The sequence below is a fragment of the Kribbella sp. NPDC050820 genome (genome assembly GCF_040653975.1).
In the GTDB taxonomy this organism is placed as follows: domain Bacteria; phylum Actinomycetota; class Actinomycetes; order Propionibacteriales; family Kribbellaceae; genus Kribbella.
Window position 1 is genome coordinate 1 of sequence record NZ_JBFAHB010000024.1, and the last position, 55,746, is coordinate 55,746.

Here is a 55,746-nt window from a genome sequence, read left to right on the forward strand (position 1 = left end):
CGCGCGTCGAGGCGGTTGGCCTCGGCGCGGTGCGCGGCGGCCGACTCCAGCAGGTCGGCCGTCGGGAGGGACGTCAGATCTCCTTCGAACATGTGCTCGATTCTATGCCACGTCGGCGCGTGGGACAAACTCAGAAGAGGCTGGAATCTCTTATCCACAAGGGGAAACATCACACTCTCTAGGTGCGGCTGTGCTGCATACTCACTTCAGAAGGCGCGGCGTACCGCGGGACGAGACGCTCTCATGGCGGAGACGGTCACGCCGGCAGGCACGATGAGCGCCACACCTCCGGCTGTAGTCGTTGCCGGATGCAACGGTGGGATCCGGGAGGTGTGGCTGATGCCGGACGCCGTTGTGGTCTTGGCACGCACCTGATGTCTTCGCCTGATATCGCCGTCGCTCGATAGCTTGCCGGCCTCGCTGACTGGGAATAGCTATCAGTCGTCGCGTGATTCAGCGTTGACCGGGTGCGCGCGTGGCACCTGCCGGGTGCGCGCGTGACACCTGTAAGTACGCACTGCCGGAGTCGGCCAATGACTGTTGCTCGGGCTGGCCCTCCTGGCCGATCGCTGGTACGCCTAATCCCGAAGGAGGCGATTCATAGGACGGTCATGACCGCCTCGGCTGGTGCGGGAGCCCGCGTCGACCGCGGCGAGGCGGGATGCCGGCGCGCGCACCGCCGGAGGCGGCCGAAGGACGACCGCCTCCTGACGGTGTTGTTAGGCGAGGAGTTCTACTTGGGTGAGGGTGGTGGGGGTGAGGGTTAGGCGGTAGTGCTGGTGGGGGGTGGGGGTGGGGATCTGGAAGGGGCGGGTTTGGTGGGGCCAGGGGAAGGATTCGTTGTGGCGTTCGTCCAGGACGGTCCAGGTGGAGCCGTCCGTGGAGGCTTCCAGGCGCCACGCAACAGATGAGGACGCGGTCTCGCCTGAGGTGAGGGTGTAGAAGGTGGCGGTCCCGGGTTCGGGGAGGGACCAGGTGATGGGGGCGTCCACGACCATTGAGGTGGTGGAGGTGTCGTCGAAGAGGGGGTGGTCCTGGCGGGGGATGAGGTCGACCAGCGGGGTGGCGACGGTGTCGTCGGTGGTGAGGGATGGTGGGGTGTCCAGGGTGGCCCAGTCGGATGGGGCCGCGCCCAGGATGAATTCGATGCGGCGTGCGGCGCGCAACGCGGCGTCGGTGATGGAGGCCACGGACAACTGCTTGCCGTCGACCAGAACGTCTTGCACATAAGGGTGCTCGTGGTTCTGGGCGGTGATCTCGATCGGAGTGCCGCCGAGCGGCGTCACGACGACGCGGGAGAACAGCGGCGAGCCGATCGCGTACTCGGGCGCCCCGACCCGCAGCGGATAGATGCCGAGGGCACCGAACAGGTACCAGGCCGACATCTCCCCGTTGTCCTCGTCACCCGGGTACCCCTGCCCGATCTGCTCCCCGACGTACAGCCGCTGCAGCACCTCACGGACGATCGCCTGCGTCTTGTGCGGCGTACCGGCGTAGTTGTACATCCATGCGATGTGGTGCGCCGGCTGGTTGCTGAAGCCGAACTGGCCCATCCGGACCGCCTGGGCCTCGAGCATCTCGTGGATGACGATCGAGTACGTGCCCTTCTTCACCGCGAGCTCCGGCGTCGCGAAGAACTCGTCGAGCTTCGCCTCCAGCCCACTCGGCCCGCCGTACAGGTTGGCCAGGCCGCGAGGGTCGTGCGCGACGTGGAACGCGAAGTTCCAGCCGCAGGTCTCGGTGAAGTCGCCGCCCCACTCGCACGGGTCGAACTCCTCCGGCGTCTTCGCGAACTGCCCGTCCGGCCGCCGGCCCTGGAAGAAGTCGATCGCCGGGTCGAACAGCAGCACGTAGTTCAGCGAGCGACGACGCAGGTACGACGCTTCCTCGCGCAAGCGCGCCCGTCGTTCGCCGGGCACGGACGGGTCGTCGGCCAGCCGCTCGGCCATCGCCGCGAGCCCGAAGTCGTTGAGATACGCCTCGAGCGCCCAGGACACGCTCTCCTCGGTGTCGGTGCTGACATAGCCGGCGAAGAAGCCGGTCGCCGCGCCCTTGCGACCGACCTCGGTCGCCTCGGCAGCGACGGTCGCGTTCCGTAGGCCGGCGTCATACGTCGCCAACGGGTCGGGCAGGGGGACGCCGCGCAGGTACGCGTCCGCGAAGGCGACGTCCGAGCTGGTGCCCGTCATGCAGTCGGCGTACCCCGGTGAGGACCAACGGGCGATCCAGCCGCCGTCGCGGTACTGCTGGACGAAGCCGTCAACCAGTTCGGCCGCCAACTCCGGGTACAGGAAGGCGTAGGCGGGCCATGCGGTGCGGTAGGTGTCCCAGAAGCCGCTGTTGACGTACATCTTGCCGGGCTTGACGACGGCGTTGGTCTCGCGGTCGGTCGCCGGACCTTCAACGGGCACGACTGGGCTGGCGTAGCGATAGTCAGGTACCTCCCCCGTCCCCGCGTTCTCGAAGTGGGAGTTCGGGTAGAGGTTGAGGCGGTAGAGGTTGCCGTAGACCGTGCGCAGCTGCGGTTCGGTCGCGCCCTCGGGCCGGATCACCTGGAGGCGCTCGTTCCAGGCGGCGTTGGCGGCCTGCTGGATGTCGTCGAAGGATCGGCCGGCGAGCTCGAGCTCGAGGTTGTGTCGCGCCTGGTCGACGCCGATGAAGGACGTCGCGATCCGCAGGGTGACGTCGTCGGCCGCGTCGAAGCTGACCGCTCGGGCGTTGGACCGGCCGCCGGCGGTCGGGCCGAAACCGGTCGGCGCGACGGAGAAGATGCCGTAGCAGTACATCCGGGTGCGGCCGAACTCCGAGCCGTTCTCGACCCAGCCGGTCAGCGCGGTCCCGTCGTACTCGAAGAATCCGTGCTCGTCGATGGTGTCGAAGACCAGGTGCCGGCCGGCCGCGTCCGCCGGGAAGGTGAAGCGGAAGATCGCGCCGTGGTCGGTGGGCGCGAGCTCGGCGCTGACGCCGTTCGCGAGCCGGACCGAGTAGAGGTCCGGGCGGGCGATCTCGTCGTCGTGGCTGAACGCGGCGGCGCGAGCGGCCGGGTCACCGAGGGGTTCGGCGGCCGCCACGGGCATGATCGACAGCTGGTCGCGGTCGCCCATCCACGGGCTCGGCTGGTGCGAGAAGCTCAGGCCCTGGAGCTCGGGGCGGTTGTCGGCGTTGTTGGCCCGGTGGTACTCGTACGGCCAGCGGTGGGTCGAGGCGTCCGTCACCGGGGTGAGGAAGTTGAAGCCGTTCGGCCAGGCGGTGATCGGCAGCGTGTTGCCGCGGGAGAAGTCGTGGCTGGCGTTGGTGCCGCGCCGGGTGTCGACGTACGCCGTCAGGTCCGAGCCGTCCAGCCGCGCCGGGGCCGGCCCGATCTCCAGGTCGTCGATCCAGCCCTCGAACTCCGTGCCGGCGTCCGGTGCGTCGACGGTCAGCACCACCTGGTCGACGGTGCGCCCGGCGGCCGCGGTCAGGTCGACCTGGACGTCGTTCCACTGGTTCGCGTACAGGATCTTGGACGCGCCCTGGCCGGCCGCGTCGAACGGCATCCCGTACTGGTTCAGTACGCCGAGCTCGGACAGGCGACTGCCGTCGGTGAAGACCAGGTCCACAGCGGCGTACGTCGCCGAGTACTCGAGCTGCACGTCGAGCTCCGGGTAGATCAGGTACCGCAGCCGGTCCCCCGGCCGCACGAGGTGGTCGCCCGCCTGGAGCGCAGCCTCCTCGCGGTTGCCGGTCGTACCGGAGTACCGGGTCGCGTTGACGCTGCTGAAACCGACGCCGCTCGGGCTGGTCCGGCCGCCGACCGGACCTCCACCTGTCTCGATGATCACCCGCGCAATGCTACGGATCAGTGCGGCGGTGGAGGTGGGGTGTTCCCAGCTTGGACCCAGGCGAGGTAGTCGCGGGCGATCTCGTGGTTGGTGCGGAGGGTGAGGCCGGCTGCGAGGGCCCGGGAGTTGTCGAGCTGGAAGGTGCCGTCGTTGGTGCCGTCGTGCGGGAGGTGGAAGCGGTCCTCGGCCGGTGACCAGTCAATCACAGGTGGATCGGGTACGACGGAGCGCCAGGCGTCGGCCAGGTCCGACATGGCGGTGGAGCGGCCGACCGCGTTGAACGGGCCGGGAACGCGGTCGACCGTGACGTGCAGGAGGAAGGCAGCCAGGTCGCGGGCGTCGACGTACTGGATGGGCTGGTCGGGCCGGGCGGCGCACTCGAGCGGCTTGCCGTGGGCGAGGGCTTCGCCCCAATTGCCGAAGTCGGGGTTGTAGGGGCCGACGACGAAGCCGGAGCGGACGGCCGAGGTGCGGTCGCCGAACTGGGCCGTCAGCAACGATTCGCAGCGGACCTTGGAGGGGCCGTAGAGGTCCATGGTGAAGTGGTCCTCGGGCGCGCCGTCCGGCCACGGGAGCAGCGGGGCGTCCTCGGTCATCCCGGGCGTGATCTTGCTGGCGTAGACCGCGATCGACGACATGTACGTGTAGTGGCCGACGCGGTCGCGGAGCAGCTCGGCGGAGCGCCGTACGTCGTGGACCAGGAAGCCCGACATGTCGATGACGCCGTCCCACTCCCCCGTCGCCAGCGCGTCCGGCTCGGATCGTGAGCCGGTCAGGCGACGGACTTCGGGGAACAGGGACGGGTTGGTGAGGCCGCGGTTGAAGAGGGTGAGGTCGTGACCGTGGCGGAGGGCGGCCTCGACCACGTGGCGGCCGAGGTTCTTGGTGCCGCCGAGGACGAGGAGCTTCATGACAGCTGGGTCACCACGTCTTCGAGCTCGCTGAGCAGGCCGGCGATCCAGTTCTTGGACTCCGGGATCGTGCGCAAGCCCTCCTCGACGATGAAGCGCAGCGCGATGAGGAAGAAGCAGCCGCCGCCGACGAGGAACTGGCGGTCGACGAGTGCCGGGTCGGCGCCGGTGGCGTCGAGGTAGCGGGCGAGGATCGGTTCGCGTTCGTGGCCGAGGGCAACGGCGTCGCGGATCAGCGTGTAGAGGTCGCTGAGGTGCGGCGCGAGGTAGGCGCCCGGCCAGTCGATCGCGGTCCAGCGAGCGCCGTCGGTGACCAGGTTCTTCGGCACGAAGTCGCCGTGGACGACGGCGGCCGGGGCGTCCCGGTGCAGCGCGGCGAGAGCCTCGGTCAGCGGCGCGAGGTCGAAGTCGATCCGGCCGATCCGGTCCGCGAGCTCCTTCACCCGCTCCGCCGGGAACTCGCTCGGACCGTCCACCGGCCGCTGCCGGATCGTCGCGAGCAACTCGGCCGCGGCGGCGAACCCGTCGGCACTCGGCTCCTGCTCCAGCGTCACCCGGCCGACATCCGCCAGGATCATCACCCCGGCGTCGTCGTCGCGATGGTTGTGAATCAGTCGGGGTGCCGGCAGTCCGAGCGGTACGACGAAGCGCTCGTACGCCCGCGCTTCGTCAGCCTGCCCGTCCGTCCCCCGCTTGGCGATCACACTCCGCAGCCCGTAAGACAGCCGCCACACCTCCGACGACCCCCACTGCCGCAGCAACTCCCCATGCAACGCCCCGACCCCAGGCGCCTCTGTCGCTTCCAACAACGGACCAGACACCACCGCAAGCCAAGTCGGAAGCATCCGACGAGTAGACCACAGCCCCCCGACCCTCGCCTCGGGATTTCCCGGATGGCGGTCCCGGTCAACCCGGCGCTGGGGGGTCTGGCAGGCTTTGAGGTATGGATGCCACGCATGCTTGGGGCTTTGGCCTCGCTACCGTCACTGTTGCTGGGACCGTGCTCGATGTCTGGTTCCCGGCTCCTGAGCTCGGCAGCAAGCCGGCGGACGCGAAGGCGCCCGCCGAGCTGATCGCCGCGGAGGGGAACGACGAGCTCCGGCAGGTGCGGCGGGAGGTCGTCTCGGCCGAGATCGCCCTGGACGAGGCCCCGGACGGCAGCACCCCGGACGCGTACCTGCGCCTGCACCTGCTGTCGCACCGGCTCGTCCGCCCGCACGGCGTGAACCTCGACGGCATCTTCGGCGCCCTGCCGAACAACGCTTGGACCTCGCTCGGTCCGGTGCCGGTCGAGGACATCGAGCAGGTCCGGCTGCGGGCGCGGGCGGCCGGGCAGTACCTGACTGTCACGAGCGTCGACAAGTTCCCGCGGATGACGGACTATGTCGTACCGAGCGGGGTCCGGATCGCCGACGCCGACCGGGTCCGGCTCGGCGCGCACGTGGCCGCCGGGACCACGGTGATGCACGAGGGCTTCATCAACTTCAACGCCGGCACCCTCGGTACGTCGATGGTCGAGGGCCGGATCGTGGCCGGGGTCGTGGTCGACGACGGCAGCGACATCGGCGCGGGCTCGTCGATCATGGGCACGCTGTCCGGTGGCGGCACGCAGGTCGTGTCGATCGGCAAGCGCTGCCTGCTCGGTGCGAACGGCGGCACCGGGATCTCGCTCGGCGACGACTGCGTGGTCGAGGCCGGACTGTACGTGACCGCCGGCACCAAGGTCACCCTGCCGGACGGCAGCGTGGTGAAGGCGCGTGAGCTGTCCGGCCAGCCGGGCCTGCTGTACCTGCGCAACTCGGTCACCGGCGCCGTCGAGGCCCGCCCGCGGACGGGTGAGGGCATCGCGCTGAACGAGGCACTTCACGCCAACGCGTGAACCAGCGGCACGTCCAGCGCGTCAACCACTTCGTGACCCATCGTCAGGAACCTCGGCCCCGCTCCCGAACGTTGGGAGCGGTATGCCGATAAAGCGGGGTGCCGTCATCGCCGTGGGCGCCTTCGCCGCGCTCGCGCTGGCTGTCGGCGTCGCGATCAACTGGGTCGGCGACCAGGACCTCCCGTCGCTGCTGCCGCCCAAGGAGCAGTGCGAGGCCACCGTCGGCGGCGCGACCGTGGTAGTGGACCTGGAGCAGGCTGAGAACGCCGCGCTGATCGCCGGTGTCGCCGTACGGCGTGGGTTGCCGGCGCGGGCGGCGACGATCGCGTTGGCGACGGCATACCAGGAGTCGGGCCTGCGGAACCTGGCGCACGGCGACCGGGACTCGCTGGGGCTGTTCCAGCAGCGGCCGTCACAGGGCTGGGGTACGGCGGCCCAGGTGCGCGACCCGCATTACGCGGCCGGGAAGTTCTACGACGCGCTGGTGAAGATCAGGAACTACCAGACCCTCGCGGTCACGGTGGCGGCCGACCGGGTCCAGCGCAGCGCGTTCCCGAACGCCTACGCGGACCACGAGGCCGATGCGCGGATCCTCGCGTCGGCGCTGACCGGGCAGTCGAAGGCCGTGTTCAGCTGCACCGTCGATCCCGACACAGTGGAGGCGCAGACGCTCGGCCGGAACGGGCTGACGCCGCGGGCGGACGCCGTACGGCGTGATCTGCTGGCGACGTTCGGGAAGCTGTCGACCGGTGGGTACGCGCCGGGCGGGATCCGGTCCGGGCACATGGAAGGGTCGGCGCACTACGAGGGCCGGGCGGTGGACGTGTTCGTGCGGCCGATCTCGGCGGCGAACACCACCAAGGGGTGGGCGATGGCGCAGTACCTGGTCGCCCGGGCGGAGGTGCTGAACATCCGCACGGTCATCTTCAGCGACAAGATCTGGACCGCCGGCCGCCGCTCCGACAGCGGCTGGCGCGACTACACCCCGCCGGCGCGCTCCGGCGACGCCACGATCCTCCGCCACCTCGACCACGTCCACGTGGACGTGGTCGAGCAGTAACCGCCGCCCACAAGACGCGAGGCGGGGCACCACCGGCGCCCCGCCCCGCTCAGTAGCTGGTTGTTTACTCGTCGTGCTCCTGCGGCGGCAGGGCGGCGATGAACGGGTGATCCTTGTCGATCTTGCCCATCTTCGACGCGCCACCCGGCGAGCCCAGGTCGTTGAAGAAGTCGACGTTCGCCGTGTAGTAGTCCTTCCACTGCTCCGGCGTGTCGTCCTCGTAGTAGATCGCCTCCACGGGGCAGACCGGCTCGCACGCTCCGCAGTCCACGCACTCGTCCGGGTGGATGTACAGCATCCGGTTGCCCTCGTAGATGCAGTCGACGGGGCATTCCTCGACGCAGGCGAGGTCCTTCAGGTCAACACACGGCTGCGCGATGACGTAGGTCACTGCTACTCCTCCTATGGCAGGCAAGCGCAGCGCTGGCTTGGGGTGCTGCGATGCTGTGATGCAGGTATCTAGTATCACGGTAGTACTTCGCCCACTCTGCCAGGAGTCCGCATCGTGTCAGGCTTCAGTGCCCGTGATATCGGCCACCGTGTCGTCGTCCGGCACCGGATCCCCGGCGGCCTGACCGACGTCATCGGCGTGCTCCAGTCCGGGGACCCCGAGGGCCTTGTCGTTCGGCACGCTGACAGCAGTCTGCACGAGATTCGTGTCAGTGACGTGACGGCGGCGAAAACGATCCCGGAGCTGCCGCTGCGGCCGGTGGACGTGGAGCAGCTGTTCCTGACCACCGCCCTCGGCCGGCCTGCGGTGGAGACGACGTACCTCGGGGAGTGGTTGCTGCGGGCATCGTCCGGATGGACCGGGCGGGCCAATTCGCTGCTGCCCGCGGGGAATCCCGGGATGGCGGTGCCGGAGGCGCTCAAGCACGCTGAGGCCTTCTACGACGAGCGTGGGCTGCCACCGCTGGCGCTCGTCCGGCTCGGCAGCCCCGAGGAGGCGGAGCTCCGGTCCTGCGGGTGGACCGACGCCCGTCCCGGGCAGTCCGACGTCCTAGTCATGCACACCACCCTCGACCACGTGAACGCTGCTCCGGCGTACGACGTACTGGTCGCGGAGCACCCTGATTCGGCCTGGTACGCGGCAGCCTTCGACGGGCCGGTGCCGGAGCCCGCGCCGACCGTGATGGAGGGCGCGCCGAAGGCCGTGTTCGCGTCGATCACGCTGAACGGCCGGGCGGTCGCCGTCGGGCGGGGCTCGATGACCGGTCACTGGCTCGGGGTGGATGCGATCCGCGTGGACCCGTCGTACCGTCGCCGGGGCCTCGGAACGGCCCTCCTGCAGGGGCTGGCGCGGTGGTCAGGCCCGCTGGGCGGCCGCCGTACCTACCTCGAGGTCCTGGAGGAGAACACACCCGCCGTGACCGCCTGCAGGCACCTCAGCTACCAACCCGCGTATCGCTACCGGTATCTGACCACCCGCTAACCTCAGGTCCCATGGCGGATCATGTGGCGGAGCGGCCGGAGTATGCGGGGGACTTCGAGGGGACGGTGCACGTCGAGTACACCCCGCACCCGGACGACGGGGTGGCTGACCCGGGCGAGATCGTCTGGACCTGGGTGCCGTTCGAGGAGGACCACAACCGGGGCAAGGACCGTCCGGTCCTGGTCGTCGGCTCGGACGGGCCGTGGCTGCTGGCGCTGATCCTGACCAGCAAGGACCACGACCGGGACGCCGCCGACGAGGCCCGCTGGGGCCGGGTCTGGCTGGACATCGGCAGCGGCGCGTGGGACCGCGACGGCCGCCGCAGCGAGGTGCGCCTGGACCGGGTGCTCCGGATCGACCCGGCCGAGGTACGCCGGGAAGGCGCGGTGATCGGCGAGGACCTGTTCGACCAGGTCGCCGCCGAACTCCACAAGCTGCAGGCCTAACCGGGCGGGCGGGTGGTCGTGGTCGGCTTGCTCATGCCCGGCGGGGTGGTGGACGCGGGCGGCGGCGTAGTGCCCGGCTTCGGGCCGCAGCGGATGTCGTCGGCCGCGTTGTACTTGGTCACGAAGGACTCGGTCTTCTTCCGAACGCCGTTCTGGGCGAAGTACCGGTAGATCGTGATGTCGAAGCCGGCGGTCGGCGCCTGCGGTTTGCAGTCGGGCTTGGTGTTGTAGACGATCCCGGGCTGGCGCGGGTTGGTCTTGCCCGATTGGCCCGCGGTGATGTCCCAGACCTTGGTGCCCCAGATCTTCACCGTGATGCTGCCCGGGCGGCCCGGCGTGGAGGCCCTGAAGATGGTCTGCACGAGGATCCCGTGGCCGGAGTCGTTCAGGAACTTCATGTCCACCGACGGCCAGGCGACGGTCGCCTCCCGGCCGATCGGGTAGCGGCTGATGTAGACGCTGTGCGCCTTGTGCTCGACGTCCTTCAGCCCGGCGAAGAAGGCCGCGTTGAAGGTGGTGGTGGCCGACTGCGAGACACCGCCGCCGAGGTCCAGGACGAACTTGCCGCCGCTGATGATGTTGCCCTCGGTGAACCCGTTCTCCTTGGTCCGCTCACCGACGATCTTGTTGAGGCTGAACTCCTCGTTCGGCTTCAGCAGCGTGCCGTTGATCTTGCGGGCCGCGGTGCCGATGTTCACGTTGCGGTACGGCGCGTGCGGGAACTGGGTGGTGAACTCCCCCATCACCTCCTTGATCCCGAGCGCCTGGACCGCCTCGGTGGTCACCTTGGCCTTGGTCGGGGCCAGGCCGACCTGGGCGCGGCGCTCGCCGACCGGCTTGGGCAGCACCGACAGGATTGCCGGGCCGACCTTGGCCCGGTCCACCACCAGGCCGTCGACGGCCGGGATCACCGTCGGGCCGGCGCCGACGATCTGCACCGTGGCGTCCTTCGGCAGCGTCTCCAGTGCCTTGAACCGCTCCTGGAACAGCGGCTCGAGCGTCTTCGCGTTCAGCGACGGGGTGATCTGGCCGTCCTTGACGGTCACCGCCAGCGCGGGCGCGAGCTCGGACGGGGTCAGCTCGACCGACTTCGACCCGACGGTGAGCCGGATCGGGCCGGACATGGCCGGCTCGGCGAAGTCCGACATCGCCTTGGCCATCGCCTCCGCGTCGGCCTGCGGCTTGGTCACGGTGACTGCGAGCTCGGCCGGGGTGGTCTCGGCGGGGTACGCGGCGAGCAGCGTGCTGGTCGCCTTCCCGTTGTCCATCTGCAGGCCGTCGGCGGGCTCATGCTGAACCGGCTCGGCGTTCTTGAACGTGATCGTGCCGTCGGTGGCCTGCCGGTTCACCTGCTTGGCCAGCTTGGCGACGGCGGCCTGCAGCTTCGCGTCGTCCTTCTTGATCACCGGCTGGATCTCGTCGCCGCCGGTCAGGGCATGCCAGATGTGGCCCGGGGCCAGGCTGCGCCCCGCACCCGCCGCGTCGACGGTGGCGTCCACGTCCACGCTGAGCCCGGCCTCGACCGGATCGACCTTGTACGACGACTCGCCGGCCTTCAGCGTGATCGGCTGGGTCAGCCGGTCCTTCAGGCCGGCCTCGAGCTTCGACTTCGCGTCGTCCTCGGACAGCCCGCCGACCGGGACGCCCAGCACGGTGCTGTCACCCGGGATCCTGTCACCGGCGAACGCGAAGGCCGCTCCGTACCCCACCACGAGCACGCCAAGGCCCGCCGCGGCGATGATCCCCGCGAGCTGCTGTCTCCCCACCGGACGAAGTCCTCCTGTCGAGCCGTATTCGGGCCGCGCCCGCACGGGGCACAAGGGCACATCCTACGGGAAGGGGCAGCCCAGTCCGACCCTCGGGGCAGCCCCGGGCTGCCCCTCCGCGCTACCCATCTGGTAGCTCTCGGTAATCACTGTCGTAGTAGATCAACGCTCCGTGATCACCCGATTCCCTGACGCCGAGGCTCAGCACCTCGCCGACCACGATCGTGTGATCGCCACCGTCGTACGTCGCCCAGGTCCGGCACTCCAGCCAGGACAGGGAGCGTTCGATGACCGGACAGCCGGTCTTCGGGCCGGGCACCGTCGCGATGCCGTCGAACTGGGTGTAGAGGTCGCGCCCGGAGCGGGCGAACCGGTCGGCGATCGGCTGCTGGTCCCCTGCCAGCACCGACACCGCCCAGAAGCCGCACTCCAGGACGGCAGCGTGCATCCGGACGCCCTTGTCGACGCAGACCAGCACCAGTGGCGGGTCGAGCGAGACGGATGTGAACGCGTTGGCCGTCATCGCGTGCGCGACGCCGTCCTGGAGCGTGCTCATGATCGTGATGCCGGAGGCGAACCGCCCGAGCGCCGCACGGAACTCCGCGGGCGCCGGCATCAGAGCCCGGCGAACAGGTCGTGCTCCAGGCCGTCCGGGCCCGGCGCCGCCGTGCCCTTGACCAGGCGGTACGCCTCCGAGCCCCAGATCTCGTTGCCGTTGTTGTTCGACAGCGCGAAGAACGGTCCGTCGACGGTGATCTGGGTGGCGTGCGCCTTCATCGCGTTCATCTTCTGGTCGATGTACTGCCCGGCGTCGATCACGCAGGCGATGAACCGGTCCGGGGTGACGAACGGCCCCATCGGGCCGTCGGGGTCCATCCCCTCGAAGGTCGTGTGGTCCCCGGACTCGCGCAGCTTCCGCAGGCTGTCCCGCAGGCTCGACTCGGACATCGCGTTCCAGTAGATCTTCGGGATGTCCCAGGCCTCGCCCAGGTCCTCCCGGTACGACGGCGCGGCGGCCAGCGCGGCCGCGTACGTCGCGACGCGATGGGCCTGGATGTGGTCGGGGTGGCCGTAGTTCCCGTACTGGTCGTAGGTCACCAGGACCTGCGGCCGGACCTCGCGGATGACCGGGATCAGGTCGTCGGCCGCCACCAGCACGTCGGCCTGCCAGAAGCTGTCCGGCCGGGTCTGCGGCGGGACGTCGGCGTTGCCTTCCTCGTTGTAGATCATCCCGGTGTCGCGGTACTTCCCGGGCGCGCCGAGGAAGCGGTAGTCGGTGACGCCGAGCTCGGCCATCGCGGCCGCCAGCTCGCCGATCCGGTGCGCGCCGAGCTGGTCGCTCTGGCTCGCGGCCAGGTGCTCGAGCTCCGGGACGAGCACCTCGCCCTCCTCGCCGAGCGTGCAGGTGATCAGCGTCACGCCGACGCCCTCGGCGACGTACCTCGCCATCGTCACGCCGTTGTTGATCGTCTCGTCGTCCGGGTGGGCGTGCACCAGCAGCAGCCGGCGATCAGGAAGCTCACTCATGGCGAAAGCCTACGTCGGGCCGCCGACAGCCGGCCCGGCAACGGAGCGTGGCTCAGCCGAAGCGGCGGACCAGCAGGCAGCCGGCCTGGAAGCGGGACTTGGCCCCGAGACCGGCGATCAGCGCACTGATCTCGGCCCGGACCGTCCGCAGCGACAGCCCCAGCTCGCGGGCGATCGCGGCGTCCTTCGCGCCGGTCGACATCATCCGGCCGATCGCAACCTGGCGGCTGGTCAGCTCCTTCACGGCCACCGGTGTCCGGCGGCGGGCGCCCAGCTCGTAGACGTCGCAGACGATCTCCGGGGCGGCGTCGTCCCTGCGCACCGCTGGGACGACCTGGTAGACCGGCATCGCTCACTCCTCCCCAAGGGCTCGGAGTGAGATTCTTTCGCCCGGCACGCTCCGTCACCAGGTACAACCCATACAGATGACCCATACAACTGTGCCCTGCAACGGGCCGGAGACAGCAGAAGAGGGCGGCGCCGCCAGGCACCGCCCTCTCCGGTTTGCTGTTCAGTTGTGGAGCGACTCAGATCAGCCGGCCTGCTTGAGGCCGATCTGGGTCAGGTCCGGCAGACCACCGGTGTTCGGGTCGGCCACCGCGTTGGAGATGTTCGAGCCGACGACGTACACGTTGAGGTCCTGAACGGTCGGCACCAGCGGCGCCGTCTTCATGATCTCGGCGTACAGGTCGGACAGGCCGGACTCGACCTTGGCCTTGTCGGACTCCTTCGCCAGCTCGGCCAGCTTGTCCCAACCGGCCTGGCTACGAGCGTAGTTGTTCTGCGCGGCCTTGCCCGGGGCGCTCGTGTCCGCACCGAGGACGGACGGAACGATCGTGGTCAGGCTCGCCCAGTCGTAGCACCAGCCCGCGGTGATCAGGTCGGTCGCGCCGGAGTCCTGCTGCTGCGTCGAGTAGTAGTTGTCACCCGGGATCTTGCGGATGTCGACGTTGATCCCGACAGCCTTCCAGGACGCCTGAGCGGCCTCGGCGGCCTTCACGGCCAGACCGGAGTCCGCCGTGCCCAGCACCAGCTTCTCGCCCTTGTAGCCGGACTCGGTCAGCAGCTGCTTGGCCTTCGCCGGGTCACCCTCCGGCGGAGCCTTGAAGTGCTCCTCCGCCTTGTAGCCCTCCATGTCCTGCGGAATGATCGAGTCGACCACCGCAGCGAGCCGCTCGCCACCACGACCGTCGCGGTAGCTGGTGCGGTCGAGGCCGTAGTACAGCGCCTCGCGCAGCTTCTGGTTCTTCAGCAGCGGCTTCTGCTCGTTGAACGCGATGTACCGGCGGCAGATGTCGGTGCCCTCGACCACGCGGTCCTTGACGTTCGCCTGGTTCGTCTTGGCGATGTTCTCCGGCTGCACACCGGCGAAGCTCACCGAGCTCTTGTCGGCGGTGCCGTCCGCGATCAGCCGCTGGTCGACGGTCGCCTCGGCGTCACCGAACTTGAAGATGAACTTGTCCGGCAGCGCGTTGCGCAGCGGGTCCGTCTTCTGGTCCCACTGGTCGTTGCGGACCAGCACGAGCTGCTTCTTGCGGGTGTAGGTCTCGATCTTGTACGGACCGGTGGAGACCGGACGGTTGTCGTACGCCGTCTTGGTGTCCTTGGCCGCCGGGACCGGCGAGAAGACCTTCATGCTCGTGGTGCCGTCGAAGGACGAGACCGGGCGGTTCAGCTTGAAGATGATGGTCTTGTCGTCCGGCACCTCCATCGCGGTGCAGCCCTTGCCGCCGTTGTTGCCGGCGACGTACGGGCCCTTGTAGCCCGGGCAGTCCAGGTACTCGTGCGCGTACGGCGCACCCTCGGCCATGTCGGCGGAGAACGAGCGCTCGGCGTTGTACTTGATGTCGGCCGCCTTGACCGGCGTGCCGTCCTCGTACTTCAGGCCGTCCTTCAGCTTGAAGGTCCAGGTCTTGAAGTCCGGGCTGGACTCGTAGCTCTCGGCGAGGTCCTTCTCGAGGATGATCTTCTTCGACTTCGCGTCGTAGCGGTAGTCCGTCAGCGTCCGCGTGATCAGCTTGCCGATCATGTTGGAGTCGGTGACGAAGTTCCGCGCGGGGTCGAGGTGTTCCACGTCGTTCACGTGGTAAACGGTGACGGTGCCCCCCTTGGCACCGGCCGTGTCTTGCCCGCTCTGGGTGCTACTGCCCCCTTCGTCCCCGCCGCAGGCTGCTGCCGTCAGGGTCAGGGCGAACCCCGCGGCGATCGCCACCCCGGTTCGCTTGACGTGCTCCATGGCCAGTGTTCCTTCCTGTAAATGACAATCGACGCCGGGTCACGGCGGCTTGAAGAAAGTTCTCTTCCTCAATGTCGCGGTGATCAACTCACGTATTCACAAGTGGCGCAATCGAGTTCAGCCGGTTTGACCGGATCGTGACCCATTCAGTGCCGTGCCTCAATCTCACGAATGCTGTCTGTAATGCTCAGATCACATCGCGTTCCTCCGGGAAATGACAGGCCGCTTTGTGACCGGGGGCGCCGATCTGCACGAGCGGCGGTTCCTGCTCGGCGCAGATCTCCTGTGCCTTCCAGCACCGGGTCCGGAACCGGCAACCCGACGGCGGGTTGAGAGGGCTCGGCACGTCCCCGGTGAGCCGGATGCGCTCGCGGTCGAGCGCTGCATCCGGGTCGGCTTCCGGGACCGCCGACAACAGGGCGTGCGTGTACGGGTGGCGGGCGTGGTTGTAGAGCTCGTCGCGCTCGGCGGTCTCCACCACCTTGCCCAGGTACATCACCGCGACCCGGTCCGAGATGTGCCGGATCACCGACAGGTCGTGCGCGATGAACAGGTAGGCCAGCCCGAACTCGTCCTGCAGGTCCTCCAGCAGGTTGACGATCTGGGCCTGGATCGACACGTCCAGCGCGGAGACCGGCTCGTCGCAGACGATCAGCCGGGGCCGCAGGGCCAAGGCCCGCGCGACGCCGATGCGCTGCCGCTGGCCGCCCGAGAACTCGTGCGGGTACCGGTTGTAGTGCTCCGGGTTCAGCCCGACGCGTTCCATCAGGGCCTGGACGGCCTTCTTCGTCCCGCCCTCGCTCTTGACCTTCTGGATGTCGAACGGCGCCGAGATGATGGCGCCGACCGTCTGCCGCGGGTTCAGCGAGGAGAACGGGTCCTGGAAGATCATCTGGATCTCGCGGCGGTGCGGCCGCATCTTGGCCCGGTTCAGGTGGGTGATGTCCTCGCCGAGGAACTTGATCGTTCCGCCGGTGGGCTCGTCCAGCCTGGTCACCAGCCGCCCGGTCGTGGTCTTCCCGCAGCCGGACTCGCCGACCACGCCCAGCGTCTCGCCGGCGTGGATGGCCAGATCGACCCCGTCGACCGCCTTCACCGCGCCGGTCTGCTTCTGGAAGACGATGCCGCGGGTCACCGGGAAGTACCGCTGCAGACCGGTTGTCTCGAGCAGCAGCTCGCTCTGCTTGGACTCCGCGGCCGGCGCCTGGTCCGCCGATGTCGTCGTACTCACGATCGCTCCTCGCGCTTCACAGGTTCGGCTTGATCTGCTCGGCGAACAACTGCTTCCGCTGCTCGGAGTCGATATGACAGCGGACCTGGTGTCCGCTGGTGTCGACCTGTAGCAGCTCGGGCAGCTCGTTGGCGCACGAATGCCCCACGACGTGCTGCTGATAGTCACAGCGCGGCTGGAACGGGCAGCCCTTGGGCAGGTTGATCAGGGACGGCGGGGTGCCGCGGATCGACTTGAGCCGCTGGTCGCCGCTGCGGTTCACCTTCGGGATCGAGCCGAGCAAGCCCCAGGTGTAGGGCATCTCCGGGCGGTAGAAGATGTCCCGGACGTTGCCCGCCTCGACGACGCGGCCGCCGTACATCACCACCACGTCCTGGGTCATCTGGGCGACCACGCCGAGGTCGTGGGTGATCATGATGATGGCGGAGTTGAACTCCTTCTGCAGATCCAGCATCAGGTCCAGAATCTGCGCCTGCACGGTGACATCCAGCGCCGTGGTCGGCTCGTCGGCGATCAGCAGCGACGGGTCGCACATCAGCGCCATCGCGATCATCGCGCGCTGCCGCATACCGCCGGAGAACTGGTGCGGGTAGTCGTCGAACCGCTTCTGCGGCGACGGGATGCCGACCCGGTCGAGCAGCTCGATGGCCCGCTTCTTGGCCACCGCCTTCGGGGCGTCGTGGTGCACCAGGTAGGCCTCGGTGAGCTGATCGCCGACCCTGTAGAACGGGTGCATCGCCGACAGCGGGTCCTGGAAGATCATCGACATCTGCTGGCCGCGCAGCCGGCGGATCTCCTCCACCGACATCGACACCAGCTCGGCGCCGTCCAGCCAGATCTCCCCGGACACCTTCGCCCGGCTGCCCTTGTGCAGGCCCATGATGGCCAGGCTGGACACGCTCTTGCCGGAGCCGGACTCGCCGACGATCCCCAGCGTCTTACCGCGTTCCAGGGTGAAGCTCAGGCCGTTCACCGCCTTCACCAGACCGTCGTCGGTCGGGAAGTGCACCTGCAGGTCCTTGAGCTCCAGGAACGGCTTGCCAACCGCGGGCTCGCGCGGCTCCGCCTTCATCACGGACTCGGTCACTACGTATCCTCCGGCCTGCTCAGGACAGCCGCACGCGCGGGTCGATGATGGCGTACAGAATGTCGACGACCACGTTCGCGAGGACGACGAAGATCGCCGCGAACAGCACGACGCCCATGATCGCGGGCAGGTCGTTGCCGAGCACCGAGTCGATCGCGAACTTGCCCAGCCCGGTGATGCTGAAGATCTGCTCGGTGATCACGGCGCCGCCGAGCAGACCGCCGAGGTCGAGGCCGAAGATCGTCACGATCGGCGTCAGCGCGGCGCGCAGCCCGTGCTTGAAGACCACGCTCCGCTCACCGAGGCCCTTGGCCCGTGCGGTCCGGATGTAGTCCTCGTTCATCGTGTCGATCATGTTGGCCCGGGTGAGCCGGGTGTAGAGCGCCGCGTACACCAGTGCCAGCGTCATCCACGGCAGGATGTAGAACTGCGCCCATTTCACTGGGCCGACCGTGAACAGCGCCGCGTTCGCCGTGTCGGGGAACGGCAGCCACTGCAGCTTGACGATGAAGGTGAACAACAGCAGGTACCCGAACACCAGGGTCGGGAAGGACACACCGAACAGGGCGATCCCGACGCTGAGCTTGTCGATGAACTTGCCCTTGCGCAGCGCCGCGATCAGGCCCAGCATCACGCCGGCCACCAGCCACATGACGGCGGCTCCGACAGCCAGCCAGAGGGTCGCCGGGAACGAGTCGGAGATCGAGTCCCAGACCGGGATGCCGTTCTGGTACGACTCGCCGAAGCACGGCCACGCGCACTCCCGCTCGCTGCCCTCGGAGCCGATCGTGCGGCCACCCGGGCTGACCAGGCCTTGCATGTACGTGCCGTACTGGACGATCAGCGGGTCGTCGAACCCGTACGTCGCGTTGACCTGGGCGACCGTCTCGGCGTTGCAGTTCTTCCCGCAGATCAGCAGCGCCGGGTTGGCCGGCGTCGCCCAGAACAGGAAGAACGTGATCGCGCTGATCACGAAGAGGATCAGCACCGTCTGCAACAGGCGGCGGATCAGGTAGCGGCCCATCGGTCAGCCCCTTCCGGCGCGCGGGTCGAGAGCGTCGCGGACCGAGTCGCCGAGCAGGTTGAACGCCAGCACGGTGATGAACAGCGCGATGCCCGGGAAGAACAGGTAGAGCGGGTTGCTCTCGATCCAGTCCGAAGCGTCGGCGATCATCCGGCCCCACGACGAGGTGGGCTCCTTGATCCCTACACCCAGGAACGACAGCGCCGCCTCGGCGGTGATGTAGCTCGGGATCAGCAGGGTCGTGTAGACCAGCAGCGTCGGGAGCAGGTTCGGCAGCACCTGCTTGAAGATCACGTACATCGGACCGGCGCCGAGCGACCTGGCCGCCTCGACGAACTCCCGTTCTCGGAGCGACAGTGTCTGCCCTCGAACTATTCGGGCCAGATAGGCCCAGCCGAAGAACCCGAGGACGAACATCAGCACGCCCATACGTAACTTGTTGTCGTCCGGTATGCCGAACATCGCCTGCCCGCGGTCTGCGATCACCGGCGTCAGCGCCATGATGAACAGCAGCGTCGGGAAGCTCAGCATGATGTCCATCAGCCGGCTCAGCAGCGTGTCGACCCAGCCGTGGAAGTACCCGGACACCATGCCGATGACGGTGCCGAGGATCACGGCGATGATCGTGCCGCCGAGTGCGACCAGCAGCGAGACACGGGTGCCGTACACCAGCCGGGAGAACACGTCCCGGCCGTTCTGCGGTTCGACCCCGAGCCAGTGCTCGCTGCTGGTGCCACTGCCCCAGAGCCCACCGATCGGGATACCTCCGTCCCGGGTGTTCAGCAGCGGCTCGCCGGCCGCGTTGGTCTTGTTGAACTGATCGGGCGGGAACCCGTTCAGCTTCACGATGAGCGGCGCGAACACCGCCACCGCGATGATCAGCAGGATCACGATCGCGCTGGCAACCGCGATCTTGTCCCGCTTGAGCCGGGCCCACGCGATCTGGCCGAGCGATCGTCCTTCGATCTGCTTCGCCTCGGTGGTCTCGGCAAGATGATCTGCCGGCAGTCCCTCATCCGGGCTCTGCGCCTCCGACACCCCCAGCGTCATTGAACGTCACCTCGCCCCTTCAACTGTGAGTGCACCCCCAGCCGCCCCCGGACCTCCCGGGGGTTCCCGGGAACCCTACGTATCTCGAAGTGTGGACGCCAACCGAAGGGAGCGCTAGTCACCGAATCGTGACTGTTCAGGGTGGGCAACTGAGCAGTTCACGAGTGAAACGTGAGCAATTTCCGGACTGCGGGAAGGAACGGCCGGTCGGCGGGCAGCCAATCGAGCCCGTCGAGCTCGCCGGCGCCGACCCAACGGAGCTCGCCGTGCTCGTGCGGGACCGGCACCCCGGCCACCAGCTCGGCCGCGTAGACCCGGAGCGCATACGTTTCGTTGATCGGTACGGCGACGCCGAGCGACTCCCCGACTTCGATCCGCACACCCAGCTCCTCGGCCAGCTCCCGGGCGCCCGCGGCACGCTCCGTCTCCCCCGGCTCGACCTTGCCGCCGGGGAACTCCCAGCCGCCGTCCGGCCCGGACCGCAACGCCGCCAGCACCTTGCCGTCGCGGATCACCGCGACCCCGATCACCACCTGCCGTTCACCCACGGGCACGCACTGTGCCAGACGAACTGTCGGTGGGGCGCGAGAGGATCTGGTCGTGCCACTGCAGAACAGGGTCCTGCCGACCCAGGAGATCGTCGCCGAGCCGGGCCGTGGCCTGCTGATGGGCAACCGCGGCACCCTGCACGGCCCCGACCGCCGGCTCGGCACCACCCGCTGGCGGTCGAAGGCCTGGATCTGCTGCGTGCTCGACTGGAAGGGCGTGCGCCGCGACCCGATGCCGCCGGGCCGGTGGACCGCGCTGTTCTTCTTCGACGAGGCCGTCGCCCTCGCGGCCGGCCATCGCCCCTGCGCCTACTGCCGCCGCAGGGACTACCTCCGGTACGCCGGCGCCTGGGCCAGCGGTCGCGGTCTCGACGAGCGGCCGCGCGCCACCGCGATGGACGCACAGCTCCACCTCGAGCGCGTCGACTCGCGCACCCGGCAGCAACGCACCACGATCCAGGAGCTCGACCAACTCCCTGACGGAGCGATGATCCGGTTCGACGGCCGGCCCGCCCTCGTCCTCGACCACCACGTGCTGCCCTGGTCCTGGGAGGGGTACGGCGATCCGGTCCGGCCACCCGGGCTGCACGAGGTCGCCGTACTCACGCCACCGGCGAATCTCGTTGCACTGAAGGCCGGATTCATTCCATTACTGCACTCGACCGCGCTCGGCAACTGAGGTAAGCCTTAGTAGAAACACGCCGTACCGAAGGGTCTTCCCCTGCGCGCTCGGCGAAGGCAAAGTGTGCGCATACTGACAGCTACAAAACCATCACTGGAGTCGGCATGGGTGCTGAGTTGAACACTGGGGGCAACAGCGTTGCCGCAGTCGTCCGCGCGCTCGAGACGCTACACGCGGCCGTCGGGAAACTGAGCCAGGAGTACGGTGACACTCTCGGCATCCGCCGGTTGGTGTCGGACGTGGCCAGGCTGAACGACGACCTGGCCGAGCTAGGCCCGCCCGACCCCCGTCACAGACCCGGACCCGTTCCGGAGGAACTCGAGGAGATTCCCGACGTGGAGTATGACGCGTCCATGTGGACCGACGCGGAACACGAAGGCTTCGGCGCGCCGGACAGGCACGCCCCCTGATGGCGACTGGAGTTGACGCGCCCGGTCGCGCGCAGATCGGGCTGAAGACCGCACGAACCGACCGCTGGTGGCTGGCGCCGCTGCGGATCGGAGTGATCCTGGTCTTCTTCATCGTCTACGCGACGGTCCGGATCTTCATGAACAAGTGGTACTGGGTCGATGCATACCATTACCTCACCCCGCTGTACTCCCCCTGTATCAGCGACTCCTGTGTCGAGGGCTCCAGCCACCTGGGCACCTGGTTCCCCAAGTTCCCGGTGTTCCTGCCGCTGAGCATCATCACGTTCGCGGTGCTGGCCGGGTTCCGGGGCACCTGCTACTACTACCGCAAGGCGGGCTACCGGTCGCTGTTCTTCGCGCCGGCGGCCTGCGCGGTCCCGGAGCCGCACAAGAAGTACACCGGTGAGCGCAAGTTCCCGCTGGTCGCCCTGAACCTGCACCGCTACTTCTTCTACGGCGCGCTGGTCTTCGGTGTCCTCAACGTGTACGACGGCATCCTCGCCTTCCACGGCAAGGACGGCGGCTTCGGCATCGGCCTGGGCACCGTGATCATCTGGGTCAACCTGGTCTTCCTGTGGCTGTACACGCTGTCCTGCCACGCCTGCCGGCACATCGTCGGCGGCCGGCTGAAGAACTTCTCCAAGCACCCGTTGCGCTACCGGTACTGGACCTTCGTGTCCAAGCTGAACCCCAAGCACGGCACCTTCGCGATGACGTCGCTGTTCACCGTGATCCTGACCGACGCCTACATCATGGCGTTGTCGGCCGGCTGGTTCTCCGACCTGCGCTTCTTCAACTGATACGGACTTTCTCTGTCATGACTGAGCTCGAACGACACACCTACGACGTCGTCGTGATCGGGGCCGGCGGCGCCGGCCTGCGGGCGGCGATCGAGGCCCGCGAGCAGGGCAAGCGCACCGCGATCGTGTGCAAGTCGCTGTTCGGCAAGGCGCACACCGTGATGGCCGAGGGCGGCTGCGCGGCCGCGATGGGCAACGCGAACTCCAACGACAACTGGCAGGTCCACTACCGCGACACGATGCGCGGCGGCAAGTTCCTGAACAACTGGCGGATGGCCGAGCTGCACGCCCAGGAGGCCCCGGACCGGGTCTGGGAGCTGGAGACGTACGGCGCCCTGTTCGACCGGACCGCGGACGGCCGGATCAGCCAGCGCAACTTCGGCGGCCACACCTACCCGCGGCTGGCGCACGTCGGCGACCGCACCGGCCTGGAGCTGATCCGCACCCTGCAGCAGAAGATCGTCTCGCTGCAGCAGGAGGACTTCCGGGAGACCGGCGACTACGAGGCCAACCTCAAGGTGTACGCCGAGTGCACCGTCACCGAGCTGCTCAAGGACGGCGACGCCATCTCCGGCGCCTTCGGGTACTGGCGCGAGTCCGGCCGGTTCATCCTGTTCGACGCCCCGGCCGTGGTGCTGGCCACCGGCGGTGTCGGCAAGTCCTTCAAGGTGACCTCGAACTCGTGGGAGTACACCGGTGACGGGCACGCGCTGGCGATGCGGGCCGGCGCGACGCTGATCAACATGGAGTTCATCCAGTTCCACCCGACCGGCATGGTCTGGCCGCCGTCGGTGAAGGGCATCCTGGTCACCGAGTCGGTCCGCGGTGACGGCGGTGTGCTGAAGAACTCCGAGGGCAAGCGGTTCATGTTCGAGTACGTGCCGGACGTGTTCCGGGCGCAGTACGCGGAGACCGAGGACGAGGCGGACCGCTGGTACAAGGACCCGGACAACAACCGGCGCCCACCGGAGCTGCTGCCGCGTGACGAGGTGGCCCGGGCGATCAACTCCGAGGTGAAGGCCGGCCGCGGCACCCCGCACGGCGGCGTGTTCCTGGACGTGTCGTCGCGGCTCCCGGCCGAGGAGATCACCCGCCGGTTGCCGTCGATGCACCACCAGTTCAAGGAGCTCGCGGACGTCGACATCACCGCCGAGCCGATGGAGGTCGGCCCGACCTGCCACTACGTGATGGGTGGTGTCGAGGTCGACCCGGACACCGCGCAGTCCGTCGTACCCGGCCTGTTCGCGGCCGGTGAGGTGGCGGGCGGCATGCACGGCTCGAACCGGCTGGGCGGCAACTCGCTGTCCGACCTGCTGGTGTTCGGCCGCCGGGCCGGCATGGGCGCGGCGATGTACGTCGACTCGCTCGAGAGCCGGCCGAAGATCGCCGAGGACGACATCGACACCGCGGCGCGCGAGGCGCTGGCGCCGTTCGAGCTCGAGGGCGGCGAGAACCCGTACTCGATCCACCAGGAACTGCAGCAGTCGATGAACGACCTGGTCGGCATCATCCGCAAGGAAGAGGAGATGGAGCAGGCGCTCGGCAGGCTCGCCGAGTACCGCGGCCGGATCGCGAAGATGACGGTGGAGGGTCACCGGCAGTTCAACCCCGGCTGGCACCTGGCCCTCGACCTGCGCAACATGCTGACCGTTTCGGAGTGCGTGGCCAAGGCCGCGCTGCAGCGGCAGGAGTCGCGCGGCGGTCACACCCGCGACGACTACCCGACCATGTCGGCGGAGTGGCGCAAGAAGCTGCTGGTCTGCGGGCTGGACGCCGACGGCGGCGTGAACGTGACCGAGAAGGAGCAGGTCCCGATGCGCGACGACCTGCTCGAACTGTTCGAGCTCGACGAGCTGAAGAAGTACCTCACGGATGAGGAGCTGCCCGCCACATGAGCTACAAGGGGAAATTCCGCGTCTGGCGGGGAGATTCCGAGGGCGGTGAGCTCAAGGACTACGAGGTCGAGGTGAACGAGGGCGAGGTCGTCCTCGACGTGATCCACCGGCTGCAGGCCACGCAGGCGCCGGACCTCGCGGTCCGGTGGAACTGCAAGGCCGGCAAGTGCGGCTCCTGCAGCGCCGAGATCAACGGCATGCCGAAGCTGATGTGCATGTGCCGGATGAACACGTTCGAGGAGGACGAGGTCGTCACGGTCACCCCGATGCGCACCTTCCCGGTGATGCGGGACCTGGTCACCGACGTCTCCTACAACTACACCAAGGCGCGCGAGATCCCGGCCTTCACCCCGCCGGTGGACCTGAAGCCGGGCGAGTACCGGATGCAGCAGGTCGACGTGGAGCGCTCGCAGGAGTTCCGCAAGTGCATCGAGTGCTTCCTGTGCCAGGACACCTGTCACGTGATCCGGGACCACGAGGAGAACAAGGAGAACTTCTCCGGTCCGCGGTTCCTGATGCGGATCGCCGAGCTGGACATGCACCCGCTCGACGCCGCCGACCGCCAGCACGCGGCCCAGGAGCAGCACGGCCTGGGCTACTGCAACATCACCAAGTGCTGCACCGAGGTGTGCCCGGAGCACATCAAGATCACCGACAACGCGCTGATCCCGATGAAGGAGCGCGTCGCCGACCGCAAGTACGACCCGCTGGTCTGGCTGGGCAACAAGATCCGCCGCCGCCCGGCCTGAGTCACCCGGAAGCCCCCGGTCCCGCACCGGGGGTTTTCCGCTGCCCGGTTCAGGGACACGTCCATCGCGCGGGTGATCCGGCGCAACCCTCGCAGGATCTACTGTTCCAGGCATGGACGTGGTGATTTTCGGCCTGATCAACATCGTCATCTTCATGGTGATCTTCGTCCCGGTGGCGCAGCGGTTGCTGGGCGTCCGGTTCGGGCTGGTGCGGCTGGCGGTGGGAGCTGGGCTGACGCTGGCGCTGTTCAACCCGATCGCGCGCGGGCTGGTCGGACCGCCGCCGTTCGAGGGGTCCGGCGGGGCCGCGTTCGCGTTGCTCGCCCTGACCACGCTGTGCTCGGTGCTGTCCGGGCTGATCTTCCTGGTGCTCGCCGAGGCCATCGTCCCGACCGGATCGTTGCCCCGGGCCCGCGATCTGCGCCGCGACCTGGGCGGCCGGATCGCCCGCACCAAGCGCTACGTGCAGATCCTGCGGATCGCGATCCGGCACGGCCTCGGCCCGTACCTGCGCGGCCGTCGCCGCCCCGGCCGGGAGAACCCGGCCGGCCAGGCCGAGCTCGCCCGCTCGCTGCGGCTGGCGCTCGACGAGGCCGGCGTCACCTTCGTCAAGCTCGGCCAGGTGCTCTCCACCCGCAGCGACATCATCCCGGCGTCGGTCGCCGACGAGCTGAGTCGCCTGCAGGACCAGGTCTCCCCGGCGCCGTGGCCGGAGATCGAGTCCGTCCTCACCGAGGAGCTCGGCGCACCACTACATCAGGTGTACGCCGGCTTCGACACCGAGCCGCTCGCCGCCGCCAGTGTCGCCCAGGTCCACAAGGCCCGGCTGCCCGAGGGACACGACGTCGTGGTCAAGGTCCAGCGGCCCGGCATCGGCGCGGTCGTCGAGCGGGATCTGGACATCGTCCGGCGCCTGGCCCGGCTGCTGGAGCGGAACACCGACTGGGGCCGGGCGATGGGCGTCCGCGCACTGGCTGACGGGTTCGCCGACGCGATGCGCGAGGAGCTCGACTTCACCGTCGAGGCCGGCAACATGACCACCGTGGCGGCCGGTCAATCGGTTGCCTCGAACAACGACCTGGTCGTCCCCGAGCTGTATCCGCGAGCCTCCACCCGGCGCGTGCTCACGATGCAGCGCCTGGACGGCATCGGTCTCGGCAACGCCGCGGCGGCGATCGCCGACCGCGGCCTGGACCCGGCCCGGCTCGGCCGCACCCTGTTCGACTGCCTGCTCGGCCAGGTCGCGATCGACGGCGTCTTCCACGCCGACCCACACCCCGGCAACTTCCTGCTGCTGGCCGACGGCCGGATCGGCATGCTCGACCTCGGCTCGGTCGGCCGGCTCGACCCGGCCACCCGCGAGGCGCTGCAGCGGTTCCTGCTCGCGATCGACCACGGCGACCCGGTCGCCGCGACCGACGCCCTGCTGGAGATCGTCTACCGCCCGGACGTGATCGACGAGCGCAGCCTCGAACGCGCCGTCGGCCAGTTCATGACCCGGCACCTCGCCGCCGGGGTGGCGTTGGGGCCGGCGATGTTCAACGACCTGTTCAAGATCATCACGTCGCACGATCTCGGCGTACCTCCGGAGGTGGCCGCGGTGTTCCGTGCGCTGGCGACCATCGAGGGCACGATCTCGCGCATCTCCCCCGGCTTCGACCTGGTGGCCGCGTCGCGCCAGTTCGCCGCGGCGCATGTGACCGACCGCCTGGCCCCGGACGCGTTGCGCCGTACGGCGACCGAGGAGCTCGCCACGTTGTTGCCGATGTTGCGGCGACTGCCGCGCCGGATCGACCGGATCGCCGCTGCGGCCGAGAGTGGACGCCTCGGGCTGAACGTCCGGTTATTCGCCGACGACCGGGACCGCCGGCACATGACCACGCTGCTGCATCAGGTGCTGCTCGCCGTCCTCGGGGCGACCGCCGGGCTGATGGCGGTGCTGCTGCTCGGCACGCCGGGCGGCCCGAAGATCACCGAGACGATCACGCTGTACCAGCTGTTCGCCTACAACCTGCTGGTGATCTGCGTGGTCCTGGTGCTGCGCGTCCTGGTACTCGTCTTCCGCCTGCCGGACAGCAGTCGGTCCTGACTTCGAGTGTCTTCGAACTTCGAGGATGCGTGCGGGTCGAGTGCGCCGGGTGGATTCGGACTAGAGTGTGGCGCATGGCTGAACTGCTGACCGATGACCAGATCGACGCTGCGATCCGCGACCACCTGCCGCTGTGGAAGTTCGCGGACAACGCGCTGGTCCGCAGCATCAAGCGGGAGACGTTCCTGGACGGCATCCGCCTGGTCGCGACGGTCGCCCAGCTGGCCGAGTCGATGAACCACCACCCGGACATCGACATCCGCTGGACCACCATCACCTTCAAGCTCAGCACCCACGACGCCGGCGGCATCACCGAGAACGACCTCGTCCTCGCCCGCCACATCGACACCGCCGCCGGCTGACTCAACCGGCCGGCTGGCGCACTCCCAGCAGGTTGCCGTCGGGGTCGCGGACGTACGCGAGCCGCCCGACCCCGGGAAGCTGCTGCGGGTCACTCGCAACCGCCCCACCGCCGTCGGCCACCGCGCGCAGCGTGGCGTCGAGGTCCTCGACCAGAATCCACGGGATCGCAGGCTGCTGCTGGTACTCCCGCGTCATGATCGCGCCGTCGATCCCGTCGCCGGGCCCGGTCGACGCGACCAGGTAGTCGCCGACGAACGGCGACGCCTCCGTCGTCCAGCCGAAAGCCGTTGCGTAGAACGCCGCCGCCCGATCCAGGTCGGTCGCGGTCAGCTCGACATGGATGATCCGTCCCACCATGCACTCCCTTGGTGTCCGAGGTTCTGTGCCCTCAGCTTGTCCCGCTCAGCCCCCGGCGTCTTGGACAGATCTCTCATGCATCAGTGCGGCGATCCCGTTCTCCACGTCCCGGAACGACGACGCGCTGACCCCGGTGTACCGCTTGAAGTCCCGCGCCGCGTGCGCCTGGTCGTAGTACCCGTGCAGCGCTGCCAGCGTCGCGGCGGCATCGGACGGCCCACCGAGCAGCCCACCGACGAAGTGAAAGAACCGCACGATCTCACTGAACCTCTTCGGACCGACTCCGGTCAGCGCACCGAACACGCGATGCAGGGTCGAGTACGACGTACCGAGCTCGGCCGCCAGCGTCGCCACTGCCAGACCTCCGCGGCTCTCGTCGATCAGCTGAACAGTCCGATCGACCAGATCGGTACGCAACGGACGCAGTTGCGGTTGCAGGAAGGCCGCCAGCTCGGCCGCCCGCGCCGCACCGAACTCCTGTTGCCGTAGCGCCCGCATCAGGCTGTCCGTCGTACCAGGACCGAGCCAGCTGTCCAGTGACACCACGTCGTCGACCAACCCGCCGTGAATGCCGAGTGCCGCGACTCCCCAGGGTTTGAGCTCCACCCCGGCGTAGCTCGACGGGCCCGACTGCGTCAGGACGTGCGGCCTGGTCATGATCCCGAACAGGGAGCCGTCGTTCACCCACTGCGCGCCGCTCACCGGATCGTGCCGCCGCCCGGGTTCTGCCAACGCAACCGCAAGGGCCGGGCGGCCGTTCGGGATCAGGATCTCCCGTTGAACCTCGCTGGATCCGGCAGCCTCGACCATCCAGTAGTGCTCGACGACGTCACGCTGCTCGTCGGGTGGAGGAACGCGGAGGTAGGCGACCACTGGTTCACGATATGGCCGCTTCACGTCATGTCGTGGGTCCGCCACCGTCAGTGGTGGCTCTGAAGCTCTGTGCCCCATCGCTGGCCTTCAGCCCGGCGGATCCGAAAATCCTCTACCTGGGTCTGGCCGAGGAGCGGTAAGTCTCTGACTGGCCGGTATCGGATACCGTTGGCGAGTGACGACTGCCGAGGAGTACCGCCTGCTGGGGTTCAGCGACGAGGACCGCGCGGCCGCGGAGGCCTTCCAGGCGGACCCCGCCGTGGTGAAGGACCTGGCCGACCAGCTGCGGGCGGAGCTCGGCAAGCTCGGCGCCGAACCGCAGCTGCGGATGCCCGAGGACCCGCGCAACTCGGTGCAGGCGTTCCTGGAGACGCTGCCGGACATCCGGCGCTACCACGCCGAGCGCGGGATCCCGGACGACATCAGCTGGGCCTCGCTGGCCGACCTCGGGCAGCAGCTCAAGGTGCATCGCCGTACCTTCGGCGAGTACGGCCTGGAGACGCACTGGTGGATGACGATCCACTGGACCGGCCAGCTCTACGCGCTCGGCCGACTGCAGTACCTGCTGCACCAGGTGCCGGCCGACAAGCCGGTGCCTGGGACCGAGCCGGGTGAGTGGATCATCGGTGTGCACATCCCGGAGATCGGGCCGCTGACCCCCGAGCTCGTCGACGACAGCTTCGCGCAGGCCCGGGAGTTCTTCCCGCGCTACTTCCCGGAGTACCCGGTGCGGACGGCGAACCTGTGGTCCTGGCTGATCGACCCGTACCTGCTCGACAACCTGCCGCCGGAGTCGAACATGGTCCGGTTCGGCCGCCGCTTCACGCCGTACGGCGAAGCGAACGACAGCCAGGACGGCGCGATCTTCTTCACCTTCCGCACTCACGGCCTCGACAAGCTGGACGAGCTGCCGCAGGACACCACGCTGCAGCGGCTGGTGGTCGGGCGGATCAAGTCCGGCGGGACCTGGCAGAGCGCGTACGGGTACCTGCGGCTCTAGGTCGACCGCGGTACGCCGTAATTCGTCAGCCAGCTCGCCAGCTCGATGTTGCTGACGCGGCGGACATCGGGCTGCTTGCAGGTCTCCTGGACGAAGCTGGTGAGGGCGTCGGAGTACACGCTGTTGTTCCAGCGGTTGAAGTGGTTGCCGAGGAACAGCGGCGGGTTCCCGTTGGCGCGGGATTTCGCGAGCGCCTGGCGATAGGTGGCGAGCACCTGTGCCTTCAGCACTGGCGCCTGCGCGACCGGCACGGTGCGTGCGCCGGTCTGGGTGAACCACAGGTTGTAGTCCATCGTCAGCGTCTGCTTGCCCGCCGGACCTCGTCGGCCAGGCGAGGTAGCCGGGCTCGGAGGCGTCGTACAGCATGCCGCGCTGTGCCATCGCCTGCCGGTACGCCGGCCGGTTGCCCTCGAGACACGGCGTACGCATGCCCTTGACCGTGGCCGGGTCGAACGGAGCCTTCTGCGGACCGGTCCGCACCATGTGGTCGAACGCCTGGAGCTCTGTTCCGGGCGTCGACCTGCTTGGCTACGGCTCGCCAGCGGGCCCACAGCGCGAGGTCGCCGGCGCCGTCGAACGAGACGACCACGAGCAGCGGCGGCTTCCCGTTCGCCAGCCGCGCCGGGAAGGTCCTGGTCACCGGTGCAGCTGCTACTGCTTGGGCGCCGGTTTGGATGGCTTGGGCGCACCCGACGGCCAGCGCCGCCACGATCGCAGCGGCGCCGAGGAGGTTCGCCCCAGGCCTCACCACGTCTCTACTGACGCATACCGGACCAGTCAGGTTGGTCAGTGACACGCCATTGCAGCAAAGTCGGGACAGACGTGTCATGCAGCCAAACGGCGCACGCTCTCCACCAGTTCGGCCTCGCTGGCAGCGGCCGCGAAGTTCAGCCGCAGGTACGCGCCCGGCGGCTCGGCAGCGAAGTGCCGAGCACCGGCACCGACAACCACTCGACGCGCCGATGCCTCCGCCTGCAGCCGCAGCTCATCGTCGGCCGAGGGCAACCGCACCCAGAGATGCAGTCCGCCCGTCGGCAGCCGGTCCACGGTCCACCCGGGCAGCAGCTCACCGAGGGCGGTGGCCAGGGCGCGGCAGCGATGCCGCAGCTCAGGTGCCAACGAGCGAAGGTGCCGATCCCAGCCGGACGAGCCGAGTAGCTCCACCGCAGCCTCCTGCAGTGGCCGAGCAACGAAGAAGTCGTCGACGTGCCGACTTGCACGCAGTCGCTCCGCTACCGGCCCGCGCGCGATCAGCGCACCGATCCGGAAGCTGGGCGCAGTCAGCTTGGTCAACGAGGTCAGGTACACCACCGTGCCCTGCGCATCGTCAGTCAGCAGCGGCCGCGGCGCACTGGTCCCGTGGCTGAGCAGCCGGGAGGCATCGTCCTCGATCACGAAGGCATTCGCCGCCCGGGCGATGTCCAGGACCTGCACCCGCCGCTCAACGGTGAGCTCCGCGCCGGTGGGATTGTGGTGTGCCGGTTGACAGTAGAAGACCCGTGCACCGGTCTGCTCGAACGCCTCGGCGAGCAGATCGGGCCGGACGCCGTCCGCGTCGACGGGCACCGGAACCGGCCGCAACCCAGCGCTCCGAGCCGCCGCGAGGGCCCCGTGGTACGTCGGTGACTCGACCAGAACCGGGCTGCCCGGAGCAGCCAGCGCCCGGAACGCGATCGACAACGCGTTCTGCCCGCCTGCAGTGATCAGGACGTCCTCAGGCATCGCGTCCACCGAGGCCGCGAACAGCGACCGCAGCGGGGCGAGGCCGCTGATCGGCGCCCGGTCCCACGCATCGGGCCGCCGAGCCGCCCGCACCAGCGCCGCCGTCATCGCCTTGCCGGGCTGAAGCGACCGATGCAGGTACCCGCCGTCCAGCATCACCGCCCCTACCACCGGTACGCCGAGATCGTCGGCAACCGACCTGGTGTCGATGGTGCGATCGGCCAGCGCGAGGGACTGCCAGCCCAGATCGGCCGGTTTCGCGGCCTGGCGGCGTGGAGCGACGTACGTGCCACTGCCTGGACGCGCCACCACCAGGCCCTCGGCGACCAGCCGCGAGATCGCCCGGGACACCGTGCCCGGACCAACCTCGTGCTGAGCCATCAGCTCGCGACTGGCCGGCAACCGATCCCCCGGGCGCAGGCCGGCGACCGTGCGGCGCAGCTCACCAACCAACGCGCCGACCGAAGTGGTACTGTCATTCATGAGAGCCAACAATAGCGCTACTGCTTCCTTGGAAGAATTGCTACTGGACTCGCTTCGGGCCGACACCCCGGGCGTCGAGCACGTCGTCCACTTCAACAACGCCGGCTGCGGTCTGCTCCCCCGGTCTGTTCTCGCCGCAGTCCAGAGCCATCTCGAGCTCGAGGCCACGATCGGCGGCTACGAGGCCGCTGCGCAGCGGTCCGATGCCGTCCGCGGCTTCTACACCGAGGTCGCGGCACTGCTGAACACCGCTCCGAGCAACATCGCCTTCGCCAGTAGCGCAACCCACGCCTACTCGACCGCCTTGTCCGCCATCGACTTCGCACCGGGCGACGTCATCCTGACCACCCGGAACGACTTCGTCTCGAACCAGATCGCGTTCCTGTCCCTGCGGCGCCGGCGCGGCGTCGAGGTGATCCACGCCCCGGACCTGCCGGAGGGCGGCGTCGACGTGGCCGCGATGGCCGACCTGATGCGCAGACACCGGCCGCGGCTGGTCGCCGCCACTCACGTGCCGACGAACTCCGGGCTGGTCCAGCCGGTGGCAGAGATCGGCAAGCACTGCCGCGAGCTCGGCCTGCTGTACCTGGTCGACGCGTGCCAGTCGGTCGGTCAGCTGCCCATCGACGTACAGGAGATCGGTTGCGACTTCCTCACGGCGACACCGCGCAAGTTCCTGCGGGGACCGCGCGGGACCGGCTTCCTTTACGTGTCCGACCGAGTCCTGCGCGCGGGCCACGAGCCGCAGTACATCGACATGTACGGCGCGCAGTGGAGCGGACCCGACAGCTACCAGGCTGTGGAGACCGCGGCTCGCTTCGAGGACTGGGAGTTCCCGTACGCCGCGCTGCTCGGGTGTGCCGAGGCGGTCCGATACGCACGGCAGGTCGGGATCGAGGCCGGTGGCAGCCGGGCCCGACGGCTGGCGGCCGTGCTTCGGGAGCAGCTCACACCGTTGCCAGGCGTGGCTGTGCTCGACCAGGGACCGGACCCGGCGGCGTTGGTGACGTTCACCATCGCCGGCTGGGAGAGCGCGCCGTTCAAGGCGGAGCTGGACCGGCGGCGGATCAACTCGGCGCTGAGCTTCCGCGAGTTCGCGCAGTACGACTTCGGGGACAAGGACGTCCAGTGGTGCCTGCGGTTGTCGCCGCACTACTACAACACCGAGGCGGAGGTGGAGCTGGTCGCCGCCGCGGTGGCCGAGTTGGCTACTCGGCGATGACCTTGGCCGCGCGGCGCCGGACGGCGATCCGGCGGGAGGTCTCGATCACCAGGCCGATCAGGAACGCCAGGCTCAGGCTGAACGCGAGCGCCTTCAGCGAGTCGTGCGCGAACGCGTCACCGCCGAGGTAGCCGAGCAGAGCGACGTACGTGTAGGCGATGGTGACGCCGGCGAAGGTGAAGACGAAGAACTTCTTGAACGAGTACCGGGTGGCGCCGGCGGCCAGCGTGGCGACCATGCGCGCGCCGGGGACGTAGCGGACCGTCATGAGGATCAGTCCGCCGCGGGAGTGCAACGCGGCGGACGCCTTGTCGTAGACGGCTTGTCGGCGCTCCTGGCGCTTCATCCAGCGATGCAGGGCGGGGCCGGAGCCGCGACCCATGAAGTAGCAGACGGTCTCGCCGATGACCGAGCCGAGCATCGCCAGCACGATCACGAGCAGCAGGTTCTGGTGTCCCGCGGCGGCGGCCATGCCGGCCGTGACCACCAGACCCTCGCTCGGGATCACCGGGAAGACCGCGTCGATCGCGGCCGCCAGAAACAGCACGAGCAGCAGCCAATGCGAGGCCATTGCGACACTGAGCAGCTGTCGCGCTGCCTCCATCAACTCCGTCACCCGGCCAAGGATGCCATCCGCAGGCAAACCGGCCACAATCCCATCGATGTGATTCAGCGGGCGTTCACCGGTTGTTCAGCGTGTCCACGAGCTCGGTGCGGGAGTGGATGCCGAGCTTCGTGTAGACCTTGCGCAGGTGGTACTCGACGGTCTTCGGGCTGAGGAACAACCGGGCCGCCACCTCGCGGATGCTTTGGCCGTCGGCGAGCAGCAGTGCGATCTGCCGCTCCTGAGGGGTCAGCTCATCCGCCGTACTCGGCACGCGCCGCCGTGCGGTCTCGCCGGTTGCCTTCAGCTCCATCGCCGCTTGATCGGCCCACCCGGCGGCTCCGAGCTGATCAAACGCTTCAACGGCTGCTCGTAGCTGCGTCCGGGCGTCCACGCGTCGCCGCGCTCGCCGCAGCCACGCGCCGTACGCCAGCTGGGTCCTGGCCCGCTCGAACACGTCCAGCGTCTCCGCATGCCACCTCAGCGCCCGCTCGAACGCCTCCTCGCTCTCGTCCACCACTCCCCGCACCCGCGCCGCCCGCGCCAACGACCACGGCTGCCCTTTGGCCTCCGCCTGTACGACGTACTCCCCAGCCAACGCCTTTGCCTCGTCGGACCGCCCCAACCGCAGGTACGCCTCCACCAGCTCGGGTGCCGGCGACAGATCCGGGTCCTTGAGCCCGTTGGACGCCAGTACGTCGACCAGCCGCTCGTACTGCGGTAGCGCCGCGACCGGATCGCCACGACCCAGCTCGTAGTCGCCCAGCGCGAACAACGACCACACCGTCCCCAGGTGGATCTCCCGCTCAGTGCAGATGCGCAGCGCCTCCGCCGCAAGCTCCTGGCACTCTGCACGGCCCTGATGCGCCGCCAGCCAGGCGTGGCCGGCCAGATTCATCGCCAGCTCCGTCGTCTGCCCGATCTCCCGAGCCAGCCGGACGCCTTCGTCGTACGACGCGACAGCGTCGGCCCACCGGTCCGTCGTGGCGTCGTCACGGGCCAGCACGAACAGCAGACCCGGCAGCGCGCCCAGCGCGACCTGGTCCCGGCGCTCGAGCATCGCCTGCTGCAGCAAGGCCCTGCCGGTGTCGCTCTCCCGCAGGAACAGCGGCGCGATCGCCATCCACACCTGCCGCCGCCGGTCGCGGTCGAGCTCGTCGGACGGAGCCAGGTCGACGGCTTGGCGGATCTGGTCGGTTCCGCCTTGCCCGGCCAGGATCTTGGCGACGCCGCTGGCCAGCATGCCGATGATGCGTGGCCCCTGGCGCTCGACAGCGGGCAGAAGACGGTCGATCTCCTCCGAAGCGGCCAACGCCGACGCCGTGTCGCAGATCCGGAAGCACGCACTGACCGCATCGGCCAACAGCACGGTTGCCGTGACCTCGTCATCGCTCTCTGCCGCAGCCGCGACCAGGATGTCCCGTGCGCGTGCAGGCGAACCGCACTTGACCGCTATGTCGCCGCGGACCTCCTGCGCACGCAGCTTGGTCATCGGCGGTGGCTTCAACGCCAGCACTTCGTCCAGCAACGCATCCGCCCAGTCCGGCAGCCCCGCGGACCACGCGGCCTCACCTGCAGCGACCAGTCTGGACGCCCGGTCGGTCAGTACGTCGCTCAGCCGAGCCGAGCGCTCGTAGGCAGTGGCCGCGACCGAGTGCGCGCCACGCCCTGCTGCATGTTCGGCGGCAACCTCGAGCCGGGACGCCACGCTGTCATCGAAGCCGAGCACAGTCTCGGACAGATGCCACGCCCGCCTGTCCTCGTCCTGCGTCGCCCCCGCGACCGCCCGATGCACAGTACGGCGCTCTGCCGCGTCAGCACTCGTGTAGATCGCCGACCGGACCAGTGGATGGCGGAACTCGACCCGACCATCGCGAATGGCCACCAGAGCAGCGGTCTCCGCCTCAGCGAGCGCTACGATGTCGACTCCCAGCTCCTTGCACGCTCTGGCCACCACACCCAGCTCACCATCGTCGACAGCCGCGGTGAGCAGCGCAGTGCGAGCCGCTGGACTCAGGCGGTTTGCCCTTGTAGCAAAGGCCTCCGCAAGCAAGGTCGGCACAGGCACAGGCACACCGGGAGGCAGCCGACGCAGATCGTCAGGCTCGCCGGCCAACTCCAGCAGTGCCAGCGGGTTACCGGCCACTGTCTTGTGCAGCTGGGCCACCAGGTCGACCGGCAGGCCGTGCACGAGCTGCTGTGCGGCCTCCAGCGGCACGCCACCGAGAGGAAGGGTCGGCAGGTCGGCCTCTGCTAGCGGGTGTGGCTCGTTCTGCCGGGCGGCGATCAGCAACATGATCGGATCGGCAAGCAGCCGTCGCGCGGCGAACAGCAGGGCTTCCGCCGACGGACGGTCGAGCAGGTGCGCGTCGTCGACGATCACGGCGACCGGTGCCTGCTCGGCGTACCGACAGATCAGGCTGAGCGTCGCAGCACCGACCGCGAACCGGTCTGGAGTGCTGTCTCCAGGACTGAGCGCCAGCGCAGCAGCGAGCGCCGCTTGCTGCGGACGCGGGATGCGGTCGAGGTCTGTCAGTGCGGGACGGAGGAGTTGGTGGAGAGCTCCGAAGGGCATGCCGTGCTCGGCTTCGGTGCCACGGGCGCGGAGCAGGCGAAGGCCATTGGTCAAACCGGCGGCCTCATCGAGGAGTGCGGTCTTGCCGATGCCCGGCTCACCGGTGACCAGCAGCACGCCAGCTGCCCCCACCCGGGCCCCCGCGACCAGCTGCTCGATCGCCCGGCGTTCGGCCTCCCGCCCGATCAGCATGCCCCAGTCTGCACCAGGTGGGGCACCTGATGCGACGGGCGAGCAGCCCTGCCTAGGTTCGCCGTACTGACCTAGCAAGGGGGCGGAAACATGACTGTCGCAATCGACGGCGAGAAGCTGATGGGGCTGGTCTACCAGGCCGTGGACGAGGTAGGGGCGACGCTGAACGCGGCGCTGGTGGTGATGGGCGACCGGCTCGGTTACTACCAGGCACTCGCCGATCACGGGCCGGCGACACCGGGAGAGCTGGCCGAGCGAACCGACACCGACGAGCACTACACGCGTGAGTGGCTGAACGCGCAGGCCGCAGGGGGCTACGTCGAGTACGACCCGAGCACCGGGCACTACACACTGCCGCCGGAGCAGACCGTGGCGCTGACGGATCCGAGCAGCCCGGCGTACCTGCCCGGCTTCTTCCAGATCGCGCTGGGCACCGTGCAGCACACCACGCAGACGATCGAGGCGGCCCGTAGCGGTGCAGGGATCGGCTGGCACGAGCACACGTCGGACGTGCATGTCGGGTGCGAGCGGTTCTTCCGGCCGTCGTACAACGCGAATCTGCTCACCAGTTGGCTGCCTGCGCTCGAAGGCGTGGTGGACAAGCTGGAGCGGGGCGGGAAGGTAGCGGACATCGGCTGCGGCCACGGGTCCTCGACGATCCTGATGGCGCAGGCGTTCCCGCGGTCCGAGTTCGTCGGCTCGGACTACCACCAGGAGTCGATCGAGACGGCCCGGCTGCGGTCGGCCGAGGCCGGTCTGCGGATCAGCTTCGAGGCTGCACCGGCGGACGGCTTCAGCGGGTCCGGGTACGACCTGGTGACGACGTTCGACGCGCTGCACGACATGGGCGACCCGGTTGGCGCGGCCCGCCACGTGCGGGAGGCGCTCGCACCGGACGGCACCTGGATGGTGGTGGAGCCGATGGCCGGCGACAAGGTGGAGGACAACCTCAACCCGGTCGGCCGCGCGTACTACGGCTTCTCGACCCTGCTGTGCACTCCTGGATCCCTCTCCCAGCCGGTCGGACTCGCACTGGGCACCCAGGCCGGTCCGGCACGCATCCGGGACGTCACGACGGCGGCCGGGTTCACCAGGTTCCGCACGGTCGCGCAGACGCCGTTCAACCTGGTGTACGAGGTACGGCCCTGAGACATTGAGGGCAAAGGGGGCAGAGCGATGACTCAGAGACCTGCGCTGACACCTGATCTGCAGGGGACGGTGGAGCGTGACGGGATGACGATCGGCTACGCCGTGCACGGCACGGAGGGACCGGCAGTCTTGCTGTTGCCGACGTGGTCGATCGTGCCGTCCCGCATGTGGAAGGCGCAGGTCCCTTATCTGTCCCGGCGCTACCGGGTGATCACCTTCGACGGACGCGGCTCCGGGCAGTCCGACCGACCGGTGGGCCCGGACGCGTACAACGACTCCCAGTTCGTCGCGGACGCACTCGCCGTACTGGATGCGACCGAGACCGAGTCCTGCGTGCTGGTGGGGTTCTCCCGGGGCTGTCCTTGGGCATTGCAGCTGGCCCTGGAGCAGCCGGAGCGCGTGCTGGGGATCGTGTGCATCGGTCCGGCGACCAGGCTGGCGCCGAAGCTGGAGGAGCGGACGCAGTGGACGTTCCACCAGCGCCACGAGAGCACTGAGGGCTGGGCGAAGTACAACCGGTACCACTGGCTCGAGGGCGGGTACGACGACTTCCTCGAGTACTTCTTCGCGCAGCTGTTCAACGAGCCGCACTCCACCAAGCAGATCGAGGACTGCATCGGTTGGGGAGGGGAGATCGGCCCCGAGCGGCTGGTGGACACCGAGCTTGCCCGGGAGGTCCACCAGCCGCCGGAGCTGCTCACCAAGGTGACCTGCCCGGTGCTGGTGATCCACGGGGAGCAGGACGCCATCCGGCCGCACCTCGAGGGTGTGATGCTGGCCGAGGCGACCGGCGGCTCACTGGTGACGGTCGAGGGCGGTGGCCACGCGCCACACGCCCGCGACCCGGTCATGGTCAACCGGCTGCTGCGCGACTTCATCGACCGCGTTGCGCCACGACCAGTACGGCGTACCTGGGTCCGGGCGATGAGTCGGCCGAAGCGCGCGCTCTACCTGTCGTCGCCGATCGGACTCGGCCATGCCCGCAGGGACCTGGCGATCGCACAGGAACTGCGCACGCACCACCCGGACCTGCAGATCGACTGGCTGGCACAGCACCCGGTGACCCGGGTGCTCGACGACGCTGGCGAGACCGTCCACCCGGCGTCGTCGTACCTGTGCAACGAGTCCACGCACATCGAGTACGACGCCGGCGAGCACGACCTGCACGCGTTCCAGACGATCCGGCGGATGGACGAGGTCCTGGTCGCGAACTTCCTCACCTTCGCCGACGTCGTGGCCGAGCGCCCGTACGACCTGGTGATCGGGGACGAAGCGTGGGAGGTGGACTACTTCCTGCACGAGAACCCGGAGCTGAAGCGGTTCGCGTACGCCTGGATGACGGACTTCGTCGGCTGGCTGCCGATGCCGGACGGCGGCGACCGCGAGGCCCGGCTGACCGCGGACTACAACGCCGAGATGATCGAGCACCGGGCCCGGTTCGGCCGGGTGCGGGACCGGTCGGTGTTCGTCGGCGACCCGGACGACATCGTCGACGCCTCGTTCGGGCCGGGGCTGCCCGGGATCCGCGAGTGGACCGAACGCAACTTCGACTTCGCCGGCTACGTCACCGGGTTCGTCCCCGAACGAGTCGACCGGACGACGCTCGGCTATCCCGCGGACGGTCTGCTCTGCGTGGTGACGGTCGGCGGATCCGGGGTCGGATCCTCGTTGCTTCACCGCGTGCTCGACGCGATCCCGGCGGCGCGACGTCTGGTGCCCGAACTGAACTTCGTGGTCGTCACCGGCCCACGGATCGACCCCAACAGCCTCCCGTCGATCCCAGGCGCGACGCTGCGCGGCTACCTACCGGACCTGCACCGGCACCTGGCCGCCGCGGACCTCGCCATCACCCAGGGCGGCCTCACCACCTGCATGGAGCTCACCGCCGCCCGCGTGCCGTTCATCTACGTCCCACTCCAGCACCACTTCGAGCAGAACTTCCACGTAGCCGCCCGCCTGGACCGCTACAACGCCGGCCACCGCCTCACCTACGCCGAGGCGTCCGACCCGACCCACCTGGCCGAGACCATCGCCAAGGCCCTCAACACCGAACCCGACTACCGTCCGGTCGAGTCCGACGGCGCCGCCCGAGCCGCGCGCCTACTCGCCGACCTGCTCTGAGCGCTTGACAGACATTTAACCACCTCACGCTGCCGGCGATGACCAAGCACGTCGGCGTGCTCGTCGACGCCGGGCTGGTGACCCGGCGGAAGGTCGGCCGGACGGTCGTGTGCAGGATCCGGCCGGAGGCGTTCGGCGAGGTCCAGGAGTGGCTCGGCGACCTCACGACGTACTGGAACGGCACGGTCGACCGGCTCGAGGAACTGCTGCGAGGAGGCGGGGATGGGACCTGACATCCGGATCGAACGGGTGCTTCCGGCAACCATTCGGAGGGTGTACGACGCCTGGACCGGGTGGAGCTGCTCACGCAGTGGTACTGCCCGAACCCGGACCTGGAACTGAAGGTCCAGTCCGACGTGCAGGTCGGCGGGGAGTACGTGGTGGAGATGGGGCAGCACGTCGTCCGTGGCACCTATCTCGAGGTGGAACCGCCGTACCGGCTCGCCTTCAGCTGGAATCGCCTGGGCTGGGAGCCCGAGCTCGACCGGCTGGCTGGGCTGTTGAGCGCTCAGCAGGTACGGTGACGCGCTCGCCTGGCGGACGCCACCGTAATCGGCTCGCGTGTGCGGGTCACAGTTGGTTAGCGTGGGTGCGTACGCCTGACGGTTTGAAGGAGACGGTATGAGCGACAAGTCCAGCGAGCCGGCGGACGATCTGCAGAAGAAGTTCCGTGAAGCGCTCGAGAAGAAGAACGCCCACCACAACGCGCACCCGGGCTCCGGGTCGCGGCGTGAGGGTGTCGGCGAGGCGCACAACGACAAGCAGAGGCGCCAGTTCCGGCGCAAGTCCGGCAGCTGATCCCGCCAGCTGTCCATCCATCCGCCTGAGCCCCGGGTCACCGCCCGGGGCTCGACTCATTCCGGGGCAGCTGTCTCACCCTGCCGAAAACCCCCGGTGCCCTGGTGCCGGCGCTGTTAGGTTCGAGCCGACGAAAGGGGAACTTCGTGGTGGTCAGCGGTGAGGCGATGCTCGGAATCGCACTGGTCGAGCTCGGCCTGGTGCTCACTCCCGGGCCGAACATGATCTACCTGGTGTCGCGATCAGTCGCCCAGGGCCGCCGCGCCGGGCTGATCTCCCTGGCGGGCGTCGGCGTCGGCTTCACGGTCTACCTGCTCGCCGCGAGCGCGGGGCTGGCGACGCTGTTCGCGCTCGTCCCCGAGATCTACCTGACGCTGAAGCTCGCGGGCGCGGCGTACCTGTTGTGGCTCGCCTGGAACGCGTTCCGCCCCGGCGGGAGCTCGGCCTTCGCGACCCAGGAGCTGGAGCCCGACCGGCCGCGGAGGCTGTTCGGGATGGGCCTGCTCACCTGCCTGCTGAACCCGAAGATCGCGATCCTCTACATCTCGCTGCTGCCCCAGTTCGTCGACCCGTCGCGCGGCCACCTCGGCACCCAGAGCATGATCCTCGGCCTGGTCCAGACCGCCGTCGGCGTCGCCGTGAACGCGATCTTCGTGATCACTGCCGGCGCGGTCGCCGTCTTCCTGTCCCGCCGCCCGACCTGGATGCGCATCCACCGCTACCTCACCGGCACCGCCCTCGCCTTCTTCGCCATCCGCCTGGTCACCGACCGCGCCCGCCCCCTCGCCACCCACTGATCGACCAAATGGGCGTGCCGATGCATCCTGGACAGTTGGACGTGACGCCTGATCTGGTGGCTCGGCTTGTCCGGTCCCAGTTCCCGGTGTGGAGCGAGCTGCCGGTCAGGCCGGTGCGGTCGCATGGGACGGTGAATGCGCTGTTCCGGATCGGCGACGGGCTGGTCGCGCGGTTCCCGATCCAGCCGGGTGACGCGGCCGCGACCCGGAAGGACCTCGAGGAGGAAGCCGAGGCCGCACGCCGGCTGCACGCGATCTCGCCGTACCCGACTCCGGAGCCCGTCGAGCTGGGCGAGCCCGGCGAGGGGCACCCGTTGCCGTGGGCCGTCCACACCTGGCTCCCGGGAACGATCGCGTACGACGCCGACGTCGCCGGCTCGATCGGGTTCGCCGAGGATCTGGCCACGTTCGTGCATGCGCTGCGCGCAGTACCGACCGAGGGGCGCGTGTTCACCGGCTCGTGGCGGGGCGGCGTACTGACGACTCACGACGACGACGTCGCCGAGGGGCTGGAGCGCAGCCGCGGGATGATCGACGTCGACGCGCTCGGGCGGCTCTGGGCCGACCTGCGGACGACGCCGCGCACCGAGCCGGACGTGTGGGCGCACCGCGACCTGATGCCCGGCAACCTGCTCGCGTCCGACGACCGGCTGGCCGGAGTCATCGACGTCGGCACGTTTACCGTCGCGGATCCGGCCATCGACCTCGCCCCGGCCTGGAACCTGCTGGACACCGACGCCCGGTCGGCGTTCCGATCGGCGCTCGGCAGCAACGACGACGAGTGGCGCCGCGGCATGGGCTGGTCGTTCGCCCAGGCCATCGGATGCCTCTGGTACTACGTGGAGACCAACCCGGTGATGTCCCGCACCGCCCACCACACGCTGACGGCCCTGCTCATCGCCGCGAACTGACGAACACGAACTCCTTGCCGGGCCGGTCCGGCGCCTCCCGTACGTCGTCGACCGCGAACCCGGCCGCCTTCAGCGAGTCCTCCACCTCCGACCGCTCGCGGAACCACAAGGTCGAGTCCGACGTCAGCACCGCGCCGTCCGCCCCGAACACGAAGGTGCCGCGGAACGACACGTACGGCGGCTTCACCTCGACGAGGTCGGTCCAGTGCTCGACCTGGCCAACGCCGGGAATGTCCGTCACGCCGTACGTCTGCTCGCGGGTCCACTCCTCCCACCCCCGCCGCGCGGGATCCCGCGTCTCGAACACGAACCGCCCGCCCGGCCGTAGCGCTTGGTGTATCCCGCGCAGGGTCGCCGCCCAGGCCTCGTCGGTGAGGAACACCTGCGCGACGTTCCCCGTCATCACCGCCAGGTCCGCCTCGAGCGGCGGCAGCGTGGTCGCGTCACCGTGGATCCACCGCACCCGGTCGGCGAACTCCTTGCCCTTGGCAACCTCAAGGGACGCCTCGGCCGGGTCGACTCCTACCACCTCGACGCCGAGTCGCGCCAGCCAGCAGGCCAGTTCGCCGGTCCCGCAGCCGACATCCAGCACCCGCCGCGCGCCGAACTCGTCCACCATCGCGACGTAGTGCTCCAGATCCCCGCGATCCGGATCCAGCGCGTCGTAGATCCGAGCCAACCGGGGCACCCCGAAAATCGCATCGACCATCCCCCGACCCTAGGCCGGAGCCCAGGGCCGGGGCGACGCATTTTCAGGGCGCAGCGGCTGTGTGGAGCAGCTGTCCCAGCGACTGACAGGTCATCGGGCGGGCCAGGAGATCGGTCGACTCGCGTTCGGCGAAGTGCGCGCGGTCGGGGTCGGCGGGGTCGATGGCTTCGCAGATCGTGTTGTAGGTCCAGTTCAGCCAACTGGTCACCGCGGTGGCGAACGAGGCCATGGTGAGGTCCGGCCAACGGCCGGCGGTGTGAAGGTAGCCGTCGCGGAAGGCCGAGACGGCGTTGGGGTTGAGCGCCGGACGGAAGGTCCAGTGGGTGAGAGCCCAGGCGACTTCGAGCTCCGGCGTGAGCGAGCCGGCGAAGTCCCACTCGGTGACGACCAGTTCGTCCTTGTGGCTCAGGCGGACGTGCTCGGGGTTCAGGACCTGGTTGCAGAGGATCAGGTCCCCTTCGATGTCCGCCGGGATCGTCTGCAGTTCCCGGAACGTCGGGAGGAGCTCGGCGAGCCGCCCGGCCCAAGGCTTGCCGACCGCGCGAGCGCGGTCGAGCAGTTCCTTCCACTCGGCGTCCGGACGGCGCCAGGTGACGTACGGGTGCGGGGGCGTGTCACTGGGGATGGCCAGCGAGTGCAGAGTGCCGAAGATCTCGCCGACCCCGCGGGCCACGGCGGCAGGCGTCGGGCTCACCGGTGACGGACCGACCTCGATCCACTCGTGAACCCGCCAGTTGTCGCCTTGCACGCTCTCGATCAGCCGGCCTTCGGGACTGCGTACCGGAGTCGGCGCGGTGATCCCGGCGGCCACCGCCGCATCGCGAAGTTTGGACCCCAGCTCGGCCTGATCGGCCGTGATCCACGGGTAGACGGTGACTGCCAACCATCGCCCTCGGTCCGTGCTGATCGACCAGCACCGCCCCATCAAACTGAACGAAACCGCCGCTGCTTCTCCGGTGACCCGGCCAAGCCCGAACGCGCTTGCCAACGCCTCAGCCAGCCCATCAGGTACGACGGGAGCCTGGGCGGCCCGCCGTTCGGCCTCGGCCTTCAACTCGGTCCAGTCACGGAGCCCGTACTCGACCGCCAACGTCCGCTGTGCCTGCGCCAGAGACGCGCTCGGATCCGACTCCCGCAGCGCGACCAGCAGATCCTTCGCCTGCTTCCGCAGAAACCCCAGACTCGGGCTGTCCGGCAAATGTCTCATGACAGATCCTCCCGGACCCGGACTCGCACAGGCCCCAAGAGAAGACCACCCTCCAGGGTGGCTTCCAGCCTTCCGGCGAGTCTCGACGCGGCCCCAACCACGCCCCCCGGACGCTACCCGACCCCACCCCACAGGTCCACCCACCACGGACGGCCGAACCGGAACTCCACCACGTCGCCGCCCACCTCGACGGTCAGGCCGTCCTCGATCCCTCAACGGTCTACAGTCAGGCCGTCCTCGATCCACCGACGGTCTACAGTCAGGCCGTGCTCGATCCCTCGACGGTCTTCGACGGCTCCGCCCCCTTCGCCGAACCGGTCACGGACGACGTCCTGCGGGCGGTCGAGGCTCAACTCGGGCACCGACTGCCCGCCGCCTACGTGGCTTTGGCCCGTCGACACAATGGCGGTTTCCTCGCCCGCAACGCCCACCCTGCGCCCAGCCGGACCACCTGGGCCGAGGACCATGTCGGCGTGGTCTCGCTGGCCGCCATCGGTCGAACGGCAAACTTCAGTCTGTGCGGTGAGGCGGGGAGTGCGTTCTGGGTCGCGGAATGGGGCTACCCCGATCTCGGAATCTACATCGCCGACTGCCCCTCGGCGGGCCACGACATGGTCGCCCTCGATTACCGCACACCAGGCGAGCCGGCCGTCGTGCACGTCGATCAGGAATGGGATTACCGGATCACGCTCCTCGCGCCCAACTTCGAGACCTTCGTAGCCGGCCTCGTCGACGAGACCCACTACGACAACCAAGAACCCTGACCCGCGCCCCTTGGGCTACACGTTGAAGCGGAATTCGACTACGTCGCCGTCCTGCATGGTGTAGTCCTTGCCTTCCATGCGGACTTTGCCGGCGGAGCGGGCGGCGGTCATGGTGCCGGCTTCGACGAGGTCGTCGTACGAGACGATCTCGGCCTTGATGAAGCCGCGCTGGAAGTCGGTGTGGATGACGCCGGCGGCCTCGGGGGCGGTGGCGCCACGCTTGATGGTCCAGGCGCGGGCTTCCTTCGGGCCGGCGGTGAGGTACGTCTGCAGGCCGAGCGTCTCGAAACCGACCCGCGCCAGCACGTCCAGCCCCGGCTCGTCGATGCCCATCTCGGCGAGCATCTCGCGAGCCTCGTCCTCGTCGCCGAGCTCGACCAGCTCCGCCTCGAACTTCGCGTCCAGGAAGATCGCCTCGGCCGGCGCGACCAGGTCCCGCATCTGCTGCTTCAGCGGCTCGTCCGCGAGCTCGTCGGCGTCGCAGTTGAAGACGTACAGGTACGGCTTGGCCGTCATCAGCATCAGCTCGCGGATCGCGTCCCGGTCCACGTCGCTGGCGATGATCGGCGTCCCGGCCTCGAGGTGCTTCTGCGCGGCCCGGACCGCCTCCAGCACGACGGCGCTCTCCTTCTTCAGCCGGGCTTCCTTCTCCAGCCGCGGGATCGCCTTCTCGACGGTCTGCAGGTCGGCCAGGATCAGCTCGGTCTGGATGGTGGAGATGTCGTCGGCCGGCGACACCTTGCCGTCGACGTGGGTGACGTCGTCGTCGCGGAACACCCGGGTGACCTGGCAGATCGCGTCCGACTCGCGAATGTGGCTGAGGAACTTGTTGCCCAGGCCCTCGCCCTCGGACGCGCCGCGGACGATCCCGGCGATGTCGACGAACTGCACCGTGGCGGGAATCACCTTCGCGGAGCTGAACAGCTCGGCCAGCTTGCCCAGCCGCGCATCCGGCACACCGACCACGCCGACGTTCGGCTCGATCGTCGCGAACGGGTAGTTCGCCGCGAGCACGTCGTTCTTGGTCAGTGCGTTGAACAGGGTGGACTTGCCCGCGTTGGGGAGCCCGACGATTCCGATGGTGAGTGCCACGGGCGTCAAGGGTACGCGGCCAACCCCGCCGCACCCCAATCCGCGGCCCGCCGGTCAGATCAGGAACGCCTCGAGCTCCGCGCCGTACCAGCGGCTGGTCCGGCCCAGCGACCGCATGCCCAGGCGCTGGCAGACCGCCAGGGAGGCGGCGTTGTCGGGGCGGACCACCGCGTAGATCACGTCCAGGCCGCCCTTGAACCCGTGCGTGATCGCGCCGCGGGCCGCCTCCGTCGCCAGGCCGCGGCCCCAGGCGTCGGGGTGGAAGTGCCAGCCCACCTCGACCTCGCCCTTGTGCTCGGTCCCGTCGGACGGATCGGGCAGCGGGACGAGCAGCACGGTCCCCGCGACCGTGGCCGTCGAGCGCTCCTCCACCGCCCAGACGCCATACACCCGGTCCTGGTTGCGGTCGTTCCAGCGCGCGATCGCCTGGGCGGCGGCGTCGCGGGCCGTCATCACTCGGGGCTCGGCGCCGAGCCAGCGCGAGACCTCCCAGCGCCGGTAGATGTCGAACACGCGGTCCTCGTCGGTGTCCACCCAGTCGCGCACCACGAGCCGTTCCGTCTCGTAGACCACCTTCGGATCCATCCGGCACCTCCCGCATCCCTTGCCGATCATGTATCCGTCCGAACCAGCCGAGAGCAAGCGACGTCTCCAGTCTGTGACCAGTTGGGGAGATCGCGCCGCCTTTCGACCACGCTTCGTGACCGGATGCCTGCAATTTCTGCGTTTCGGCTGGCTGGAGGCGGTCTCCTGCCTCTTCCCGGTCTGCCTGTTCGCCGGCCTCGCCGTGTCCAAGTACGTCGACCTGATCCCCCGGTACGACGCTCTGCTCATCTACTGCGTCGGCCTGACACTGCTGTTCTGGGTGGTCGGGCTGGAGACGTGGCGCGAGGTCGCGGTGATCTTCGGGTTCCACCTGGTCGGGCTCGGGCTGGAGCTGTTCAAGGTGCAGGTCGGGTCGTGGCAGTACCCGGGTGAGGCGTTCACCAAGATCGGTGGCGTGCCGCTGTTCGCCGGGTTCATGTACGCCGCGGTCGGCAGCTACATCTGCCAGGCCTGGCGGCGGCTCGACCTGCGCGTGAGCGGTTACCGGCCGGTGCTGACCACCGTCCTCGCGGTGCTGATCTACGCGAACTTCTTCACTCATCACTGGATCGTCGACCTCCGGATCCCGATCGCGATCGGGCTGCTCGTGGTGCTGCGTCGTACCTGGGTCTTCTACTCGGTCGGCGTACGGCGGTACCGCATGCCGCTCGCGGTCTCGTTCGGGCTGATCGGGTTCTTCCTGTGGGTCGCGGAGAACTTCGGGACCTTCCTGGACGCGTGGAACTACCCGGACCAGGTCGACGTCTGGCGGCTCGTGCATCCGGCGAAGTTCGGCGCGTGGGCGCTGCTGGTGAGCATGAGCTTCGTCCTGGTCGCGAGTGTGAAGTCGCTGGAGGGCAGGCTCTACCACCGCGGCGCATCGGCCACCGTCGCGACTCCGCGGGCGACCGACGTCAACGCAGCTGAGATCTCACCGCAACACGAGAACGCCAACCAGACCAGGTGACCGGGCGTCTTCTCAGGTGTCCGGCACAGCGGCTCGAAGCCGCGCTGTGAGGGCTCCTCAGGAGGAGCGACCGGGGTACATCCGCCTGATCTGCAAGGGGTGCGTCATGTCGCGCAGGTTCGCCACGTTCGTCGCCACCGGTACGGCGCTGGCCGTTCTCGTCGTCGGTGCTCTGGTCGCCATTGCCCTGGGCAAAGGCCAGCCGCCCAAGCCCGCCGTCGCGTCGACCTCCTCGTCGACAACACCGTCTGCGACACCGACGAAGACACCCAACGTGAACGCGCCCGTCTCGCCGCACAAGCCGGTGCCGAACCCGACCGCTGCGCTTGCCGCAGGCAACAAGAAGGTGCTCTTCCTGACCTTCGACGACGGTCCGGACCCGGTCTGGACACCGAAGATCCTGCAGGTGCTGGCCAAGCACGGCGCCAACGCGACGTTCTTCGAGCTCGGCAGCATGCAGGCGGCCCACCCGGGACTGCGTGAGCAAGTGCTTGCCGCTGGCAACACGATCGGCAGCCACTCGATCACCCATCCGCAGCTGACCGCGATGTCCGCCACCAAACGGCACCACGAGATCTTCGACGGACCCCACTCGACCTGCTTCCGCCCGCCGTACGGCGCCACGAACGCGAAGGTCCGCGCCGACATCAAGGCGGCCGGGATGGTGCAGGTGCTCTGGGACGTCGATCCGCGCGACTGGGCCCGGCCGGGCACGCAGGCGATCGTCCACAACGTCCTGACGCACGCCCACCGGGGCAACATCGTCCTGATGCACGACGGCGGCGGGGACCGCTCGCAGACAGTTGCCGCTCTCGACACGATGCTCCCCCTCCTGAAGGCGCAGGGCTACTCGTTCCCCGCGATGGACTGCTGACGTCGAGTCTTGCTCGCGGATCCGGAACGCACCCGGCACTGAGCACGCATTCTTTCGGCATTCTTCCGGCACTCTGCGGGAGTTGGGCGGAAACTGTCGGCGGCGTTCGGCACTATCTGTCACATGACCGGTACGACGGTGTTGTTGATGCTGCTGTTCCTCCTCGTGGGGTTGCTCCTCGGGGCTGTGTTCGGCGTGCTCTGGGTGCGCGGGCGGGACGGCGCCCTGCTCGCGCGGGTGACGGCCGAGCGGGATGCCGCTGAGGATCGCGTCGTCGATTTGACCCAGGAGAGGACGACGGTCGGCCAGCAGATGGGCGGCCAGGCCGTGGTGAAAGAGGCGCTGGATCGCCTGCACGCGCAGCTGAATCAACTGGAGCAAGGACGCGCGGCCTGGCAGAGCCAGCTTCATCAACAGGTCAACGAGGTGCGGATGAGCGGCGAGGCGCTCCGCCGGGAAACGGCCTCCTTGTCGACGGCGCTTCGAAAACCGCAGGTGCGGGGGCGCTGGGGTGAGTTGCATCTTCGCCGTACGGTCGAGCTGGCCGGCATGGTCGCGCACTGCGACTTCACCGAGCAGACGACGACCGTCGGCGAGGACGGGCTGCTGCGGCCGGACCTCGTGGTGAGACTTGCCGAGGGCAAGAATCTGGTCGTCGATTCGAAGGTGCCGCTGGCCGCATTCCTCGAGGCGGCCGAGTCGGACGACGCCTCCTTCCGAGAGGACCGGTTGCGGGCGCATGCCCGGCACTTGCGCACGCATGTGGATCAGCTCGCGTCTAAGGCGTACTGGACGCGACTGTCGCCATCGCCGGAGTTCGTCATCCTGTTCGTGCCCGGCGAGTCGTTCCTGTCCGCGGCGCTCGACGTCGAGCCGAGCCTGCTCGAGTACGGCGCTGAGCGGCGGGTGATCCTGGCGACGCCGACCACGCTGATCGCCACCTTGCGCGCGGCGGCGTACGCGTGGAACCAGTCGGCGCTGACCGAGTCCGCGCAGCAGGTGTTCGAGCTCGGCCGCGAGTTGTACGAGCGGCTCAGCACGATGGGCGACCACCTGAGCCGGGTCGGCCGGTCGCTGACGTCTGCGGTGGAGGCGTACAACGGCACGGTCGGGTCGTTCGAGCGCCGGGTCTTCATCACCGCGCGAAAGCTCCGGGACCTGCACGTCACCGAGGCCGAGCTCACCGCGATGGAGTCGATCGAGGCCTCCGTCCGCCCGCTGACCGCTCCGGAGTTCCTGGCGCTGGAGGACCCCGACCCGATGCGGAAGTGGCCTCCGACCCAGGCCGGCTGACCATTCCCAAGCCGGCTGACCATTCGCGCCTGTCGGAAAGCCGACAGCGGCGGGCCATTGACAGCGATGGTGGCGGCACGAAACGGTGAGAGCGCTCTCACACGCCCCCTGTGAGGAGGAACAGTGCGCATCAAACTCCATCTGCTGGCGATCGCCGTGGCCGCGGCGAGCATTGCCGGCGTTCTGACCGCCACGAACGACAGTCCGGCGGCGGCCGTTCCGGCGACCATCCCGCTGAAGATCACCAACAACTCGGGCCGCGCGGATCCGGTCTACGTCTACAACCTCGGCACCAACCTGGCTACTGGACAGCAAGGCTGGGCCGATGCTGCGGGCAACTTCCACGCGTGGCCGGCCGGCGGCAACCCGCCGACGCCCGCGCCGGACGCCTCGATCGCCGGACCGGCAAACGGGCAGTCGCTCACCATCCGGATGCCGAAGTTCTCCGGCCGGGTGTACTTCTCCTACGGCCAGAAGCTCGTCTTCAAGCTCACGACGGGCGGCCTGGTGCAGCCCGCCGTACAGAACCCGAGCGACCCGAACCGCAACATCCTGTTCAACTGGTCCGAGTACACGCTGAACGACGCGGGTCTGTGGATCAACAGCACTCAGGTCGACATGTTCTCCGCGCCGTACGCCGTCGGCGTGCAACTCGCCAACGGGACCGACAAGTACACCGGCCACCTGAAACCCGGCGGCTACAACGGTGTCCTCAACGCGCTCCGCGGGCAGCCCGGCGGCTGGGCCAACCTGGTCCAGACATCACCGGACGGCAGCGTCCTACGCGCACTGTCCCCGCTGTACGGCGTCGAGACCGGCGCGCTCCCGGCGAACGCGATGGATGACTACGTGAACCGGGTCTGGTCCAAGTACAGCTCGGAGACGCTGACGGTCACGCCGTTCAGCGACCAGCCGAGCATCAAGTACTTCGGCCGTGTCTCCGGCAACGCCATGAACTTCAGCAACAGCTCGGGCGCGGTCGTCACGTCGTTCCAGAAACCTGACTCGGCCAGCATCTTCGGCTGCTTCAAGTTGCTCGACGCACCGAACGACCAGGTCCGCGGCCCGATCTCCCGCACCCTGTGCGCCGGCTACACCCGTTCCACGCTGCTGACGAACCCGAACCAGCCCGACCCGAACAACGCCGGCTTCTACCTCGACGGCGTCACGAACCACTACGCCCGCCACATCCACGCCCAGATGGCCGACGGGAAGGCCTACGCGTTCGCCTTCGACGACGTCGGCGCCCACGAGTCCCTCGTGCACGACGGCAACCCGCAGCAGGCCTACCTCACCCTCGATCCCTTCAACTGAAGGACCGCCCCGGACCACCGCACCGCACCCGGCAGCCCCGGTCGCGGTGCGGTGGTCTGTCGTGAGGTCTTGACGAATCGAATGGTTAGTGGCAACTTACCGTTCGTGGGGACTTACGGAATGGTCGGCGCCGTGCTGGATGCCCTGGGGGATCCGACGCGGCGGGCGATCCTGGAGACGCTGCGGCAGGGTGGGCCGAGCTCGGTCGGCGGGTTGGCCGAGCGGGTGCCGGTCAGCCGGCCGGCGATCTCCCAGCATCTGAAAGTGCTCGGGGCAGTGGGCCTGGTGAGTCACGAGTCGCGGGGCACGCGGAACATCTACCGCATCGACCGGACCGGCCTGGACGAGCTGCGCGGCTGGCTCGACCAGTTCTGGGGCGACGCCCTCGAGGCGTACGCGGATCACATCCGCCGGACCGAGGGACGGCGTACCGAGGAGGAGACATGAACATCCAGCAGGAGCTCGCGCCGTTGGTGAAGAAGGTCGTGGTGCCGGTCGGGCCGGAGCGGGCGTTCGAGGTGTTCACGGCCGAGATGTCACAGTGGTGGCCGTTGCTGACGCACTCGATCGCGGAGGACAAGGCCCGCGGGGTGCGACTGGAGGGCGCCGTCGGCGGGCGGATCGTCGAGTACGGCGACGACGGCGAGATCGGCTCGTGGGGCACGGTGTCGGACTGGGACCCGCCCAAGTCGGTCAGCTTCACCTGGCACCCCGGGTCCGACCCACAGCAGGCCGGCCACGTGACCGTCACCTTCACCGCAGTTGCCGACGGCACCGAGGTGGTCCTGACCCACACCGGTTGGGAGCGCCGGCCGGACGGCGTACGCGCCCGCGCGGGCTACGACACCGGCTGGGATCGCGTCCTCAGCCTGTACGCCGCCGGCGCCCGCTAATGCTGGATCAGGCCGCCGACTGGGACGGGCGGGACGTGACCGGTCGGCGGGTTGGTCTGAGACAGCGCCAGACCAACGTCGACCAGGGATGAACGGCGGAGCGCGGGGACTTCGTGGAGTGGCGTCCAGGCGGACTCGGGGGTTTCGCCGTTCGGCTCCGGACGGAGGTCGCCGCCGGTGATTCGGACCTGGTAGTAAATGCCGATGTTCTGGTGCTCGATGCCGGCACGGGCCTCAGCTGAGGGGATCACCCGCGAGTCGACCCCCAGCAGGCGCTCCACGACGGCGGTGAGGCCGGTCTCCTCGGCGACCTCCCGGATCACGGTGTCGAACGGGTCCTCCGCGTGCTCGACCCGGCCACCTGGCAGCGTCCAGTTCTCCGACCTGTAGTGGGCGAGCAGCACCCGGCCGTCCACGATGCAGACCGCGTACGCCGCGAGGCGGAAGCTTCCTTGCGAGCTCATCGGATCATCCTGGCCCACGCGATGGTCGACGTGGAAAGGGGTTACGGCCGATAGTGGGCGGATGACGAAAGCTCCGGTGAATGCTCGCGGATTGGAGGCTGCGCTGCGGCCTCATGGGGAGTCGGTGATGTTGCCGCAGGAGGCGTACACGGACCCCGACGTACTCGCGTGGGAGCGGCGGCACTTCTTCGCCGGGAGCTGGACCTGTCTCGGGCGAGTGGACGAGTTGTCGGCAGGTACGACGCAGCGGGCGCTGACCGTGGGCGACGTCGGGGTGGTGCTGACGTTCGGCGATCGGCCGCGGGCATTCGCCAACACCTGCAGGCATCGCGGGCATGAGCTGCTGCCCTGCGACGAGTCGAGCGATCGGCGGGCGGTGGTCTGCCCGTACCACGGGTGGTCGTACGAGCTCGACGGCGCGGTGAAGGCTGCGCCGCGGATGGGCGAGACGTTCGACGCGGCGCCGTACAAGCTCGTCGAGTTGCCGGCTGAGGTGTGGCACGGGTGGCTGTTCGTGAACGCGACGGGTACGGCGGGCCCGTTCGCCGAGCACCTCGGCGGGATCACCGAGCTGGTCGCGCCGTATCGGCCCGAGGCCCTGGAGCTCAAGGCGCGGCATCGGTACGACGTCGCGTCCAACTGGAAGACGATCGTCGAGAACTACCACGAGTGCTACCACTGCCCGCTCATCCACCCCGAGCTGTGCAAGGTGTCGCCGCCGACGTCGGGCGACAACTGGAACCTGCCGGGCGCGTGGGTCGGCGGCCTGATGGACCTGCGACCGGATGCCGAGACGATGTCGCTCGACGGGCGGTCGCGCGGGGTGCCGCTGCCCGGAGTGGATCCGCGGCGGGTGAACTACCTCGGGCTGTTCCCGAACCTGCTGATCTCGCTGCATCCCGACTACGTGATGACGCACCGGCTCAAGCCGCGCGCGCCCGGGGTGACTGCAATCGAGTGTTCCTGGTACTTCCCGGCCGAGGTGACGGACCCGTCGTACGCCGTGGAGTTCTGGGACGTCACCAACCGCGAGGACTGGGCTGCGTGCGAGTCCGTGCAGCGCGGGGCGGAGTCGCCGCACTTCCGGCCCGGCCCGCTCGCGCCCGCCGAGGACTCCGTCCACGAGTGGGTGACGATGATCGCCCGGGGGTACCTGGGGAAGCCGCTCAGCACCTGACATTCTTTCTCGCGCAACCGCTCAACCTTTGCTCCCCGCCGGGGCATCTCAGGTCTGACCGAGTTGCGCTAGATAGGGGTTGGGATGGATCCAGGACGGGACTGCGAGTTCGCCGAGTTCGTGGACGGGCGGTTCACCGCGTTGCAGCGGTTCGGGTACTTGCTGACCGGGGAGTGGCATCTGGCCGAGGATCTGGTGCAGACCTCGCTGACCAAGGTGTGGTTCCACCGAAGCTCGTTGCGCAGCGGCAACGCGTTGGAGAGTTACACCCGGACGGTGATGGTGAACACCAGCACCCAGTGGTGGCGGCGGAAGTGGCGGGGCGAGACACCGACCGAGCAGCTGCCCGAGTCGCAGGGCCGGGAGGAGTACGGCGCAGTCGACGACCGCGACCTGTTGTTGCGGGCACTCGCGACACTCCCCCGCCGTACCCGGGCGACGCTGGTGCTGCGGTACTTCGAGGACCTGCCGGAAGCCGAGATCGCCCAGATCATGGGCTGCTCGGTCGGCACCGTGAAGTCCAACGTCTCCCGCGGGCTCGCCAAGCTCCGCGAACACGCACTGATCACCGCACTTCCCACCCCGGTCCAGAAGGAGGGCTGACCATGACCGACGATCTCAAGCACAAGTTCGAGCAACTCGTCGCCGATCCGCCACCGCCGAGCGGGGTGCCGAGCGAGAGCGTGTTCGCCCGGGTCCGTTCGGTACGGCGTCGCCGTACCGCCGGCGTGGTGACACTGGCCGCGGCCGCCGTGGTCGCCGTCACCGTTGCCGCCGGCAACCTCACCGACATCAACAGCAGCCCGCCGGTGGCCAACACCCCGAGCGCGCCGGCCACGGTGGTCGCGACGACGCCGACAATCGTCAACACACCGAAGCCGTTCCAATCGAGGACAGTGGGTCCCTCGGGAACTCCCAAACCTGGGAGCGGTGTCACCACGGGAGCCAAAGCCACCGGAACCAGGACCACGACGACCCCGCCTGCCGCGCCGCCGACCAGTGTCGACGTCAAGCTGGACCCGACCATCAACGGCCGGACTGTCACCATCAATGTCACGGTGTCCGGGACGGTGATCAGGCCGATCACTTCGGAGGGACAGCAACTGCCCGCCGACACGTCGTTCCTCAACCTGTCCGGCGGCACGAACTACACGTGGGGCGACGGCCAGCTCCCGGGCGGGTCGGACGGCGGTGCGGTGACGTGCGAGAACGCGAAGAAGCGGACCACCGGCCGCGAGACCTACCGGATCGACACCCACACCTACACGAAGCCGGGCACCTACACCTTCCGCTACACGGTGGGGTACTGCGGCAACGACGGGCCGTTCGACACCAGCAAGACCATCAAGCTGGTGATCAAATAGTCCAGGCGTGGTCCGAGGTGCCGGTGGTCGGCAGGCCGGCCGCCTTGAGGTCACTGCGGAGCTCGCGAGGCAGGGCGAACGTCAGGCTCTCCTCGGCCGTGGTGACCTCCTGGACCTCGGCGTACCCGCGCTCGGCCAGCCAGCGCAGGACGTCGCGGACCAGCACCTCGGGCACGCTCGCGCCGCTGCTGACTCCGACCGAGTCGACACCCTCCAGCCAGGCCTCGTCGATCTCGGCGGCGTAGTCGACCAGGTGGCCGGCCTTCGCGCCGTGCTCGAGGGCGACCTCGACCAGGCGCACCGAGTTCGAGGAGTTGCGGGAGCCGACCACGATCATCAGGTCGGCCTCCGCGGCCAGTTTCTTGACCGCGGCCTGGCGGTTCTGGGTCGCGTAGCAGATGTCGTCACTGGGCGGGTCCTGCAGCTTCGGGAACCGCTCGCGGAGCCGCCGTACGGTCTCCATCGTCTCGTCGACGGACAGCGTGGTCTGGGACAGCCAGACCACCTTCTCGGGGTCGCGGACCGTCACGTTCGGCACGTCGCCCGGGCCGTCGACGAGGTGGACGTGGTCCGGCGCCTCGCCGCTGGTGCCGATGACCTCCTCGTGGCCCTCGTGGCCGATCAGCAGGATGTCGTAGTCGGTGGCGGCGAACCGCTTGGCCTCGTGGTGGACCTTGGTCACCAGCGGGCAGGTCGCGTCGATCGTCTTCAGCTGCCGCGCGGCCGCCTCCTGGTGGACCACCGGGGCGACGCCGTGCGCGGAGAAGATCACCGTCTCGCCCTCGGGCACCTCGTCGGTCTCGTCGACGAAGATCGCGCCGCGCGCCTGCAGGGTCTGCACGACGTGCTTGTTGTGCACGATCTCCTTGCGCACGTAGACCGGCGGCCCGTACAGGTCGAGGGCCTTCTCCACGGCCACCACCGCCCGGTCCACCCCGGCGCAGTACCCACGCGGCGCAGCGAGCAGCACCCGCTTGGTCTTCACCGCGGTCGTGGAAGTGTTCTCAGGCTGGGCAGTCACGCCCCCATGGTACGGGCCGGATCACGCAGCACCCGAGTCGCCCGGTTTTGTGACCAGCATCACCGCGCTCGCGTCGAGGAGCCGTCCGCCCTGTCCGGACGGCTCCCCCCGGGAGGTGTTTCCAGCACCTCAATGGTGCGGGTGTTTTCCCTTCCCCGCAAAGGAATTTCCGTACTCCCGAAGGGCCCTGAAGTCGGATCGGGTAAGCCCGG

The 55,746-nt window shown here is 68.8% G+C and carries 58 protein-coding genes (1 of these 58 only partly in view); 30 read left to right on the plus strand and 28 right to left on the minus strand.

Translation table 11 applies throughout. The features are described 5' to 3' along the window. Positions 1-719 precede the first annotated feature (719 nt). Genes AB0H36_RS21370 through AB0H36_RS21380 form a run of 3 tightly spaced genes read right to left on the minus strand, consistent with a single transcriptional unit; the run spans position 720 to position 5,538 of the window. Entirely contained in the window at positions 720-3,821 is a 3,102-nt protein-coding gene (locus tag AB0H36_RS21370; RefSeq protein WP_360525814.1) for a GH92 family glycosyl hydrolase, read from the minus strand. Positions 3,822-3,838: 17 nt separating this feature from the next. Further along, positions 3,839-4,732 carry an NAD-dependent dehydratase gene (locus tag AB0H36_RS21375; RefSeq protein ID WP_360525817.1) on the minus strand — a complete coding sequence of 298 codons (894 nt, stop codon included), beginning with the start codon at positions 4,730-4,732 and terminating at the stop codon, positions 3,839-3,841. Continuing rightward, on the minus strand, positions 4,729-5,538 hold the full coding sequence (locus AB0H36_RS21380) for a phosphotransferase (RefSeq protein ID WP_360525820.1): 810 nt from the start codon (positions 5,536-5,538) through the stop codon (positions 4,729-4,731). The genes AB0H36_RS21375 and AB0H36_RS21380 overlap by 4 nt, the downstream gene beginning before the upstream one ends. 137 nt (positions 5,539-5,675) lie before the next feature. Between AB0H36_RS21380 and dapD the strand changes: the two genes are divergently transcribed. Together dapD and AB0H36_RS21390 are read left to right on the plus strand one after the other, a co-directional pair. After that, positions 5,676-6,611: a 2,3,4,5-tetrahydropyridine-2,6-dicarboxylate N-succinyltransferase gene (gene dapD / locus AB0H36_RS21385; RefSeq protein ID WP_360525823.1), complete on the plus strand. Its 936-nt coding sequence runs from the start codon at positions 5,676-5,678 to the stop codon at positions 6,609-6,611. An 82-nt stretch (positions 6,612-6,693) separates the two neighbouring features. Continuing rightward, the gene (locus AB0H36_RS21390) at positions 6,694-7,671 is read left to right on the plus strand and encodes a hypothetical protein (RefSeq protein ID WP_360525826.1); all 978 of its coding nucleotides are present in this window, start codon (positions 6,694-6,696) and stop codon (positions 7,669-7,671) included. A 64-nt stretch (positions 7,672-7,735) separates the two neighbouring features. Here the strand turns inward: AB0H36_RS21390 and fdxA are convergent, their stop codons facing one another. Beyond that, positions 7,736-8,062 (minus strand): ferredoxin, encoded by a 327-nt coding sequence (fdxA, locus tag AB0H36_RS21395; RefSeq protein WP_131285641.1) that lies wholly within the window; start codon positions 8,060-8,062, stop codon positions 7,736-7,738. A 114-nt stretch (positions 8,063-8,176) separates the two neighbouring features. Here fdxA and AB0H36_RS21400 point away from each other — a divergent pair, with 114 nt between their 5' ends. Together AB0H36_RS21400 and AB0H36_RS21405 are read left to right on the plus strand one after the other, a co-directional pair. Then, complete coding sequence (locus AB0H36_RS21400; RefSeq protein WP_360525829.1) at positions 8,177-9,103, plus strand: GNAT family N-acetyltransferase; 927 nt, start codon at positions 8,177-8,179, stop codon at positions 9,101-9,103. A gap of 11 nt (positions 9,104-9,114) precedes the next feature. Beyond that, positions 9,115-9,549, plus strand: coding sequence for a type II toxin-antitoxin system PemK/MazF family toxin (locus AB0H36_RS21405; RefSeq protein WP_360525832.1), 435 nt, complete (start codon positions 9,115-9,117; stop codon positions 9,547-9,549). Here AB0H36_RS21405 and AB0H36_RS21410 read toward each other — a convergent pair. The 10 genes from AB0H36_RS21410 to AB0H36_RS21455 all read right to left on the minus strand — a co-directional run bounded on the left by AB0H36_RS21410 (position 9,546) and on the right by AB0H36_RS21455 (position 20,018). Next, positions 9,546-11,315 carry a VanW family protein gene (locus AB0H36_RS21410; protein ID WP_360525835.1) on the minus strand — a complete coding sequence of 590 codons (1,770 nt, stop codon included), beginning with the start codon at positions 11,313-11,315 and terminating at the stop codon, positions 9,546-9,548. The genes AB0H36_RS21405 and AB0H36_RS21410 overlap by 4 nt on opposite strands. Before the next feature lie 121 nt (positions 11,316-11,436). After that, complete coding sequence (locus AB0H36_RS21415) at positions 11,437-11,931, minus strand: flavin reductase family protein (protein ID WP_360525838.1); 495 nt, start codon at positions 11,929-11,931, stop codon at positions 11,437-11,439. Further along, positions 11,931-12,842, minus strand: a complete 912-nt coding sequence (mshB, locus tag AB0H36_RS21420) for an N-acetyl-1-D-myo-inositol-2-amino-2-deoxy-alpha-D-glucopyranoside deacetylase (protein ID WP_360525841.1) — start codon at positions 12,840-12,842, stop codon at positions 11,931-11,933. Before mshB ends, AB0H36_RS21415 begins: the two co-directional genes overlap by 1 nt. A gap of 52 nt (positions 12,843-12,894) precedes the next feature. After that, positions 12,895-13,191 carry a helix-turn-helix transcriptional regulator gene (locus tag AB0H36_RS21425; RefSeq protein ID WP_360525844.1) on the minus strand — a complete coding sequence of 99 codons (297 nt, stop codon included), beginning with the start codon at positions 13,189-13,191 and terminating at the stop codon, positions 12,895-12,897. A gap of 183 nt (positions 13,192-13,374) precedes the next feature. Continuing rightward, positions 13,375-14,925, minus strand: a complete 1,551-nt coding sequence (locus AB0H36_RS21430; protein WP_360525847.1) for an ABC transporter substrate-binding protein — start codon at positions 14,923-14,925, stop codon at positions 13,375-13,377. Positions 14,926-15,265: 340 nt separating this feature from the next. Further along, positions 15,266-16,309: a dipeptide ABC transporter ATP-binding protein gene (locus tag AB0H36_RS21435; RefSeq protein ID WP_360525849.1), complete on the minus strand. Its 1,044-nt coding sequence runs from the start codon at positions 16,307-16,309 to the stop codon at positions 15,266-15,268. Positions 16,310-16,325: 16 nt separating this feature from the next. Beyond that, positions 16,326-17,381 carry an ABC transporter ATP-binding protein gene (locus AB0H36_RS21440; RefSeq protein ID WP_360526115.1) on the minus strand — a complete coding sequence of 352 codons (1,056 nt, stop codon included), beginning with the start codon at positions 17,379-17,381 and terminating at the stop codon, positions 16,326-16,328. Between the two features lie 34 nt (positions 17,382-17,415). Then, positions 17,416-18,420, minus strand: a complete 1,005-nt coding sequence (locus AB0H36_RS21445) for an ABC transporter permease (protein ID WP_360525852.1) — start codon at positions 18,418-18,420, stop codon at positions 17,416-17,418. Positions 18,421-18,423: 3 nt separating this feature from the next. Next, positions 18,424-19,470, minus strand: coding sequence for an ABC transporter permease (locus tag AB0H36_RS21450; RefSeq protein ID WP_360525855.1), 1,047 nt, complete (start codon positions 19,468-19,470; stop codon positions 18,424-18,426). 158 nt (positions 19,471-19,628) lie between these two features. Next, entirely contained in the window at positions 19,629-20,018 is a 390-nt protein-coding gene (locus tag AB0H36_RS21455; protein WP_360525858.1) for a (deoxy)nucleoside triphosphate pyrophosphohydrolase, read from the minus strand. Between the two features lie 52 nt (positions 20,019-20,070). Between AB0H36_RS21455 and AB0H36_RS21460 the strand changes: the two genes are divergently transcribed. The 7 genes from AB0H36_RS21460 (at position 20,071) to AB0H36_RS21490 (ending at position 27,005) form a co-directional block, all read left to right on the plus strand. Continuing rightward, positions 20,071-20,697, plus strand: coding sequence for a hypothetical protein (locus tag AB0H36_RS21460; RefSeq protein ID WP_360525861.1), 627 nt, complete (start codon positions 20,071-20,073; stop codon positions 20,695-20,697). 107 nt (positions 20,698-20,804) lie between these two features. Further along, on the plus strand, positions 20,805-21,110 hold the full coding sequence (locus AB0H36_RS21465) for a hypothetical protein (protein WP_360525864.1): 306 nt from the start codon (positions 20,805-20,807) through the stop codon (positions 21,108-21,110). After that, positions 21,110-21,910 (plus strand): hypothetical protein, encoded by an 801-nt coding sequence (locus AB0H36_RS21470; protein WP_360525867.1) that lies wholly within the window; start codon positions 21,110-21,112, stop codon positions 21,908-21,910. The genes AB0H36_RS21465 and AB0H36_RS21470 overlap by 1 nt, the downstream gene beginning before the upstream one ends. Before the next feature lie 17 nt (positions 21,911-21,927). Next, positions 21,928-23,805: a fumarate reductase/succinate dehydrogenase flavoprotein subunit gene (locus tag AB0H36_RS21475; RefSeq protein ID WP_360525870.1), complete on the plus strand. Its 1,878-nt coding sequence runs from the start codon at positions 21,928-21,930 to the stop codon at positions 23,803-23,805. Then, positions 23,802-24,554, plus strand: a complete 753-nt coding sequence (locus AB0H36_RS21480; protein ID WP_360525873.1) for a succinate dehydrogenase/fumarate reductase iron-sulfur subunit — start codon at positions 23,802-23,804, stop codon at positions 24,552-24,554. Before AB0H36_RS21475 ends, AB0H36_RS21480 begins: the two co-directional genes overlap by 4 nt. Positions 24,555-24,666: 112 nt before the next feature. After that, positions 24,667-26,643, plus strand: a complete 1,977-nt coding sequence (locus tag AB0H36_RS21485) for an AarF/UbiB family protein (protein WP_360525876.1) — start codon at positions 24,667-24,669, stop codon at positions 26,641-26,643. A 74-nt stretch (positions 26,644-26,717) separates the two neighbouring features. Continuing rightward, positions 26,718-27,005, plus strand: coding sequence for a 4a-hydroxytetrahydrobiopterin dehydratase (locus AB0H36_RS21490; protein WP_360525879.1), 288 nt, complete (start codon positions 26,718-26,720; stop codon positions 27,003-27,005). A 1-nt stretch (position 27,006) separates the two neighbouring features. Here AB0H36_RS21490 and AB0H36_RS21495 read toward each other — a convergent pair whose 3' ends face one another. Then, a complete protein-coding gene (locus AB0H36_RS21495) occupies positions 27,007-27,360 on the minus strand; it encodes a VOC family protein (protein ID WP_360525882.1) in 354 nt (117 codons plus the stop codon). A 48-nt stretch (positions 27,361-27,408) separates the two neighbouring features. Further along, a complete protein-coding gene (locus AB0H36_RS21500) occupies positions 27,409-28,236 on the minus strand; it encodes an AraC family transcriptional regulator (protein ID WP_360525885.1) in 828 nt (275 codons plus the stop codon). Positions 28,237-28,411: 175 nt separating this feature from the next. Here AB0H36_RS21500 and AB0H36_RS21505 point away from each other — a divergent pair, with 175 nt between their 5' ends. Beyond that, positions 28,412-29,236, plus strand: coding sequence for an acyltransferase domain-containing protein (locus tag AB0H36_RS21505; RefSeq protein ID WP_360525888.1), 825 nt, complete (start codon positions 28,412-28,414; stop codon positions 29,234-29,236). Here the strand turns inward: AB0H36_RS21505 and AB0H36_RS21510 are convergent. From AB0H36_RS21510 to AB0H36_RS21520, 3 genes are all read right to left on the minus strand, one after another. Beyond that, positions 29,233-29,529 carry a hypothetical protein gene (locus AB0H36_RS21510; RefSeq protein ID WP_360525891.1) on the minus strand — a complete coding sequence of 99 codons (297 nt, stop codon included), beginning with the start codon at positions 29,527-29,529 and terminating at the stop codon, positions 29,233-29,235. The genes AB0H36_RS21505 and AB0H36_RS21510 overlap by 4 nt on opposite strands. Positions 29,530-29,531: 2 nt before the next feature. Beyond that, a complete protein-coding gene (locus AB0H36_RS21515) occupies positions 29,532-29,987 on the minus strand; it encodes a hypothetical protein (protein ID WP_360525894.1) in 456 nt (151 codons plus the stop codon). A gap of 74 nt (positions 29,988-30,061) precedes the next feature. Then, entirely contained in the window at positions 30,062-31,441 is a 1,380-nt protein-coding gene (locus AB0H36_RS21520; RefSeq protein ID WP_360525897.1) for a PLP-dependent aminotransferase family protein, read from the minus strand. On the opposite strand from AB0H36_RS21520, the gene AB0H36_RS21525 reads away from it, so the two are divergent. After that, a complete protein-coding gene (locus tag AB0H36_RS21525; protein ID WP_360525900.1) occupies positions 31,440-32,663 on the plus strand; it encodes an aminotransferase class V-fold PLP-dependent enzyme in 1,224 nt (407 codons plus the stop codon). The two genes, AB0H36_RS21520 and AB0H36_RS21525, sit on opposite strands and share 2 nt — an antisense overlap. Here AB0H36_RS21525 and AB0H36_RS21530 read toward each other — a convergent pair. Next, positions 32,650-33,279 (minus strand): DedA family protein, encoded by a 630-nt coding sequence (locus tag AB0H36_RS21530; protein ID WP_360525903.1) that lies wholly within the window; start codon positions 33,277-33,279, stop codon positions 32,650-32,652. The two genes, AB0H36_RS21525 and AB0H36_RS21530, sit on opposite strands and share 14 nt — an antisense overlap. A gap of 64 nt (positions 33,280-33,343) precedes the next feature. Further along, positions 33,344-36,034 carry a LuxR C-terminal-related transcriptional regulator gene (locus tag AB0H36_RS21535; protein WP_360525906.1) on the minus strand — a complete coding sequence of 897 codons (2,691 nt, stop codon included), beginning with the start codon at positions 36,032-36,034 and terminating at the stop codon, positions 33,344-33,346. Positions 36,035-36,124: 90 nt separating this feature from the next. Between AB0H36_RS21535 and AB0H36_RS21540 the strand changes: the two genes are divergently transcribed. The 7 genes from AB0H36_RS21540 to AB0H36_RS21570 all read left to right on the plus strand — a co-directional run bounded on the left by AB0H36_RS21540 (position 36,125) and on the right by AB0H36_RS21570 (position 41,810). Next, positions 36,125-37,183, plus strand: a complete 1,059-nt coding sequence (locus tag AB0H36_RS21540; RefSeq protein WP_360525909.1) for a class I SAM-dependent methyltransferase — start codon at positions 36,125-36,127, stop codon at positions 37,181-37,183. A 27-nt stretch (positions 37,184-37,210) separates the two neighbouring features. Then, complete coding sequence (locus tag AB0H36_RS21545; protein ID WP_360525912.1) at positions 37,211-39,304, plus strand: alpha/beta fold hydrolase; 2,094 nt, start codon at positions 37,211-37,213, stop codon at positions 39,302-39,304. A 38-nt stretch (positions 39,305-39,342) separates the two neighbouring features. Next, the gene (locus AB0H36_RS21550) at positions 39,343-39,537 is read left to right on the plus strand and encodes a hypothetical protein (protein WP_360525915.1); all 195 of its coding nucleotides are present in this window, start codon (positions 39,343-39,345) and stop codon (positions 39,535-39,537) included. A 60-nt stretch (positions 39,538-39,597) separates the two neighbouring features. Beyond that, positions 39,598-39,828 (plus strand): SRPBCC domain-containing protein, encoded by a 231-nt coding sequence (locus AB0H36_RS21555; RefSeq protein WP_360525918.1) that lies wholly within the window; start codon positions 39,598-39,600, stop codon positions 39,826-39,828. A gap of 97 nt (positions 39,829-39,925) precedes the next feature. After that, positions 39,926-40,102: a DUF5302 domain-containing protein gene (locus AB0H36_RS21560; RefSeq protein ID WP_360525921.1), complete on the plus strand. Its 177-nt coding sequence runs from the start codon at positions 39,926-39,928 to the stop codon at positions 40,100-40,102. Positions 40,103-40,248: 146 nt separating this feature from the next. After that, positions 40,249-40,899, plus strand: a complete 651-nt coding sequence (locus AB0H36_RS21565) for a LysE family translocator (protein ID WP_360525923.1) — start codon at positions 40,249-40,251, stop codon at positions 40,897-40,899. A gap of 41 nt (positions 40,900-40,940) precedes the next feature. Further along, on the plus strand, positions 40,941-41,810 hold the full coding sequence (locus AB0H36_RS21570; RefSeq protein ID WP_360526118.1) for an aminoglycoside phosphotransferase family protein: 870 nt from the start codon (positions 40,941-40,943) through the stop codon (positions 41,808-41,810). Here AB0H36_RS21570 and AB0H36_RS21575 read toward each other — a convergent pair. Continuing rightward, complete coding sequence (locus tag AB0H36_RS21575) at positions 41,794-42,519, minus strand: methyltransferase domain-containing protein (RefSeq protein ID WP_360525926.1); 726 nt, start codon at positions 42,517-42,519, stop codon at positions 41,794-41,796. The genes AB0H36_RS21570 and AB0H36_RS21575 overlap by 17 nt on opposite strands. Before the next feature lie 43 nt (positions 42,520-42,562). After that, positions 42,563-43,726, minus strand: a complete 1,164-nt coding sequence (locus AB0H36_RS21580) for a phosphotransferase (protein ID WP_360525929.1) — start codon at positions 43,724-43,726, stop codon at positions 42,563-42,565. Between the two features lie 266 nt (positions 43,727-43,992). Here AB0H36_RS21580 and AB0H36_RS21585 point away from each other — a divergent pair, with 266 nt between their 5' ends. Continuing rightward, positions 43,993-44,490 (plus strand): SMI1/KNR4 family protein, encoded by a 498-nt coding sequence (locus tag AB0H36_RS21585; protein WP_360525932.1) that lies wholly within the window; start codon positions 43,993-43,995, stop codon positions 44,488-44,490. Positions 44,491-44,505: 15 nt separating this feature from the next. On the opposite strand, the gene ychF is transcribed toward AB0H36_RS21585, so the two are convergent. Both ychF and AB0H36_RS21595 read right to left on the minus strand, forming a co-directional pair. Beyond that, positions 44,506-45,582, minus strand: a complete 1,077-nt coding sequence (ychF, locus tag AB0H36_RS21590) for a redox-regulated ATPase YchF (RefSeq protein ID WP_360525935.1) — start codon at positions 45,580-45,582, stop codon at positions 44,506-44,508. Between the two features lie 54 nt (positions 45,583-45,636). Next, positions 45,637-46,167: a GNAT family N-acetyltransferase gene (locus tag AB0H36_RS21595; protein WP_360525938.1), complete on the minus strand. Its 531-nt coding sequence runs from the start codon at positions 46,165-46,167 to the stop codon at positions 45,637-45,639. 115 nt (positions 46,168-46,282) lie between these two features. Between AB0H36_RS21595 and AB0H36_RS21600 the strand changes: the two genes are divergently transcribed. From AB0H36_RS21600 to AB0H36_RS21625, 6 genes are all read left to right on the plus strand, one after another. Beyond that, positions 46,283-47,134 (plus strand): DUF817 domain-containing protein, encoded by an 852-nt coding sequence (locus AB0H36_RS21600; RefSeq protein WP_360525940.1) that lies wholly within the window; start codon positions 46,283-46,285, stop codon positions 47,132-47,134. Between the two features lie 106 nt (positions 47,135-47,240). Next, positions 47,241-48,008, plus strand: a complete 768-nt coding sequence (locus AB0H36_RS21605) for a polysaccharide deacetylase family protein (RefSeq protein ID WP_360525943.1) — start codon at positions 47,241-47,243, stop codon at positions 48,006-48,008. A gap of 123 nt (positions 48,009-48,131) precedes the next feature. Further along, a complete protein-coding gene (locus AB0H36_RS21610) occupies positions 48,132-49,301 on the plus strand; it encodes a DNA recombination protein RmuC (protein ID WP_360525946.1) in 1,170 nt (389 codons plus the stop codon). Positions 49,302-49,424: 123 nt separating this feature from the next. Next, positions 49,425-50,615: a glycoside hydrolase family 64 protein gene (locus AB0H36_RS21615; RefSeq protein ID WP_360525949.1), complete on the plus strand. Its 1,191-nt coding sequence runs from the start codon at positions 49,425-49,427 to the stop codon at positions 50,613-50,615. Positions 50,616-50,720: 105 nt separating this feature from the next. Further along, the gene (locus tag AB0H36_RS21620; protein ID WP_360525952.1) at positions 50,721-51,062 is read left to right on the plus strand and encodes a metalloregulator ArsR/SmtB family transcription factor; all 342 of its coding nucleotides are present in this window, start codon (positions 50,721-50,723) and stop codon (positions 51,060-51,062) included. Next, positions 51,059-51,508 carry an SRPBCC domain-containing protein gene (locus AB0H36_RS21625; protein ID WP_360525955.1) on the plus strand — a complete coding sequence of 150 codons (450 nt, stop codon included), beginning with the start codon at positions 51,059-51,061 and terminating at the stop codon, positions 51,506-51,508. Before AB0H36_RS21620 ends, AB0H36_RS21625 begins: the two co-directional genes overlap by 4 nt. Here the strand turns inward: AB0H36_RS21625 and AB0H36_RS21630 are convergent. Further along, positions 51,505-51,972 (minus strand): NUDIX domain-containing protein, encoded by a 468-nt coding sequence (locus tag AB0H36_RS21630; protein ID WP_360525958.1) that lies wholly within the window; start codon positions 51,970-51,972, stop codon positions 51,505-51,507. The two genes, AB0H36_RS21625 and AB0H36_RS21630, sit on opposite strands and share 4 nt — an antisense overlap. A gap of 61 nt (positions 51,973-52,033) precedes the next feature. Here AB0H36_RS21630 and AB0H36_RS21635 point away from each other — a divergent pair, with 61 nt between their 5' ends. From AB0H36_RS21635 to AB0H36_RS21645, 3 genes are all read left to right on the plus strand, one after another. Then, positions 52,034-53,149, plus strand: a complete 1,116-nt coding sequence (locus AB0H36_RS21635) for an aromatic ring-hydroxylating dioxygenase subunit alpha (RefSeq protein ID WP_360525961.1) — start codon at positions 52,034-52,036, stop codon at positions 53,147-53,149. 84 nt (positions 53,150-53,233) lie between these two features. Next, positions 53,234-53,752 carry a SigE family RNA polymerase sigma factor gene (locus AB0H36_RS21640; protein WP_360525964.1) on the plus strand — a complete coding sequence of 173 codons (519 nt, stop codon included), beginning with the start codon at positions 53,234-53,236 and terminating at the stop codon, positions 53,750-53,752. Positions 53,753-53,754: 2 nt separating this feature from the next. After that, the gene (locus tag AB0H36_RS21645; RefSeq protein WP_360525967.1) at positions 53,755-54,513 is read left to right on the plus strand and encodes a hypothetical protein; all 759 of its coding nucleotides are present in this window, start codon (positions 53,755-53,757) and stop codon (positions 54,511-54,513) included. Here AB0H36_RS21645 and AB0H36_RS21650 read toward each other — a convergent pair. Both AB0H36_RS21650 and AB0H36_RS21655 read right to left on the minus strand, forming a co-directional pair. Next, a complete protein-coding gene (locus tag AB0H36_RS21650; RefSeq protein WP_360525970.1) occupies positions 54,506-55,534 on the minus strand; it encodes a 4-hydroxy-3-methylbut-2-enyl diphosphate reductase in 1,029 nt (342 codons plus the stop codon). The two genes, AB0H36_RS21645 and AB0H36_RS21650, sit on opposite strands and share 8 nt — an antisense overlap. Before the next feature lie 129 nt (positions 55,535-55,663). Next, positions 55,664-55,746, minus strand: the 3' portion of a protein-coding gene (locus AB0H36_RS21655) for an HAD domain-containing protein (RefSeq protein WP_360525974.1). Its footprint extends 415 nt past the window's final position; only the last 83 of its 498 coding nucleotides appear in the window; its start codon lies beyond the right edge, outside the window — the gene reads right to left on this strand; its stop codon occupies positions 55,664-55,666.

Excerpts from the sequence above, each read along its gene's own strand:
- AB0H36_RS21465 (WP_360525864.1), top strand. The coding sequence starts at position 20,805 with ATGGGTGCTGAGTTGAACACTGGGGGCAACAGCGTTGCCGCAGTCGTC.
- AB0H36_RS21560 (WP_360525921.1), top strand. The coding sequence starts at position 39,926 with ATGAGCGACAAGTCCAGCGAGCCGGCGGACGATCTGCAGAAGAAGTTC.
- AB0H36_RS21440 (WP_360526115.1), bottom strand. The coding sequence starts at position 17,381 with ATGAAGGCGGAGCCGCGCGAGCCCGCGGTTGGCAAGCCGTTCCTGGAG.
- AB0H36_RS21510 (WP_360525891.1), bottom strand. The coding sequence starts at position 29,529 with ATGGACTACAACCTGTGGTTCACCCAGACCGGCGCACGCACCGTGCCG.
- mshB (WP_360525841.1), bottom strand. The coding sequence starts at position 12,842 with ATGAGTGAGCTTCCTGATCGCCGGCTGCTGCTGGTGCACGCCCACCCG.
- AB0H36_RS21470 (WP_360525867.1), top strand. The coding sequence starts at position 21,110 with ATGGCGACTGGAGTTGACGCGCCCGGTCGCGCGCAGATCGGGCTGAAG.
- AB0H36_RS21445 (WP_360525852.1), bottom strand. The coding sequence starts at position 18,420 with ATGGGCCGCTACCTGATCCGCCGCCTGTTGCAGACGGTGCTGATCCTC.
- AB0H36_RS21520 (WP_360525897.1), bottom strand. The coding sequence starts at position 31,441 with ATGAATGACAGTACCACTTCGGTCGGCGCGTTGGTTGGTGAGCTGCGC.
- AB0H36_RS21645 (WP_360525967.1), top strand. The coding sequence starts at position 53,755 with ATGACCGACGATCTCAAGCACAAGTTCGAGCAACTCGTCGCCGATCCG.
- AB0H36_RS21575 (WP_360525926.1), bottom strand. The coding sequence starts at position 42,519 with ATGGTCGATGCGATTTTCGGGGTGCCCCGGTTGGCTCGGATCTACGAC.
- AB0H36_RS21625 (WP_360525955.1), top strand. The coding sequence starts at position 51,059 with ATGAACATCCAGCAGGAGCTCGCGCCGTTGGTGAAGAAGGTCGTGGTG.
- AB0H36_RS21640 (WP_360525964.1), top strand. The coding sequence starts at position 53,234 with ATGGATCCAGGACGGGACTGCGAGTTCGCCGAGTTCGTGGACGGGCGG.
- AB0H36_RS21415 (WP_360525838.1), bottom strand. The coding sequence starts at position 11,931 with ATGCCGGCGCCCGCGGAGTTCCGTGCGGCGCTCGGGCGGTTCGCCTCC.
- AB0H36_RS21635 (WP_360525961.1), top strand. The coding sequence starts at position 52,034 with ATGACGAAAGCTCCGGTGAATGCTCGCGGATTGGAGGCTGCGCTGCGG.
- AB0H36_RS21425 (WP_360525844.1), bottom strand. The coding sequence starts at position 13,191 with ATGCCGGTCTACCAGGTCGTCCCAGCGGTGCGCAGGGACGACGCCGCC.
- AB0H36_RS21550 (WP_360525915.1), top strand. The coding sequence starts at position 39,343 with ATGACCAAGCACGTCGGCGTGCTCGTCGACGCCGGGCTGGTGACCCGG.
- AB0H36_RS21390 (WP_360525826.1), top strand. The coding sequence starts at position 6,694 with ATGCCGATAAAGCGGGGTGCCGTCATCGCCGTGGGCGCCTTCGCCGCG.
- AB0H36_RS21580 (WP_360525929.1), bottom strand. The coding sequence starts at position 43,726 with ATGAGACATTTGCCGGACAGCCCGAGTCTGGGGTTTCTGCGGAAGCAG.
- dapD (WP_360525823.1), top strand. The coding sequence starts at position 5,676 with ATGGATGCCACGCATGCTTGGGGCTTTGGCCTCGCTACCGTCACTGTT.
- AB0H36_RS21475 (WP_360525870.1), top strand. The coding sequence starts at position 21,928 with ATGACTGAGCTCGAACGACACACCTACGACGTCGTCGTGATCGGGGCC.
- AB0H36_RS21480 (WP_360525873.1), top strand. The coding sequence starts at position 23,802 with ATGAGCTACAAGGGGAAATTCCGCGTCTGGCGGGGAGATTCCGAGGGC.
- AB0H36_RS21485 (WP_360525876.1), top strand. The coding sequence starts at position 24,667 with ATGGACGTGGTGATTTTCGGCCTGATCAACATCGTCATCTTCATGGTG.
- AB0H36_RS21545 (WP_360525912.1), top strand. The coding sequence starts at position 37,211 with ATGACTCAGAGACCTGCGCTGACACCTGATCTGCAGGGGACGGTGGAG.
- AB0H36_RS21605 (WP_360525943.1), top strand. The coding sequence starts at position 47,241 with ATGTCGCGCAGGTTCGCCACGTTCGTCGCCACCGGTACGGCGCTGGCC.
- AB0H36_RS21525 (WP_360525900.1), top strand. The coding sequence starts at position 31,440 with ATGAGAGCCAACAATAGCGCTACTGCTTCCTTGGAAGAATTGCTACTG.
- AB0H36_RS21540 (WP_360525909.1), top strand. The coding sequence starts at position 36,125 with ATGACTGTCGCAATCGACGGCGAGAAGCTGATGGGGCTGGTCTACCAG.
- AB0H36_RS21610 (WP_360525946.1), top strand. The coding sequence starts at position 48,132 with ATGACCGGTACGACGGTGTTGTTGATGCTGCTGTTCCTCCTCGTGGGG.
- AB0H36_RS21375 (WP_360525817.1), bottom strand. The coding sequence starts at position 4,732 with ATGAAGCTCCTCGTCCTCGGCGGCACCAAGAACCTCGGCCGCCACGTG.
- AB0H36_RS21535 (WP_360525906.1), bottom strand. The coding sequence starts at position 36,034 with ATGCTGATCGGGCGGGAGGCCGAACGCCGGGCGATCGAGCAGCTGGTC.
- AB0H36_RS21490 (WP_360525879.1), top strand. The coding sequence starts at position 26,718 with ATGGCTGAACTGCTGACCGATGACCAGATCGACGCTGCGATCCGCGAC.
- AB0H36_RS21450 (WP_360525855.1), bottom strand. The coding sequence starts at position 19,470 with ATGACGCTGGGGGTGTCGGAGGCGCAGAGCCCGGATGAGGGACTGCCG.
- AB0H36_RS21630 (WP_360525958.1), bottom strand. The coding sequence starts at position 51,972 with ATGAGCTCGCAAGGAAGCTTCCGCCTCGCGGCGTACGCGGTCTGCATC.
- AB0H36_RS21405 (WP_360525832.1), top strand. The coding sequence starts at position 9,115 with ATGGCGGATCATGTGGCGGAGCGGCCGGAGTATGCGGGGGACTTCGAG.
- AB0H36_RS21595 (WP_360525938.1), bottom strand. The coding sequence starts at position 46,167 with ATGGATCCGAAGGTGGTCTACGAGACGGAACGGCTCGTGGTGCGCGAC.